Annotated in this window: 53 protein-coding genes and 2 pseudogenes (2 of these 55 only partly in view); 19 read left to right on the top strand and 36 right to left on the bottom strand. The window is 66.0% G+C overall.

Annotated features, from left to right (window positions below):
* Together NFH98_RS00525 and NFH98_RS00530 are read left to right on the top strand one after the other, a co-directional pair.
* A protein-coding gene (locus tag NFH98_RS00525) for a malate synthase G (protein ID WP_348827394.1) crosses the window boundary here: on the top strand, positions 1-1,682 show its 3' portion. The gene continues 505 nt to the left of window position 1, outside the view; the window shows 1,682 of its 2,187 coding nt (coding positions 506-2,187); its start codon lies beyond the left edge, outside the window; it ends in the stop codon at positions 1,680-1,682.
* A 200-nt stretch (positions 1,683-1,882) separates the two neighbouring features.
* Positions 1,883-2,296 (top strand): PaaI family thioesterase, encoded by a 414-nt coding sequence (locus NFH98_RS00530; protein WP_045993913.1) that lies wholly within the window; start codon positions 1,883-1,885, stop codon positions 2,294-2,296.
* 9 nt (positions 2,297-2,305) lie between these two features.
* On the opposite strand, the gene NFH98_RS00535 is transcribed toward NFH98_RS00530, so the two are convergent.
* Positions 2,306-2,698 carry a DUF423 domain-containing protein gene (locus NFH98_RS00535; protein ID WP_222568042.1) on the bottom strand — a complete coding sequence of 131 codons (393 nt, stop codon included), beginning with the start codon at positions 2,696-2,698 and terminating at the stop codon, positions 2,306-2,308.
* A gap of 106 nt (positions 2,699-2,804) precedes the next feature.
* Here NFH98_RS00535 and thiS point away from each other — a divergent pair, with 106 nt between their 5' ends.
* The 3 genes from thiS to trmB all read left to right on the top strand — a co-directional run bounded on the left by thiS (position 2,805) and on the right by trmB (position 4,718).
* A complete protein-coding gene (gene thiS / locus NFH98_RS00540; protein ID WP_181248714.1) occupies positions 2,805-3,005 on the top strand; it encodes a sulfur carrier protein ThiS in 201 nt (66 codons plus the stop codon).
* An 86-nt stretch (positions 3,006-3,091) separates the two neighbouring features.
* A complete protein-coding gene (locus tag NFH98_RS00545; RefSeq protein WP_045993915.1) occupies positions 3,092-3,886 on the top strand; it encodes a thiazole synthase in 795 nt (264 codons plus the stop codon).
* An 85-nt stretch (positions 3,887-3,971) separates the two neighbouring features.
* The gene (trmB, locus tag NFH98_RS00550) at positions 3,972-4,718 is read left to right on the top strand and encodes a tRNA (guanosine(46)-N7)-methyltransferase TrmB (RefSeq protein ID WP_045993958.1); all 747 of its coding nucleotides are present in this window, start codon (positions 3,972-3,974) and stop codon (positions 4,716-4,718) included.
* A 58-nt stretch (positions 4,719-4,776) separates the two neighbouring features.
* Here the strand turns inward: trmB and NFH98_RS00555 are convergent.
* A pseudogene (locus tag NFH98_RS00555) lies at positions 4,777-5,724 on the bottom strand (DMT family transporter); the annotation flags it as partial.
* Positions 5,725-5,892: 168 nt separating this feature from the next.
* On the opposite strand from NFH98_RS00555, the gene NFH98_RS00560 reads away from it, so the two are divergent.
* Positions 5,893-6,822 carry a LysR family transcriptional regulator gene (locus NFH98_RS00560; protein WP_045993916.1) on the top strand — a complete coding sequence of 310 codons (930 nt, stop codon included), beginning with the start codon at positions 5,893-5,895 and terminating at the stop codon, positions 6,820-6,822.
* Positions 6,823-7,464: 642 nt separating this feature from the next.
* Here NFH98_RS00560 and NFH98_RS00565 read toward each other — a convergent pair.
* Positions 7,465-8,376 carry an AEC family transporter gene (locus NFH98_RS00565; protein WP_108131876.1) on the bottom strand — a complete coding sequence of 304 codons (912 nt, stop codon included), beginning with the start codon at positions 8,374-8,376 and terminating at the stop codon, positions 7,465-7,467.
* 157 nt (positions 8,377-8,533) lie between these two features.
* Here NFH98_RS00565 and NFH98_RS00570 point away from each other — a divergent pair, with 157 nt between their 5' ends.
* Positions 8,534-9,055 carry a hypothetical protein gene (locus NFH98_RS00570; RefSeq protein ID WP_124805042.1) on the top strand — a complete coding sequence of 174 codons (522 nt, stop codon included), beginning with the start codon at positions 8,534-8,536 and terminating at the stop codon, positions 9,053-9,055.
* Positions 9,052-9,678 carry an SCO family protein gene (locus tag NFH98_RS00575; protein WP_260425393.1) on the top strand — a complete coding sequence of 209 codons (627 nt, stop codon included), beginning with the start codon at positions 9,052-9,054 and terminating at the stop codon, positions 9,676-9,678. Before NFH98_RS00570 ends, NFH98_RS00575 begins: the two co-directional genes overlap by 4 nt.
* A gap of 62 nt (positions 9,679-9,740) precedes the next feature.
* On the opposite strand, the gene NFH98_RS00580 is transcribed toward NFH98_RS00575, so the two are convergent.
* From NFH98_RS00580 to NFH98_RS00610, 7 genes are all read right to left on the bottom strand, one after another.
* Positions 9,741-10,787 carry a PHB depolymerase family esterase gene (locus tag NFH98_RS00580; RefSeq protein ID WP_348827395.1) on the bottom strand — a complete coding sequence of 349 codons (1,047 nt, stop codon included), beginning with the start codon at positions 10,785-10,787 and terminating at the stop codon, positions 9,741-9,743.
* A gap of 4 nt (positions 10,788-10,791) precedes the next feature.
* On the bottom strand, positions 10,792-11,508 hold the full coding sequence (bamJ, locus tag NFH98_RS00585; protein WP_045993921.1) for a BamJ family beta-barrel-assembly machinery protein: 717 nt from the start codon (positions 11,506-11,508) through the stop codon (positions 10,792-10,794).
* A gap of 169 nt (positions 11,509-11,677) precedes the next feature.
* Positions 11,678-12,121 carry a universal stress protein gene (locus NFH98_RS00590; RefSeq protein WP_045993922.1) on the bottom strand — a complete coding sequence of 148 codons (444 nt, stop codon included), beginning with the start codon at positions 12,119-12,121 and terminating at the stop codon, positions 11,678-11,680.
* A gap of 45 nt (positions 12,122-12,166) precedes the next feature.
* Positions 12,167-13,450, bottom strand: a complete 1,284-nt coding sequence (locus tag NFH98_RS00595; RefSeq protein WP_045993923.1) for a TRAP transporter large permease — start codon at positions 13,448-13,450, stop codon at positions 12,167-12,169.
* 34 nt (positions 13,451-13,484) lie between these two features.
* Complete coding sequence (locus tag NFH98_RS00600) at positions 13,485-14,063, bottom strand: TRAP transporter small permease (protein ID WP_348827396.1); 579 nt, start codon at positions 14,061-14,063, stop codon at positions 13,485-13,487.
* 217 nt (positions 14,064-14,280) lie between these two features.
* A complete protein-coding gene (locus tag NFH98_RS00605; RefSeq protein ID WP_108131873.1) occupies positions 14,281-15,303 on the bottom strand; it encodes a TRAP transporter substrate-binding protein in 1,023 nt (340 codons plus the stop codon).
* Positions 15,304-15,461: 158 nt separating this feature from the next.
* A complete protein-coding gene (locus tag NFH98_RS00610) occupies positions 15,462-15,989 on the bottom strand; it encodes a TIGR02444 family protein (protein ID WP_348827397.1) in 528 nt (175 codons plus the stop codon).
* Positions 15,990-16,060: 71 nt separating this feature from the next.
* On the opposite strand from NFH98_RS00610, the gene NFH98_RS00615 reads away from it, so the two are divergent.
* Positions 16,061-18,007, top strand: a complete 1,947-nt coding sequence (locus NFH98_RS00615) for an ATP-binding cassette domain-containing protein (RefSeq protein WP_108131872.1) — start codon at positions 16,061-16,063, stop codon at positions 18,005-18,007.
* Between the two features lie 73 nt (positions 18,008-18,080).
* Here NFH98_RS00615 and NFH98_RS00620 read toward each other — a convergent pair whose 3' ends face one another.
* The 5 genes from NFH98_RS00620 to thiD all read right to left on the bottom strand — a co-directional run bounded on the left by NFH98_RS00620 (position 18,081) and on the right by thiD (position 22,766).
* On the bottom strand, positions 18,081-19,493 hold the full coding sequence (locus tag NFH98_RS00620) for a uracil-xanthine permease family protein (RefSeq protein ID WP_349622098.1): 1,413 nt from the start codon (positions 19,491-19,493) through the stop codon (positions 18,081-18,083).
* 199 nt (positions 19,494-19,692) lie between these two features.
* A complete protein-coding gene (gene dtd, locus NFH98_RS00625; RefSeq protein WP_348827398.1) occupies positions 19,693-20,130 on the bottom strand; it encodes a D-aminoacyl-tRNA deacylase in 438 nt (145 codons plus the stop codon).
* Between the two features lie 80 nt (positions 20,131-20,210).
* Positions 20,211-20,822 (bottom strand): chalcone isomerase family protein, encoded by a 612-nt coding sequence (locus NFH98_RS00630; RefSeq protein WP_348827399.1) that lies wholly within the window; start codon positions 20,820-20,822, stop codon positions 20,211-20,213.
* Between the two features lie 86 nt (positions 20,823-20,908).
* Positions 20,909-21,754, bottom strand: coding sequence for a universal stress protein (locus tag NFH98_RS00635; protein WP_045993929.1), 846 nt, complete (start codon positions 21,752-21,754; stop codon positions 20,909-20,911).
* Between the two features lie 181 nt (positions 21,755-21,935).
* On the bottom strand, positions 21,936-22,766 hold the full coding sequence (thiD, locus tag NFH98_RS00640; protein WP_124805046.1) for a bifunctional hydroxymethylpyrimidine kinase/phosphomethylpyrimidine kinase: 831 nt from the start codon (positions 22,764-22,766) through the stop codon (positions 21,936-21,938).
* Positions 22,767-22,840: 74 nt separating this feature from the next.
* On the opposite strand from thiD, the gene NFH98_RS00645 reads away from it, so the two are divergent.
* Complete coding sequence (locus NFH98_RS00645) at positions 22,841-23,266, top strand: YqaA family protein (RefSeq protein ID WP_045993931.1); 426 nt, start codon at positions 22,841-22,843, stop codon at positions 23,264-23,266.
* 138 nt (positions 23,267-23,404) lie between these two features.
* Here NFH98_RS00645 and NFH98_RS00650 read toward each other — a convergent pair whose 3' ends face one another.
* The 6 genes from NFH98_RS00650 to NFH98_RS00675 form a co-directional block, all read right to left on the bottom strand.
* On the bottom strand, positions 23,405-24,508 hold the full coding sequence (locus NFH98_RS00650) for a TRAP transporter substrate-binding protein (RefSeq protein ID WP_045993932.1): 1,104 nt from the start codon (positions 24,506-24,508) through the stop codon (positions 23,405-23,407).
* 266 nt (positions 24,509-24,774) lie between these two features.
* Positions 24,775-26,178 carry a TRAP transporter large permease gene (locus NFH98_RS00655; RefSeq protein WP_108131869.1) on the bottom strand — a complete coding sequence of 468 codons (1,404 nt, stop codon included), beginning with the start codon at positions 26,176-26,178 and terminating at the stop codon, positions 24,775-24,777.
* The gene (locus tag NFH98_RS00660; RefSeq protein WP_108131868.1) at positions 26,179-26,739 is read right to left on the bottom strand and encodes a TRAP transporter small permease subunit; all 561 of its coding nucleotides are present in this window, start codon (positions 26,737-26,739) and stop codon (positions 26,179-26,181) included.
* A gap of 315 nt (positions 26,740-27,054) precedes the next feature.
* Complete coding sequence (locus NFH98_RS00665) at positions 27,055-27,879, bottom strand: endonuclease/exonuclease/phosphatase family protein (protein ID WP_108131867.1); 825 nt, start codon at positions 27,877-27,879, stop codon at positions 27,055-27,057.
* Positions 27,876-28,517, bottom strand: coding sequence for a thiol:disulfide interchange protein DsbA/DsbL (locus NFH98_RS00670; protein WP_045993936.1), 642 nt, complete (start codon positions 28,515-28,517; stop codon positions 27,876-27,878). Before NFH98_RS00670 ends, NFH98_RS00665 begins: the two co-directional genes overlap by 4 nt.
* A gap of 214 nt (positions 28,518-28,731) precedes the next feature.
* Positions 28,732-29,352, bottom strand: a complete 621-nt coding sequence (locus NFH98_RS00675) for a c-type cytochrome (protein WP_045993937.1) — start codon at positions 29,350-29,352, stop codon at positions 28,732-28,734.
* Between the two features lie 232 nt (positions 29,353-29,584).
* Between NFH98_RS00675 and yihA the strand changes: the two genes are divergently transcribed.
* Positions 29,585-30,193: a ribosome biogenesis GTP-binding protein YihA/YsxC gene (gene yihA / locus NFH98_RS00680; protein WP_108131866.1), complete on the top strand. Its 609-nt coding sequence runs from the start codon at positions 29,585-29,587 to the stop codon at positions 30,191-30,193.
* Between the two features lie 40 nt (positions 30,194-30,233).
* Here the strand turns inward: yihA and NFH98_RS00685 are convergent, their stop codons facing one another.
* From NFH98_RS00685 to argH, 8 genes and pseudogenes are all read right to left on the bottom strand, one after another.
* Positions 30,234-31,211 (bottom strand): fimbrial protein, encoded by a 978-nt coding sequence (locus tag NFH98_RS00685; protein ID WP_348827400.1) that lies wholly within the window; start codon positions 31,209-31,211, stop codon positions 30,234-30,236.
* 243 nt (positions 31,212-31,454) lie between these two features.
* Complete coding sequence (locus NFH98_RS00690; RefSeq protein ID WP_348827401.1) at positions 31,455-32,213, bottom strand: HAD family hydrolase; 759 nt, start codon at positions 32,211-32,213, stop codon at positions 31,455-31,457.
* A complete protein-coding gene (locus NFH98_RS00695; RefSeq protein WP_502878736.1) occupies positions 32,210-33,181 on the bottom strand; it encodes a tyrosine recombinase XerC in 972 nt (323 codons plus the stop codon). The genes NFH98_RS00690 and NFH98_RS00695 overlap by 4 nt, the downstream gene beginning before the upstream one ends.
* Positions 33,171-33,890 carry a DUF484 family protein gene (locus NFH98_RS00700; protein ID WP_045993941.1) on the bottom strand — a complete coding sequence of 240 codons (720 nt, stop codon included), beginning with the start codon at positions 33,888-33,890 and terminating at the stop codon, positions 33,171-33,173. The genes NFH98_RS00695 and NFH98_RS00700 overlap by 11 nt, the downstream gene beginning before the upstream one ends.
* Positions 33,891-34,005: 115 nt before the next feature.
* Positions 34,006-34,839 carry a diaminopimelate epimerase gene (gene dapF, locus NFH98_RS00705; protein ID WP_045993942.1) on the bottom strand — a complete coding sequence of 278 codons (834 nt, stop codon included), beginning with the start codon at positions 34,837-34,839 and terminating at the stop codon, positions 34,006-34,008.
* Positions 34,839-36,146 carry a diaminopimelate decarboxylase gene (gene lysA, locus NFH98_RS00710; RefSeq protein ID WP_045993943.1) on the bottom strand — a complete coding sequence of 436 codons (1,308 nt, stop codon included), beginning with the start codon at positions 36,144-36,146 and terminating at the stop codon, positions 34,839-34,841. The genes dapF and lysA overlap by 1 nt, the downstream gene beginning before the upstream one ends.
* Before the next feature lie 83 nt (positions 36,147-36,229).
* Positions 36,230-36,364 (bottom strand): annotated as a pseudogene (gene lptM, locus NFH98_RS20980) (LPS translocon maturation chaperone LptM); the annotation flags it as partial.
* Positions 36,361-37,776 carry an argininosuccinate lyase gene (gene argH / locus NFH98_RS00720; RefSeq protein ID WP_045993945.1) on the bottom strand — a complete coding sequence of 472 codons (1,416 nt, stop codon included), beginning with the start codon at positions 37,774-37,776 and terminating at the stop codon, positions 36,361-36,363. The gene argH and the pseudogene lptM, both read right to left, overlap by 4 nt.
* A gap of 330 nt (positions 37,777-38,106) precedes the next feature.
* Between argH and hemC the strand changes: the two genes are divergently transcribed.
* The 4 genes from hemC to NFH98_RS00740 are packed head-to-tail and all read left to right on the top strand — an operon-like array spanning position 38,107 to position 42,650.
* Complete coding sequence (hemC, locus tag NFH98_RS00725) at positions 38,107-39,039, top strand: hydroxymethylbilane synthase (RefSeq protein WP_045993946.1); 933 nt, start codon at positions 38,107-38,109, stop codon at positions 39,037-39,039.
* On the top strand, positions 39,039-39,803 hold the full coding sequence (locus NFH98_RS00730; RefSeq protein ID WP_348827404.1) for a uroporphyrinogen-III synthase: 765 nt from the start codon (positions 39,039-39,041) through the stop codon (positions 39,801-39,803). The genes hemC and NFH98_RS00730 overlap by 1 nt, the downstream gene beginning before the upstream one ends.
* 25 nt (positions 39,804-39,828) lie before the next feature.
* Positions 39,829-41,427: a uroporphyrinogen-III C-methyltransferase gene (locus NFH98_RS00735; protein ID WP_349622099.1), complete on the top strand. Its 1,599-nt coding sequence runs from the start codon at positions 39,829-39,831 to the stop codon at positions 41,425-41,427.
* Positions 41,424-42,650, top strand: a complete 1,227-nt coding sequence (locus NFH98_RS00740) for a heme biosynthesis HemY N-terminal domain-containing protein (protein WP_045993949.1) — start codon at positions 41,424-41,426, stop codon at positions 42,648-42,650. Before NFH98_RS00735 ends, NFH98_RS00740 begins: the two co-directional genes overlap by 4 nt.
* Before the next feature lie 303 nt (positions 42,651-42,953).
* Here the strand turns inward: NFH98_RS00740 and ybiO are convergent, their stop codons facing one another.
* Positions 42,954-45,329, bottom strand: a complete 2,376-nt coding sequence (ybiO, locus tag NFH98_RS00745) for a mechanosensitive channel protein (RefSeq protein WP_045993124.1) — start codon at positions 45,327-45,329, stop codon at positions 42,954-42,956.
* 422 nt (positions 45,330-45,751) lie between these two features.
* Between ybiO and NFH98_RS00750 the strand changes: the two genes are divergently transcribed.
* Both NFH98_RS00750 and NFH98_RS00755 read left to right on the top strand, forming a co-directional pair.
* Entirely contained in the window at positions 45,752-46,120 is a 369-nt protein-coding gene (locus tag NFH98_RS00750) for a fluoride efflux transporter FluC (protein ID WP_124805054.1), read from the top strand.
* Positions 46,121-46,142: 22 nt separating this feature from the next.
* Complete coding sequence (locus tag NFH98_RS00755) at positions 46,143-46,562, top strand: fluoride efflux transporter FluC (RefSeq protein WP_108131859.1); 420 nt, start codon at positions 46,143-46,145, stop codon at positions 46,560-46,562.
* A 290-nt stretch (positions 46,563-46,852) separates the two neighbouring features.
* Here NFH98_RS00755 and pgi read toward each other — a convergent pair whose 3' ends face one another.
* Positions 46,853-48,523: a glucose-6-phosphate isomerase gene (gene pgi / locus NFH98_RS00760; RefSeq protein WP_045993127.1), complete on the bottom strand. Its 1,671-nt coding sequence runs from the start codon at positions 48,521-48,523 to the stop codon at positions 46,853-46,855.
* A gap of 20 nt (positions 48,524-48,543) precedes the next feature.
* Complete coding sequence (locus NFH98_RS00765; RefSeq protein WP_045993128.1) at positions 48,544-49,020, bottom strand: methylglyoxal synthase; 477 nt, start codon at positions 49,018-49,020, stop codon at positions 48,544-48,546.
* Positions 49,021-49,380: 360 nt separating this feature from the next.
* On the opposite strand from NFH98_RS00765, the gene gap reads away from it, so the two are divergent.
* Both gap and NFH98_RS00775 read left to right on the top strand, forming a co-directional pair.
* Positions 49,381-50,382: a type I glyceraldehyde-3-phosphate dehydrogenase gene (gene gap, locus NFH98_RS00770; protein WP_045993129.1), complete on the top strand. Its 1,002-nt coding sequence runs from the start codon at positions 49,381-49,383 to the stop codon at positions 50,380-50,382.
* A 134-nt stretch (positions 50,383-50,516) separates the two neighbouring features.
* On the top strand, positions 50,517-51,260 hold the full coding sequence (locus tag NFH98_RS00775; RefSeq protein ID WP_045993130.1) for a sulfite exporter TauE/SafE family protein: 744 nt from the start codon (positions 50,517-50,519) through the stop codon (positions 51,258-51,260).
* Positions 51,261-51,421: 161 nt separating this feature from the next.
* Here NFH98_RS00775 and NFH98_RS00780 read toward each other — a convergent pair whose 3' ends face one another.
* The 4 genes in view from NFH98_RS00780 to NFH98_RS00795 are tightly spaced (at most 41 nt apart) and all read right to left on the bottom strand, a layout consistent with a single transcriptional unit that may run on beyond the window.
* Positions 51,422-52,636 (bottom strand): ABC transporter substrate-binding protein, encoded by a 1,215-nt coding sequence (locus NFH98_RS00780; RefSeq protein WP_348827406.1) that lies wholly within the window; start codon positions 52,634-52,636, stop codon positions 51,422-51,424.
* A complete protein-coding gene (locus NFH98_RS00785; RefSeq protein WP_349622100.1) occupies positions 52,629-53,669 on the bottom strand; it encodes a CobW family GTP-binding protein in 1,041 nt (346 codons plus the stop codon). The genes NFH98_RS00780 and NFH98_RS00785 overlap by 8 nt, the downstream gene beginning before the upstream one ends.
* Before the next feature lie 29 nt (positions 53,670-53,698).
* Positions 53,699-54,001, bottom strand: coding sequence for a hypothetical protein (locus NFH98_RS00790; protein WP_348827407.1), 303 nt, complete (start codon positions 53,999-54,001; stop codon positions 53,699-53,701).
* Positions 54,002-54,042: 41 nt separating this feature from the next.
* Positions 54,043-54,905, bottom strand: partial view of an amidase family protein gene (locus tag NFH98_RS00795; protein WP_348827408.1) — the 3' portion only. Its footprint extends 523 nt past the window's final position; only the last 863 of its 1,386 coding nucleotides appear in the window; its start codon lies off the right edge, out of view; its stop codon occupies positions 54,043-54,045.

The following is a 54,905-nucleotide window of genomic DNA, read 5'->3' on the forward strand; positions in this document are numbered from 1 at the left end:
TGGCCTACGCCCGCAATGTGCTGGACCAGGCGGCACCGCTGGCGACCGGCTCCCACCGTGACGCGGTCAAGTACTTCCTGCGCGATGGCCACCTGGTGGTGTCTCTGGACGGCGGCCGCGAGACCGGCCTGAAGGATCCGGGCAAGCTGGTGGGCTACCAGGGCGACGCCTCCGCGCCGAGTGCCGTGCTGCTGTCCCACCATGGCCTGCATCTGGAAATCCAGGTCGATGACAGCCACCCCATCGGCAAGACCGACCCGGCCCACGTCAAGGACGTGGTGGTGGAAGCCGCGCTGACCTCCATCATGGACTGCGAAGACTCCGTGGCGGCGGTGGATGCCGAGGACAAGGTGGGCGTCTACGCCAGCTGGCTGGGCCTGATGAAGGGTGACCTCACCGCCGAGGTGGCCAAGGGCGGCAGTTCCTTCACCCGTCGCCTGAATCCGGATCGTGACTACGTCACGCCGGATGGTTCCGAGTTGACCCTGCCGGGACGCTCGTTGCTGTTCGTGCGCAACGTGGGTCACCTGATGACCAACCCGGCGGTGCTCGACGCCGACGGCAACGAAATGCCCGAGGGCATTCTCGACGCCATCATGACGTCGCTGATCGCCCTGCATGACCTCAACAAGGGTGACGATCAGCCGCGTAACTCTCGCACCGGCTCCGTCTATATCGTCAAGCCGAAGATGCACGGTCCCAAGGAAGTGGCCTTCGCCAACACCCTGTTCGGGCGTGTCGAAGACCTGCTGGGCATGGCCCGCAATACCCTCAAGATGGGCATCATGGACGAGGAGCGCCGCACCTCGGTCAACCTCAAGGCCTGCATCAACGAGGCCACCAGCCGGGTGGTGTTCATCAACACCGGCTTCCTCGATCGCACCGGTGACGAGATGCACACCGCCATGGAGGCGGGCCCCATGCTGCGCAAGGGCGACATGAAGGGTGCCGACTGGATTCAGGCCTACGAGCGCAGCAACGTGCTGGTCGGACTGGCCTGTGGCCTGCGCGGACGCGCCCAGATCGGCAAGGGCATGTGGGCCATGCCGGACCTGATGGCGGCGATGATCGAGCAGAAGATCGGCCACCCCAAGTCGGGCGCCAACACCGCCTGGGTGCCGTCTCCCACCGCTGCAGCGCTGCATGCCCTGCACTACCACCAGATCGACGTGGCCCAGGTCCAGCGCGAACTCGAGGAGCTGGACGAAAGCGAGCAGCGCGATGATCTGCTCAAGGCGCTGCTGACCGTGCCGGTGGTCGCCTCCGCCGACTGGAGCGACGACGAGATCCAGCAGGAGCTCGACAACAACTGTCAGGGCATCCTCGGCTACGTGGTGCGCTGGGTCGAGCAGGGCGTCGGCGCCTCCAAGGTGCCTGACATCCACGACGTGGGCCTGATGGAAGACCGCGCTACCCTGCGGATCTCCAGCCAGCACATTGCCAACTGGCTGTACCACGGCGTAGTCGACGCGGCGCGTGTGGAAGAGACGCTCAAGCGCATGGCCAAGGTGGTGGACGGTCAGAACGAAGGCGACCCGGCCTACACCCCGATGAGCCCTGACTTCGACAAGTCCACCGCCTTCCAGGCGGCCAGCGACCTGATCTTCAAGGGGCGTGAGCAGCCGGCCGGCTACACTGAGCCGCTGCTGCACCACTGGCGTCAGGTCCACAAGGCGAAGTAACACACTCGGGACGCCACCGAGTACGCCAAGCAAACGCCGCGATCCAGGCGGCGTTTCCCTGGACACACCCCCGGGACTCCCCGGGGGTGTGTCGTTGTGTCGAGGGGAAAGCCCACAGCAGCGAGGGCGTTGAGGCGTCGTATCCGGGCTTGAGTTATGGTGAAGCTATCACGAGCCGGATTGCCTTCAGGGAGAGAACCATGACCGTGATGACCGCCGCCGCCATCGAGGATTTTCTGGACGACGTCTTTCCCCAGCGCATGGGCACCATCGAAGCCGTCTCGGAGATGCGGGCCACCATGAGCCTGGCCATCGAGGATGAACACTTGCGGCCCGGCGCCAGCGTCTCCGGCCCGACCATGATGGGACTGGCGGACGTCTGCCTGTACGTGGCCATCCTGGCCCAGATCGGGCCGGAGCCCATGGCGGTCACCAGCAACCTCAACTGCCACTTTCTACGGCGCGCCCGGGGTGATCGCGATCTGATCGCCAACGCCCGCTTGATCAAGCTGGGACGCCGCCTGGCGGTGGGTGAGGTGGAGCTGTTCTCCGACGGAGACGAAGCGCCGGTGGCGCACGTGACGGCGACCTACGTACTGCCCGATAACGACTGAGAGGCTATCTCACACGCGGGCTCGCCATAGTCCCCAGGCTAGCGCCAGCCAGCCAAGCAGCAACAGCACGCCGCCGAGCGGTGTGATCAGCCCCAGTGGGCCGAGCCCGACGCCGTAGAGCCCGGCCAGGGCCATGGCGTACAGCGAACCCGAGAACAGCAGGATACCTGCCGACCACAGCCTCAGTGCCGTCAGCTGGGCGGCCAGCGGCTGCTGGGCCCGCCAGGCCAGCAGCGCCAGGCCTGCCAGGGTGTGCCAGGCCTGGTAGCGTACCCCGGTGGTAAAGGCGGCGGTCAGACGCTCAGGCAGGCGTCCGTCGAGGCCATGGGCGGCGAAGGCGCCGAGCGCCACCACCATGGCGCCGGACAGGGCGAGGGTGATCCACCAGTGACGATCCGGCATCGAGGCTCCTTGACGACGAGAGAGAGGAATCTGCCCTCAACCGTACCCCGCGGCGGCCCGAGCCGCTACAATGTTGCCCCCGCGACATCTTGATAATGAGGTGGCCATGCAGATTCAGCTAAATGGTGAGCCCCACGCCCTCGACCGTGAGCAGACCGTGGCGGAGTTGATCGACGCCCTGGGTCTGGGCGGGCGCCGCATCGCCGTCGAGCTCAACGAGGACATCCTGCCGCGCAGCCAGCACGGCGAGACCCGCCTGGCGGATGGCGATCGCATCGAGATCGTCCATGCCATCGGCGGCGGCTGAGGCGAACCACCCGCCAGTAGATACCGACGACTTTAGAGGTGCCGCTCGATGGCGGCCTGGTTCCGTTTCGTGAGAAGGACTTGAGCATGACCGACATCTTTCAGGACAGCCCGCTGCGGGTCGCCGACCACGCCTTTTCCTCGCGTCTCTTGGTGGGCACCGGCAAGTACAAGGACTTCGACGAGACCGGCGAGGCGATCGCCGCCAGTGGCGCCGATGTCGTGACCTTCGCGGTGCGTCGCACCAACCTGGGTCAGGAGGCCGGTGAGCCCAACCTGCTCGACGTGGTGCCGCCGGAGCGCTATACCCTGCTGCCCAATACCGCCGGTTGCTACAACGCCAAGGATGCCGTGCGCACCTGTCGGCTGGCGCGGGAACTGCTCGACGGCCACAAGCTGGTCAAGCTCGAGGTGCTGGGGGACGACAACACCCTCTATCCCAATGTGGTGGAGACCCTCAAGGCCGCCGAGACGCTGGTCGCCGATGGCTTCGACGTGATGGTCTACACCAGTGATGACCCCATCGTCGCCAGGGAACTCGAGGCCATCGGCTGCTGCGCGGTGATGCCGCTGGGCTCGCTGATCGGCTCCGGCCACGGCATCCAGAATCCGCACAATGTGCGCCTGATCATCGAGCAGGCCAAGGTCCCGGTGCTGATCGATGCCGGGATCGGCACCGCCTCCGAGGCAGCCCTGGCCATGGAGCTCGGTTGTGACGGCGTGCTGATGAACTCCGCCATCGCCCACGCGCGCCAGCCGGTGCTGATGGCCGAGGCCATGAAGCATGCCGTGCAGGCGGGACGCCAGGCGTTTCTCGCCGGTCGCATGCCGCGTCGCGGCGCCGAGGCGTCATCGCCGTTCGCCGGCCGCATCAACGCCTGAAGCCCGCAGGAGCGGCAAGGCCCAGCCTGCCGCTCCTGCTCAGCTTCCTCGCCCTGACACTTTCACCACGCCCCCAGACATCATCATGACCGACCAAGATCGCCCCGACGAGGGCAAGACCACCGGCCCGGAAGGACCGGACGCACCGCTGCATCGCCGTGGTATCAAGAGCTATGTGCTGCGGGCCGGGCGCATGACCCAGGCGCAGACCCGTGGGCTCGAGGAAGTCTGGCCGCGGCTGGGACTGACCCTCGCCCAGGGGCGCCAGGACCTCGATGCGCTGTTCGGCCGCCAGGCGCCCAGGGTGGTCGAGATCGGCTTCGGCATGGGAGCCTCGCTGATCGAGCAGGCCGAGACCCACCCGGACACCGACTTCATCGGGATCGAGGTACACGCCCCGGGCGTCGGCAAGTTGCTCGACGAAGCCGACAAGCGTGGGCTGACCAACCTGCGGGTCTACCGCGAGGATGCCCTGGCGGTGCTGGAGCAGTGCCTGCCCGAGGGCAGCCTGACCACCCTGCAGCTGTTCTTCCCCGACCCCTGGCCGAAGAAGAAGCATCACAAGCGGCGCATCGTCCAGCCGGCGTTCGTCGAGCTGGTGCGGACTCGCCTGGCCAGCGGTGGAACCCTGCACATGGCCACCGACTGGGAAGCCTACGCCGAATGGATGGCCGAGGTGATGGAGGCAGCCCCGGGCTACCTCAATACCGCGACCCCGGAGACGGCGCCCTATGTGCCGCGTCCCGACTTTCGTCCGCTGACCAAGTTCGAGGCGCGGGGCGAACGGCTCGGTCACGGTGTCTGGGACCTGATCTTCCGCCGCGTCGACTGACGCCGGCATCGGCGGCGCGGCCCTGGCCGCGTCGCCCGGCCGCCAGCGCCCACAGGGCGCCACCCAGCGACAGCACCAGTCCCGCCAGGCCCAGCCCATCCGGGCGCTCGCCGAACAGCGAAAGCGTCATCAACAGCGTCACCGCCGGGGTCAGCGCGATCAGCGCCGAGGTCGGGGTCACCCCGAAGCGCCCCAGACACGCCACGAAGAAGCCGTAGCCACCGAAGGTGGCCAGCACCACCAGCCAGCCAATGGTCAGCCAGGCGTCCAGCGTCGCCGGAGGTAGCGCCGGCAGGCCTGGTTCGAGCATCACCGCCGCCAGCATGAACACCAGCGTTGCCGCGCTCAGCTGCAGCGCCAGGCGGGTGATCAGTGACAGCGACACCACACCGCCATTCTCCTCGCCGGGCCTGGCGGTCGCCGGCGGCGTCAGGATGCTGCCGATCGATACCGCGGCGACCGCGACCAGCGGCAGCAGGTAGGCCCACCAGGGGGCGCCGCCGACGCTGCGCATGTCGCCAGCGATCATCGCCATGGCGCCGAGCGTCGCTACCCCCATGCCCCACCATTGTGCGCTGTCGCTGCGCTCCTTGAGCAGGTGCCGTGCCAGTAGCGCCGCCGCCAGCGGCTGCAGCGCGCCGATCAGCGCCGCCACCGAGGCGCTCACACCTTCGGCCACCGCCACCAGCATCGTCAGCAGGTAGACGCCCACGGTCAAACCACCGGTGAGCAACTCGTGGCCTGCCTGGCGCCAGCTCGGGCGATGCCCCGGATGGCCCAGACGACAGACCACCAGCATCCAGGCCAGCAGGGTTGCCAGGGCAAAGCGCCAGGCATAGAGCCCCATCACCGGCACGTCCAGGTCCACCGCCATGCGACTGCCGACGAAACCGCTGCTCCAGCAGACCACGAAGCCCGTGGCGACCATCAGGGCACCCGAGTGCTTGCCCAGCTGCCGGGGAAGCTGGTGGAGCAGGGGGATCAGGCGGGGTAGCAGCGTCTGCATGGGGCCTCCTTGAGCACGGGTGGATGACGGCAGCGCTGGATAGATGAAGCGCTGGATGAGCAGTCTGCCGTGGTGCTAGCCTTTCGAGTAGCGAAACGTTTTTCACGCTGACTTCAATAATGTTGAAGTCTTCGGGTAGGGTGGTCTGGCGCCATAGGGGGAGCAACGATGACCGAGAACACGGGAGCGGCGCTGGATCTGGAGGCGCTGCGCAGCTTTGTGACGGTGGCCCAGCAGGGCAGTCTGGCGGCGGCGGCGGAGTTGCGACACCGAACCGTCAGTGCCTTGAGCATGCAGATCAAGCGCCTCGAGCAGCGTCTCGATGCGCGCCTGCTGATCCGTGGGCCGCGCGGAGTGTCGCCGTCGCCGGCCGGCGAGGCCTTGCTGCAGGAGGCGCGTGAGCTGCTGCGCCAGCACGACGGCCTGGTGGCGCGACTGACCGGACAGGGACTCAGCGGGCGGGTGCGCTTCGGCATGCCGGAGGGCTACGCCCCGCATCTGGTCGAGCAGGTGCTGCCTGACTTTCTGGCCAGCCACCCCAATGTGCTGCTCGAGGCGGTCACGGCGCCCAGCGGAGAGCTGGCCCGGCGCCTGGAGCGCGGTGAGCTGTCGCTGGCGGTGGCGCTGGACCGTCCGCATCAGCTGACCAATGGCGAAACGCTGTGGCAGACCTCGCCGGTGTGGGCGGCGTCCCGTGAGTTTCGCGTCGCCGACGAGGCGCCGTTACCGCTGGCGCTCCATCCGCTGGACTGCCCATTCCGCTCTCTCGGGGTCGAGGCCCTGGAGAGTCAGGGGCGCGACTGGTACGCGGTCTTCACCAGTACCAGCATCCATGCGGTGGAAAAGGCCGTGGAAGTCGGCCTGGCCGTGAGCATCCTCGATCGACAACGGCTGACGCCGCGCATGCGCGTGCTGGATGAGGCCGAGGGCCTGCCCCACCTGGGTACCAGTGACGCCTGCCTGTACTTCAGCCGGCGCATCGCCGCCGCCTCATGGCCGGCGGTGGAAGCCCTGGCTGGGCTCTTGCGCCAGCGTCTGAGCGGTGCAGGCCCCTGGGCTGCGAATAGCCGCGAGGCCAGGCCGCTGGCACTGGGGTGAGATGAACGAGAGCGGTGAGACGCAGGGAGCGGTGCGACGAACAGGAGCCAACGCCTTGGGGCAAGGTTGACCAGAAGCCTCGATGGCCAGAAAAAAGAAAACCGCTCCCGGGGGAGCGGTGAAAGGACCGTGACTAGCAATGAGGAGGAGAAACCAGATAGCGACTGGCAATGTCTGGTATCTGGCGCCGGCGACTCATCAACGCCGACAACCTCAGCGTAAATCATTCTCATTTTCTTCGTCAAGCGTAACGAGAATATTTTTTATTAAGGCAGTGTGTCCGCTCACACTCGCTGGCTTTCTGCCAAGGGAGACGCATGCGAGGGGCGGCGCCAAGACAGCAGGCGAAACCGGGCAGAGGCTCGGGATGGCGGAATCAAGCGGTGGTAGGACGTCTTGAGCAACGAGGCGAAGGAGCGCTGGCCGCGGGACTGAACCAAGCGGCCATGAAAAAGCCGCTTCCAGAGGGAAGCGGCGCAAGGACCGTGACTAGCAATGAGGAGGAGAAACCAGATAGCGACTGGCAATGTCTGGTATCTGGCGCCGGCGACTCATCAACGCCGACAACCTCAGCGTAAATCATTCTCATTTGTTTCGTCAACACAAACGAGAATCTTTTTTAATAAAGCCTCGCCTGGCCCCTCAGGTCAGCTGCATCCACAGCGGCAGGCTGATCATCGCCGCCAGGGTCTGGGCGGTGATCAGTCCGGCCATCAGCTCAGCGTCACCGCCCAGCTGGCGTGCCAGAATATAGGCGGAGGTGGCGGTGGGCAGGGCGGCGTACAGCAGCGCCACATCCTGGCTGACAGGGTCGAGGCCCAGCAACCACGCCAGCACCAGCACCAGCGCCGGCATCAGCACCAGCTTGACCAGGCTCGAGACCCACAGGCCAAGATCGCGCCTCAGCAGGGCCTGGGGTCGCAGTGCCACCCCTACGGCCACCAGCCCCAGCGGCAGCGCCGCGCGTCCCAGCAGCTCCAGGGTTCCCGCCGACCAGCCCGGCAGGCCGATACCCGAGAGATTGAGCCCGATGCCGATCAGGCAGGCGAGGATCAGCGGGTTCTGGGCCAGGGCGAGCAGTGAGCGCCATAGACCCGAGCGACCTAGGGTGCCCGCGGCGATAAAGGTCAGCACGCACAGCACATTGACCGTGGGAATCATCAGCGCCAGGGCCACCGCTGCCACCGTGGCGCCCTGGGGACCGTGCAGCGCAGCGGCGCCGGCGACGCCGACATAGGTGTTGAAGCGCACCGCGCCCTGGAAGACAGAGGTAAAGGCGGCGGCGTCGAGATTCAGGCGGGGCTTGAGCCACCACAGCAGAGCGGAGAGCACCAGCATGGTGCCCAGCAGCACCAGGGCGAGCCTGGCCACCGGTACCTGGCTGATGTCCGCCCTGGCCAGGGTCGCCACCAGCATGGCGGGAAACAGCAGAAAGTAGATCAGGCGCTCCATGCGCGCCCAGAAGTCCCCGCCTGGGATGCGTCCGACACCCAGCACGGCGCCAAGCAGGATAAGCAGAAAAAGCGGGCCCAGGGCCGCAGTGATGGAGGCCATGTACGTTCCTTGTCCGGGCGAGGCCGGTGGCAGAATAGTGCGCCGTCGAGCGTGAGTAAGCGCGCGTTGACGGCTGCGACATTGTCGCGCAGGGGGCGTCGGAGTTTTGCTGATAAGCTTACCCTACGCCCATTCCCTTTGGAGGCAGCCCTCCGACATGCATTCGCGCCAGTCCCCAGCCTCGCGCGGCGCCCGTCGTCCTCGGCTTCGCCTGCTGATCACGGTGACCGTGGTCACCTTGCTGATCGCCCTATGGTACCTGCTGCGCTACGAGCTTGGCGATCACCAGGAGACGACCTGGTATCCGGCCGCGCCCGGCTGCGATCTGCACCAGGGGCCCTGCGGCGTCGGCCTCGAGGAGGATGAGCGGCTGACCCTGGCGATCCCGGTGGAGGGTGACATTCGCCCGCTGGAGTCGTTGCCCCTCGAAGTGCGCGTCGACGGCGTGGAAGCGCAGAACGTACGGGTGGTGTTCGAAGGGGTCGGCATGGACATGGGCGAGCATCGCTTCCACCTCGACGCCGTGCAAGGCGGCGAACCGGGCCGCTTTCAGGGGGTGGGACAGCTCGGCATCTGCACCCGTGAGCGCATGACCTGGCGTGCCCGGGTCAGCTTCGATGCGCCGCGTGGGCGTCTCGGAAGTACCTTCGATCTGGACGTGGAGCGAAGCCTGCCATGACTCGACGGCAACGACAGCAGCAACGACGACACGGCTTCGATCGACGGACCCTGGGGCTGGTCCTGGCGGCGGTGGTGATGCTGGCGGCGGCCCTGTTGTGGACCTTCAAGCCCTGGCAGCCCGCCGAGCAGGACGGGCTGGTCGCTGGTGAGATACGCCTGGCGTCGACCGTGGGCGACTTTGCGCTGAGTGATCTCGATGATGACCAGCTGGCGGTGATCTTCTTCGGCTACACCTGGTGTCCCGACGTCTGCCCCATGAGCCTGGCGGTGGTGCGCCAGGCGCGCCAGGCACTGCCCGAAGAGCAGCGTCGGCGGGTGGTGCCGTTGATGATTTCGGTGGACCCCGAGCGTGACACCCTGGAGCGGTTGTCGGAGTACCTTGAGGCCTTCGGCGACGACTTCATCGGCGCCACCGGTAGCCAGGCCGAGCTTGCCGATATCGGCGAGCGCTACGGCGTCGTCTGGCGCAAGGTCGAGACGCCGGAATCCGCCGTGGAGTATCTGGTGGATCACTCGGCCTCGCTCTATCTGGTGGACGCCAGCGGCGAAATCATCGAACGGGTATTGCACGCGCCGACCCCGGGGCCGCTTTCGGCGGCGCTGGATCGGGCGTTGAACTAACTTCCTGCAGTCTGTCGACCATTTGCCTCAGGGCGCTTCCTGCAGTCTGTCGACCATTTGCCTCAGGGCGCTTCCTGCAGTCTATCGACCATTTGCATCAGGGCGCTGACCTGACGGCCGTCCCGGCTGTCGTGCAAAGGGTCGCGCTGCCACGTGCTCTCGCTGAACCCCCACCAGTCCCAGCATCCCTTGGGATTGGCCAGGCTTGCCTCGGCCTGGGGGTAGAGCACCACCAGGTCGTTGCTCTTGGCGTAACGGTTCAGGCCGCTTGCCCGGGTGAATGGCGTCGCTGCGCCTTCATCGTCGTCCACGCCCATCTGGCAGCCATGCAGCGCCACCACCAGTGCGCAGTCGCCGCTTTCGCACTGCTTCGGCAGATAGACAAAGCCGGTGTCGGCGAGTCCCTTGGCGTCGAACTCGCTCTGGTCGAAGGCCAGCAGGCACTGGTCGTCGGCCTCGCCGGCAGGCGCCAGATCGTCCCACCACCAGCGCAGCGCCTCGCCGGCAAGGTCCAGGCCGCAGTCGAGCAGGAAAGGCGCACCGCCCTCTTCGCAGTCGGCCAGGCCCGCCTCGCCAGCGGCGTCCAGCGCCGGCCAGCCGTGCCCCGCGCCGTCCTGAAACACCGTCTTCAGTTGATCATCGTCGGCGAGCCAGTCACGCCATTGTCGAGCGGCGGCGTGTCCGACGTCGGGATCGATGGTGCCATCGTCCTCACCGTGCCAGAGATACACCTTGAGGTCGTCGAGCGATTCAGCGCTACCCGCGCGATCGAGCTCGCGGTAGTCCGCAAGGCGGCTGTCGATCGCCGCCAGGTCGGGGTCGCCAAGGCGAGTGAACATGCACTGACCCAGCGCCACTCCCAGCTCGCCCCGGGCACAGCCCCAGGGGCCGGCGGCGACCAGCCCGAGTGCATCGAAGCGCTCGGGCCAGGCCACCGCCAGCTGCGCGGCCATGTAGCCGCCGGACGAGACGCCGATGGTGGCCAGACGGTCCTTCGAGAGACCCAGCGCGGGCAGGGCGTCGGGGGAGTCGGCCGTGGCCTGAGGTGCCAGCACGAAAAACGCCAGCCCCGCGAGGAGGCTGGCGTTGGCACGACTAAGGTGAGTCATCGACTCAGCCTTCGTCGCTGGGGTTCACGTCAAGCAGCTCGACCTTGAAGATCAGGGTCTCGTTGGGGCCGATGGGGCCCTGGCCACGCGCGCCGTAGCCCAGCTCCGGCGGAATCACGACTTCCCAGGTGTCGCCCACGTTCATCATCTTCAGGGCTTCCTGCCAGCCCTCGATGACCTGGCCCACCTGGAAGGATACCGGCTCGCCGCGCTCGTAGGAGCTGTCGAACACGGTGCCGTCGATCAGCTTGCCTTCGTAGTTGACCTGCACGGTGTCGCCGGCCTCGGGGGAGGCGCCGTCACCTTCCTCGAGCTCCTTGTACTGCAGTCCGGAGTCGGTAGTGGTAACGCCGTCCTTGTCGGCGTTTTCGGCCATGTAGGCCTCGCCTTCCTGCTTGTTGGCGTCCGCCTGCTGGGCCATCTCTTCGGCACGTTGCTGCTGTTCTTCAGCGCGCTTGGCCATGGCCTCTTCCTGGAACTTGGTCAGGGCGGCGGCGATCTCCTCGTCGGTCATGTCGAGGCCGTCGTCGGCGAACACGTCCTTGATCGCCTCGCTGAAGGCATCCGTGTCGAGGTCTTCCACGTCTTGCTTGATGCTCTGGCCCAGGGTCACACCCAGGCTGTAGCTAAGCTTTTCCTGGTCGCTCTCGGGGGCGGAGAAGGCCATGGGAGCGGCGCCCAGCAGGGCGATCAGGGAGGCGGAAGTCAGCAGTGTCTTCATGGAAATCCTTGGCTGGCGCGTTGGCCGTAGTGTGAGTGTCGTTGTTGTGACTGTAACAGGGGCAAAAGGGTTCCGCACCCGCCGCGCGTTACCCCCTACGAGGCAGGCCCGGGCATGACCCGGGCCTGTGGTTGCGGCTGCGTCTGTGCTAGCCGTGATGAATGTGGCGCTAGACCACCAGGGTCGGACACTGCGCCGACCCCGACACCCGCTGGGCGACACTGCCCAGGATCAGGCTGGCGTCGCCGTTGGTGCCCTGGGCGCCGATCACGATCAGGTCGCACTCGCGCTTGCGGGCGAAGCGTACGATAGTGCGCGAGGGGCGGCCTCCCTTGACGAAGGCGCGCACCTTTTCCAGCGGTACCCCCAGTTCCACCGCGTGGTTCTTGGCATGCACGGCGATCTCCGAGGCGTACTCCTTGAGGGCATCGTCGGGCAGGTCCAGCTTGTCCGGGCGAACCATCGACAGGGAGGCCTCGAGCAGACTGTGGTGTTTGAACACGCACAGGATGTAGAGCTCGGCGCCGGTCAGGTACTGCAGCCCAACGGCCTTCTCCAGCGCCTTGAGGGCGCCCTTGGAGCCGTCCACCGCCACCAGGATTCGATTGAACATCGGTCTCTCCTCAAGCTTGGTCTCCGCGCATCCGATAGACGCCGCCTAGCGGAAGGCGACGTCGCGCAGGAACAACGCAATCTGCGGGAACATGATCAGCAGGGCCGCGGCCAGGATCAGCAGGAACACGAACGGAGGTGTGCCCTTGATCACGTCCAGATAGGGCCGCTTGAAGATCGCGATGGCGGTGAAGATGTCGCAGCCGAAGGGTGGCGTCGCCGAGCCGATGGCCACTTGCAGAGTGATCAGGATACCCACCAGCACCGGGTCGAGTCCGGTGGCCTCGATGGCCGGCGCGAAGATCGGCGTCAGCACCAGGATGACCACGATCGGGTCGACGAACATGCAGGCGACGAAGAAGGCGATGCAGATGGCGATCAGCACACCCGTGGGACCCGCTTCGTTGATCCCGGCCGCCTCGAGCATGGCCTGCGGAATCTGGGCGAAGGAGATGATCCACGAGAAGCCGTTGCCCACGGCGACCAGGATGAACACCACCGCGGTGATCAGGCCGGTGGACTTGGCGATGGCGTAGATGTCGTTCATCTTCAGCGATCGGAACACCACGAACTCCAGCAGCACCGCGTACAGCACGCAGGCCGCGGCGGCCTCGGTGGGGCTGAAGATGCCGCCGTAGATGCCGCCGACGATGATCACCGGGAAGCCCAGCGGCCACAGCGCCTGACGCACCGCGGAGAGACGCTCGCTCCAGGACGCCTTGGGCTCGGTGGGGACGTCGCGGATCACCGCGTAGAGCACGCAGTAGATGGAGAACATCAGCAGGATCAGCAGGCCTGGCCCGATGCCGGCGATGAACAGCTCGCCGATGGAGGTGCCCGAGATCACGCCATAGATGATCATGCCGATGCTGGGCGGGATCAGAAAGGCGATGTCACTCGAGTTGATGATCAACGCCAGGGTGAAGGAGTCGGAGTAGCCGGCCTTGAGCATGCGCGGGCGCAGCGGCGAGCCCACCGCTACCACGGTGGCCTGGGTCGAGCCGGACACGGCGCCGAACAGGGTGCAGGAGGCCGCGGTGGATACCGCCAGGCCGCCCTTCACGTGGCCGATGAAGGCCATGACCATGTTGATCAGGCGCTCTGCCGACTGGCCGCGGGTCATGATGTCGGCGGCGAGGATGAACATCGGCACGGCGATCAGCGAGGCCGGCCGGATGCCCGCCATCATCTGCTGGATCAGCGTGTCCATCTGGTCCAGGCCGTTGAACATCATGAAGAAACCGATGACCGCCGCGGTGATCAACGGGATCATCATGGGGAAGCCCAGCAACAGCAGGGCGATCATGGTGGTGACCATTATGGTTGTCATTGGGGCTGTCCTCCTGCTGCCGCCGTCGCGTCACTCATACTTCAGTCTCCGTATCCTTGTAGCCATCCAGCACGCCGGTCGACAGGTAGACGTCGCGGGAGGTCAGGTTCTTGATGGCGGTGAGCAGGTACTGGATACCGGTGATCAGAAAGCCCAGCGGTACCCACAGGTAGATCCAGAAGATCGGGATGCCAAGGGCGGGCAGAATGCGCCCCTTGTCATACAGGTCGACGATGTAGATCACCGAGTAGTACAGCAGGAAGAACATCACCAGAGAGGTAAACAGGGAAATGAAGATCATCAATGCCTTGCGGCCACCCACCGGCAGGGCATCGTAGATCGCCGACATGCGAATATGGCGCCCGTGGCGCGCCGCATAGCCGATACCGGCAAAGGTGATCATGATGATCAGAATGCGGTTGATCTCGCCGCTGAAGAAGATGCTCTCGCCGAGCACGAAGCGGCCAATGACGTTGGCGATGGTATTGGCCGCCATCAGCAGCACGCCCACGGCAAGAATGATGGCTTCCAGCTTGCTGATCCACGTATCGATGGTGCCCAGAAAACCAGGCAACCCCGAGTGGTAGTGCTGTTCGGATTCTTCTTCGGTCATGATGGGATCCTTGGTCGGGAATTCCGGGAGAAACGCACGTACCTGTATCGCAGCGTACGCCCTCTGGGTCGCGGTTCGCAGCCATCTGGTCAACGCTGGATGCACGCAGCGCGCCTGGCGTGGCGGCGACTGTCGGGTCGCTATTCAGGGCTCTGGAAACACAAAAGGGGCAGCCGGGTAGGGCTGCCCCTTTCGGGAGCGATGGCTCAGACGAGGATTACTCCTCGCCGGACTGAACCGCTTCCAGGTCAGCCTTGAACTGGTCGAGCAGTTCCTGACCGCCTTCACCGGTCATCTCGATGAACTTCTCCTCGACCTGCGGAGCGCGATCCTTGAAGGCCTGGATCTGTTCGTCGTCCAGGCGAGTCACGGTGACCTCGTCAGACGCTTCCTGGATCTTGCCGAGGGCTTCTTCGGCGAGGCCCTGGATGTGCTCGATGGTGGTGTCGTAGGCGGAGTCGGTGGCGTCCTGGACGAGTTGCTTGTCCTCGTCGGACAGGCCGTCATAGAAGTCCTGGTTGGCCATCATGGCGGTGGTGAACCAGCCGTGGCCGGTGAAGGTCAGGTTCGGGGAGACCTCGTACAGACCGCCGGACTCGATCCAGAAGATCGGGTTTTCCTGACCGTCGATGATGCCGGTCTGCAGACCGCCGTAGACCTCGCCCCAGGGCAGCGGCGTGGGGGTCGCGCCGAAGGCGTCGTAGGTCTCCGCCAGCAGCGGGTTGGTCATGGTGCGGATCTTCTTGTTGTCGAAGTCCTCCGGCGAGGTGATCGGCTCGTCGGCGGTGACCACCATTTCCCCTTCCGGGTACATCTGCATCAGCTTCAGCCCGTGCTCGGCGTAGAGCTCGGGGAACATCTCGTTGATCGCCTTGCTCTCGTCGAAGAACTTCAGCACGGTTTCTTCGTCGGTGGGCAGCAGGTAGGGAATGAAGAAGATCTGGGCTTCGGGAATCAGCGCGCCGGTGAAGCCGGGAGACTGGTTGACGAACTGCAGGATGCCGTTCTGGGTCTGCTCCATGATGTCGTCGGATTCGCCCAGTTCGCCGAAGCGGTAGACCTGGACGGAATGGTCGGAATTCTCCTCGACGTACTGCTTGAACGCCTGGGCAAAGACGTCCTGGACATCGCCCTCGTACTCTTCGTGGGCGTAGCGCCAGTTGTCGGCCATGGCGGTGGAGGAAAGACCCAGCATCAGGGCGCCGATGCTGGCGGTGGTCAGCAGCTGTGTTGCCTTCATTCTTGTGGTTCCTCTGCAGGTGTTGGAGCTATGGGCGGATCGCGCTCGCCTGTTGTATTGCTTCGTGTCTCGCTTCGGAATCTCGGACCTTGTGCTATTGGCGTGAACAAGATCGATCATGCAAAAAATGCAGGAATTCTCATGCAGTTAACGTCAGGCTAGCGCGCTGCCGGAAGAGGGTCAAGCTGGCTTTCCACGCTTCTTATGGCCATAAGTTGCGTTTTTTTCTGCCGTTGTTGGCTAGAAAGCAGCACATTTTCTAGACCTTGGAGTCTGGCGGGTATCGGCGAGAAAGCCAGTTCGTTCAGGCTAATTTTCATGAGCATCTGCAGGCATTGTTGCTCGGCTTCGAGCTCCGCCTGCTTGATCCGCGAGCGAACGCTCGCCACCTGCGAGTCGGCTTGCGCCTGGGGCTTCAGATCCCTGCGCAGTCGGCGCAGCGGTTGGGTGACCTCGCGCTGCCAGGCGGTGACCTGCGACGGCAGTGCACCAGCCTGGGCGCCCTGTTGATACAGCCAGCAACGCCACAGCAGTTCACACACGTCCCAGCCGTGCTCATCCTGCAGCGTCAGGCAGGCTTGCTCGACGCCTGGCCGGGCATAGATTGCCAGGGCGAAGTCCCATAGCGGTGACGCTGCCAGGCGAGGGCGCAGGCGGGCGGTGAATTCGGTAGAATCGGGGTCCAAGACGATATCCTTCTTTTATTAGAGAAGCTCGCGGGTGCCCGGCCCGGCGGGCTCATCCCGATGGAGCCGTGATGATTGCACTGCGCCAAGTAACCCTGCAACGCGGCGCCGAGCCGTTGTTCGAGGGTGCCGACCTGACCCTGCACGCCGGCCACAAGGCCGGTATCGTGGGCCCCAATGGCGCCGGCAAGTCCAGTCTGTTCGGCCTGATCCTCGGCGAGATCGGCGCCGACAAGGGCGCGGTCGAGATGAGTGGCGGCCAGCGCATTGCCCATATGGCGCAGGAAGTCGAGGCGCTGTCTCGCCCCATCATCGAGTACGTGCTCGACGGGGACGCGGAACTAAGGCGCACCGAGGCAGCCCTCGCCTCTGCCCAGGCCGACGGCGACCACCACCGCGAGGCCGAACTTCACGGCGCCATCGAGGCGCTGGACGGCTACAGCGCGCCAGCCCGCGCGGCCCAGTTGCTGGTCGGGCTGGGCTTCGCCCAGCACGATCTGGACAAGCCGCTGTCGGCGTTCTCCGGTGGTTGGCGCATGCGAGCCAACCTGGCGCGTACCCTGTTCATGCCCTCCGACGTGCTGCTGCTCGACGAGCCGACCAACCACCTGGATCTGGACGCGCTGCTGTGGCTAGAGCAGTGGCTGACGCGCTATCCCGGCACCCTGTTGCTGATCTCCCACGACCGCGACTTTCTCGATGCGGTGTGTGACCACATCGTGCACTTCGATCGTCGCAGCCTGGTGCTCTATCGGGGCAACTACACCACCTTCGAGCGGACCCGCGCCGAGAAGCTGGCGCTGCAGCAGGCCCAGGCCGAGAAGCAGCAGGCGCGTCGCGAGGAAATCGAGAAGTTTGTCGCCCGCTTTCGCTACAAGGCGACCAAGGCGCGCCAGGCCCAGAGCCGACTGAAGATGCTCGAGCGCATGGGCGACATCGCCCTGGCCCACGTCGATTCCCCCTTTCACTTTACCTTGCCGGCGGCGGACAAGACGTCTCATCCGCTGCTGGTGATCGATGATGCCAGCCTGGGCTATCGTCGTGAGGACGGCAGCGAGCGCACCCAGCTGTCCGACGTGAAGCTGACCCTGCTGCCGGGACAGCGCATCGGACTGCTCGGTCCCAATGGCGCGGGCAAGTCGACCCTGATCAAGTCGCTCACCGGCGATCTGCCGTTGCTCTCTGGCCGTCGGGTGCCCGGCGAGCACCTGGCGGTGGGCTACTTCGCCCAGCACCAGCTCGAAGGGCTCGATCTCAAGGCGACCCCCTTCACCCATGTTCAACGCCTGTCGCCCCAGGCCGCCGACAGCGATATCCGCAACTTCCTGGGTGGCTTCGGCTTTCCGGGAGACGACGTGTTTGCCCGGGTCGAGCTGTTCTCCGGCGGCGAGAAGGCACGCCTGGCGCTGGCCCTGATTGCCTGGCAGAAGCCCAACCTGCTGCTGCTCGACGAGCCGACCAACCACCTGGACCTGGAGATGCGCGAGGCGCTGACCGAGGCGTTGGCGTCGTTCGAAGGAACGGTGATCGTGGTATCCCACGACCGCCACCTGCTCAAGGCCACCGTGGACGAGTTCTGGAAGGTCGCCGACCATCGGGTCGAACCCTTCGATGGCGATCTGGAGGATTACCGGGCCTGGCTCAAGTCACGCCTGGAAAGCGACCGTCGCGCGGCCAGGGAAGACAAGGCCGACAGGGCCGAGGCTGGCCAGGCCGCCCCGCGGGAGGATCGCAAGGCCTCGCGCCGCGCCGCCGCCGAGCTGCGCGAGAAGCTCAGGCCCTTGAAGCGCGAGCGGGACAAGGCCGAAAAGGCCATGGAGAAGGTCCAGGCTGAACTCGGCGAGGTGGAAGCGCAGCTCGGCGACGCCGAGCTCTACACCGACGCGGCGCGCAAGCAGGAACTGACCGACTGTCTGGCGCGCCAGGGCGAGCTCAAGGCGCGCCTCGAGGAGCTGGAGGCCGACTGGCTCGCCGCCGAAGAGGCGCTCGAGGAAATGAACGAGGCGCTCTCGGGCTGAGCCACGCTCGGTTCGATAGCGCCTCGGGTCGCCGGGTCGCCCGATAGCCGGGGCGAGTGGGCGTGGCGAACGGCTATTGCGAGTCGCACCGGGATGAGGCGGGCACGCTTGCGGGAGCCGTGTCGCTGGCTTCCATGCGCGCGGCCAGCCGCTCGCGCTCGGCCTGCTCATCGGCCAGGCTCTTGTGAGGCAGCAGCAGATTGAGCAGCACGGCGGTGAGCGCCGCCACCACCACGGGTGATCCACCGATCGCTATCTCGATCGTGTCCGGCAGCGCGGCGATGGCCTGCGGCGCCGCGGCGAGCCCGAGGCCCAGCGCCAGCGCCAGGCTGGCGATGGTCATGTTGCGCCCGGACAGCTCGTCGCGGGTCAGCAGCTGGATACCGGTCATGGTGATCATGCCGAACACCGTGATGGTGGCGCCACCGAGCACCGGATAGGGAATGGTGGTCATCAGCGCGCCGAACTTCGGCATCAGTCCCGCCGCCAGCAGAAACAGCGCCGCCAGTGCCAGCACCGAACGACTGATGACCTTGGTCATGGCGACGATACCGACGTTCTGGCTGAACGACGCCGTCGGCAGTGCCGCGAACAGGGCACCGACCAGAGTGCACAGGCCGTTGCCCAGCAAGCCCCCGGACAGCTCCCGATGGCCCAGCTCGCGATTCATGCCACCGATGGTGGTAGCGGATAGATCACCGATGGTCTGCACCGAATTGACCACGCAGATGATCACCATGGACAGGATCGCCACCGGCGCGAATTCGAGCGTCACGGGGAGCGGGCGCGGCGCACTGAACCAGGCAGCCTGATGCACCGCAGTGAAGTCCACCATGCCCAGCGCGAGTGCCAGCGCGTAGCCCACCACGATGCCGCAGATGATCGCGGCGAGCTTGATGAAGCCCCGCCCGAACTGGGAAATCGCCAGCACCACGGCCAGAGTGACCAGCGCCACCAGCCACTGCCTGCCGCCACCGTAGTCGGCGCTCCCCTTGCCCCCGGCCATGTAGTGGATGGCGATGTCGTAGAGCGACAGGCCGATCACCAACACTACCACCCCCGCCACCACCGGCGGAAACAGATGACGCAGCGGGCGGATGCCGAACCCGACCAGCAGCATCGCCATGCCGCCGATCAACTGGGCGCCGAGGATGCCGCCGAGGCCATACTGGGCGCCCACGGCGGTCAGGGTGGGCACGTAGGCAAAGCCGACACCGAAGATGGTCGGCAGGCGGGCACCGAAGCGCCAGACACCGAACAGCTGGATCAGCGTCGACAGCGCCGAGGCCACCAGCGAAATCTGGATCAGCAGCAGGGTTTCGGCGGTGGAGGCGCCGATGGCACCGGAGACGATGATCGGCACCGTGATGGTACCCATGATCATGGCGAGGATGTGTTGCAGCGACAGTGGCAGGGCACGGCTCAGTGGTGGCCGGCCGTGGAAGTCGAAGACCGAGACGCTGACGGGGTAGCGGGCGTTGCTCATGGATACGATCACCGGTTGTTTTTGTATACAGGTGATTGTGGTAAATGTTTCCATAAACATCAAGGCGAGACGGGATGAGACGAGACAGCCTGGTTTACCGCCCCGCCGACATCGCGTTGCGATCGGGCTTTTGAAGATCACAAAGGTGGCACGACGCCGCGTTCGCTGCCTATTGGCGCTCGGCGCCAGGAGGGGGCTCTCAGCTCTCCAGGAGAAAGGTCACCGGCCCGTCGTTGATCAATGCCACCTGCATATTGGCGCCGAACTCGCCGCTGGCCAACGGCGCATGGCGCTGGCGGGCCTGGTCGAGCAGGTAGTGAAACAGACGATCGCCTTCGGCCGGTGGCGCCGCGCTGGAGAAGCTGGGACGCAGCCCCTTGCGGGTATCCGCGGCCAGGGTGAACTGGGACACCAGCAAGAGGCCACCGCCGGCCTGCTGCACATTGAGATTCATCTTGTCCTGGTCGTCGGCGAACACGCGATAGTGCAGCAGCTTGTGCAGCAGGCGGTCGGCCGAGGCCTCGTCATCGCCTTTTTCCACCCCGACCAGGGCCAGCAGGCCGTGGTCGATGGCGCCGACGGTGCGATCTTCGACCTCGACACTGGCACGGCGGACACGTTGGATCAGGGCTTTCATGCAGGGCTTCCTCTGGCAACAGGTGGGGGATTGCACACAGCAGGGCCCGCTAGCCTAGCACGGGCCTGCCTGGCCAGGCGTCAGCGCCCCAGCAGAGCGTCGCGGAAGTCGCGGTCCAGGGGATCTTCACCGAGCCAGATGGCGAACATGGCGTTGGCAAGCGCCTTGTCGTTGGAGCGGTACAGCGGGGCACCATTGAGCGCCAGGATCAGGCTCTCGCCATCCCAGGTCAGCGAATAGCGGTCGCCCGGCGCGACCGAGCGATAGCTGTCGACCAGCGCGGTCAGCGGGCGGCGAATCGACGGAAAGTCCACGGCACCGACCTGCTCGCGCACGGCCTCGAGGGTGGTGCTGGCGAAGTCGTCGGCCTCGATGGCATGGAAGTAGTGCAGCACCAGCCGGCGCGGGACGTCGGACTCGGGAGCGGGGCGCGGGTACCCCGCGGCCTGGTAGTAGGCGCCGGCGTAGGCGTCCCACACCAGATAGGTGAAGAGCCCGTGGCCGATCATCTCGTAGCGCCGGCCATCGTCGATCTGGGTGGCAAAGCTAGCGCTCTTGACGCTGACCTGCTGCGTCGACGTCTGGGCGTTGGCCTCGGGGGGCGCGGCCATGGTCAGGGTCAGACAGGTGATCAGGCTGACCGCGGCAAGCAGCCGAACCAGCGGGTGCTGTCGGGGTTGTCGCGAAGGCATGATGAAACTCCCGTGACATGATGTTGTACACATCATGGCGCGAGATATGACTTATGTACAGTTTTTGTAGAGCGTTCTTCCCGTGACTACCAGGCGCGGCACAGCATGATGTCGCAACGGGGCTCCGCCAGAAGACGCTTGGTAATCTGACTGCGTCGGCCCGCCTGACTGCGGTTGCCCAGTGCCAGCAGATCGGGAGGCTGACGGCGCAGATGGGCGATCAACACGTCCAGGGGGTCGCCCTGTTCCAGCACCAGTTCCAGCTCCGGCACCCGATCGAATTCCGCCATCAGGTGGTCGATCTCCTGTTCGAGCTGCTGTCTAAGTCGGATGACCTCACGATCGCGCCACTGCGCGAAGTCAGTATCGGAGCCGAGTTCGCGCTCGCCCGGCACGTCCCAGGCGTGGAGCAACTCGAGGCGGGATTCCGGAAAGTGTCGCAGGGTCTCGCGCAGGGTGCGACGGCAGGTCAGGGAGAAATCCACCGGGACCAGGATGTCGTTCCACGGCTCTGCGGGGGGCTGGCTGACGGTCAGCACCGGACAGGGGGCGCTCAACAGCACCCGGGCCAGGGTGGTACCGCCGATCAGGTCAGGGTGTCCGCGCTTGCGATGGGTGCCGAGGATGATCATCTCGGCGTTGCGATCGTGGGCCTCACGGATGATCTCGGCGTAGGGGGCGCCGGTCACCGTCTGCACCAGCAGCGGCGGTTCGGCCAGTGCGTAGTCCTCGCGCAGGTCGGTGGCGATGGCGTGGATGTCATCTACTACCGCACCTTCCAGGTCGCGCAGCACCCGGTGGGGCAGATAGGGATCCAGCACGTGCAGTACGTCGAGACGGGCGCCCATCTCGTTGGCCAGGCGGATGGCGCGGCCGAAGGCGGAACGGTTTTCTGCCGACAGGTCACAGGCAAACAGCAGGGTGCGAGTCATGGCTCTGCCCTCACGACGCCAGTGGGTGAACCTTCAGCATGGGCGGACGTGCCGATTCGCGCAAGCGACGGTGTCGTCACTCCCTGTCAGTGCACGATAGCGCTGTCCTGCGCTCGGATCAGATCAGACTGGGCGTGGCGTGGCTTTCACGGCCAGCCATCGCCCGCCACTGCTCCTGCCGCTACCACCAGGCGTGGAAGTGATGCACCGGGCCGCGCCCCTGGCCCACCGACAGCCGCCGGCTGGCGTCGAGCGCCTGGTGCAGCCAGCGCTTGGCGTCGCCGATGGCGTCGATGACCTGCGCCTCGTCGGCGTCCTGTGGCAGATGGGCCAGCTTGGCGGCGATCGCCGAGGACAGGGCACAACCGGTACCATGCAGGTTCTGGGTATCGATGCGCGGCGCCGGCAGCCAGCGATCGCCACCGGGCGAGGCCAGCAGGTCGGGACAGCTGTCACCATCGAGATGGCCACCCTTGAGTAGCACATAGGGGGCGGACAGTTGCTTGAGCGCGGGCAGCATCGCCTCCATGGCATCGGCGCTGGTGGGCGGCTCGACCCCCAGCAGTACCGCCGCCTCGGGCAGGTTGGGGGTGATCACGTCGGCCAGCGGCACCAGCACATCGCGTACCGCACTGATCCCGGCCTCATCCACCAGGATGTCGCCGCTCTTGGCTACCATCACCGGATCGAGCACGATCCAGCGGGGACGCCTGGCCTCGAGCGCTTCTCGCAGGGTCTCGGCGACCTCGCGGCTGGCGACCATGCCGATCTTCACCGCGTCGATGCGCACGTCGTCGAGCAGGTGATCGAGCTGCACCCGGATGCTCTCTGCAGCCACCGGGTGCACCTCGCGTACCCCACAGGTATTCTGCGCGATCACCGCGGTGATGACGTTGGTGGCGTAGGTGCCCAGGGCCGACAGCGTCTTGAGGTCGCCCTGGAGGCCGGCGCCGCCAGAAGGGTCGGAGCCGGCGATGGTCAGCGTGTGAGGGATGGATACGGCGTGGGACATGAAAGACACCCGAAAGTCAGCAGAAGACACAGAATACAAGAGGCGGCGCTGAGAGAGCCAATGTCGAGCGCATCATGCTGAGTCTGTTTGTCATGGCGTTCGCCAGCGCCACCCTGCTGCCCGGAGGGTCCGAGCTATGGCTGGCCGGGCTGTGGTGCCGGGGCGAAGCGCCGCTGGCGCTGTGGCTGGTGGCCACCCTGGGCAATACCCTGGGCAGTCTGGTCAATGTCGCCCTGGGCCGCTACGCCACCCAGTATGTCGATCGTCGCTGGTTTCCCGCCTCCCGGGCGGGACTGGCACGAGCCCAGCGCTGGTATCGCAAGGGCGGAGAAGCGAGTCTGCTGCTGGCCTGGCTGCCGGTGGTGGGGGATCCGCTGACGGTGCTCGCGGGAATCGCCCGGCTGCCGTGGTGGCGTGCCACGCTGTGGATCGTCGTCAGCAAGGGCGGGCGCTACGCGGTGCTGCTGTGGTTTGCCGAACGCTATTTCAGCTGCGGCTGATCACTGCTCGAGAGCGAGCGCTTTGAGCAAGGCTCGAGAGTCGACACGATGTCCGCCCGTGCCCCGAAAACGGACAGGGGCCGCGCGAGGCGGCCCCTGGGTGCTTGTGTCGGCAATGCTCGACACCTTCTGGATGGGTTACTCCTGGCCGAAGTCGGTGCCGCCGTCCGGGTTGCGGGCGTTGTAGTAGGCCTGCTCGGAGATGGCGTGGTAGTTCACCACCTTGTCCTGGAAGTCGCGGTACGACTCGTAGATGCGACCGGCGATATCGCTGGAGTCAGCCAGTTCCTGCACCACCTCGGCGGAGATCTCCTGAGCCTGGGCGAGCACGTCGTCGGGCAGCTTGCGCAGCTGGACGTCGTGTTCGTTGATCAGGGTGGCCAGGGCATCGTTGTTGCGCGCGGTGTACTCGTCCAGCACGTCCTGGTTCACGTCGCGCACCGCGGTGCGCAGGATCGCCTGAAGGTCGGCGGGCAGCTCGGCCAGGGCCTCATCGTTGACGATGGCCTCGAACATCACCGTCGGCTCATGCCAGCCCGGGTAGTAGTAGTACTCGGCGGCCTGATGCAGGCCGAAGGCCAGGTCGTTGTACGGGCCGATCCACTCGGTGGCATCGATGGCGCCGGACTGCAGCGAGGTGAAGATCTCGCCGCCGGGCATGTTGACGATGGCCACGCCCATGCGATTCATGACCTCACCACCGAGGCCCGGCATGCGCATCTTGAGGCCGTCCAGGTCGTCGACCGAATTGATTTCCTGGTTGTACCAGCCGCCCATCTGTACGCCGGAGGCGCCGGCGGTCATGACCTCGACGCCGAAGTCATCGTAGAGCTCGTTCCACAGCTCCAGGCCGCCACCATAGTGCAGCCAGGCGTTCATTTCCTGGGCGTTCATGCCGAAGGGCACGGCGGCGAAGAACTGGGCGGCGGGCGCCTTGCCCTTCCAGTAGTAGGAGGCAGAGTGGCCCATCTGGGCGGTGCCTTCGGCGACGGCGTCGAAGACCTCGAAGCCCGGTACCAGCTGGCCGGCACCGAACACCTCGATCGTCAGGCGGCCGTCGGACATTTCCTCGACCAGCTTGGCCAGACGCTCGGGACCCTGGCCGACACCGGGGAAGTTCTTCGGCCAGGAGGTGACCAGCTTCCACTCGAAGGTGTCCTGGGCCTGGGCCTGGGCTCCGACCAGCAGTAGACCGGAGGCACCGGCGAGGGTAATGGCCTTGGCGATTGAGCTGCGTTGCATGTAAGTCCCCTTTGTATGGTATTGGCGTTGTCGGGACCTGCCGGCCAGGGTAGGGCCGGCGGGTAGTTGGCGTCTCGCGGGATGGCCCGAGACGCCGTGAAGCGGGCGATGGCTCGTCGGGCAACTATAGACGCCGGGGCCCCCCCCCGGCGTGGGCTGCCGTCCACGCATCGCCAACGCGCCGGATCAGAACGGCTCCGGCAGCCAGGTGGCGAGCTGCGGGCCAGCATCGAGAGTGAAAGGGCCCGGCGCTGAGGTTTTCGGCATCAGAACTGCTCCGGCAGCCAGGTGGCCAGTTCCGGGAAGAACGAAAGGGCCAGCAGCATGCCGAGCTGCAGCACGATGAATGGAATGACGCCTCGGTAGATCGCGGACGTCGGTACCGACTCCGGGGCCACCCCGCGCAGGTAGAACAGGGCGAAGCCGAAGGGAGGTGTCAGGAAGGACGTCTGCAGGTTGATCGCGATCATGATGCCCAGCCAGATTGGATCCAGGCCCATGGCCAGCAGGATCGGACCGACGATCGGCACCACCACGAAGGTGATCTCGATGAAGTCGAGGATAAAGCCGAGCAGGAAGATCACCAGCATCACGATGATGGTGGCGCCGACTACCCCGCCAGGCATGTTCTCGAACAGATGGGTGACCAGCTCTTCACCGCCGTAGGCGCGGAATACCAGTGAAAACAGTGCCGCGCCGATCAGGATCAGGAACACCATGGTGGTGACGTGGGTGGTGGAGCGCAGCACGTCCTTGAGCGTGGCCAGATCGAGGCGACGATAGGCCAGGGCCAGCACCAGGGCGCCGAAGGCACCCACCGCGGAAGCCTCGGTGGGGGTGGCCAGTCCGGCCAGGATCGAGCCGAGCACCGCGACGATCAGCACGATGGGCGGCACCAGGCCCTTTAGCAGCAACAGGCCGATGCCCGAGGTGTGGCCCAGCTCGGCCATCAGTTCCTGGCGATCGGCGGCAGGGGCGGCGCTGGGCTTGAACAGCGCCACCAGGCTGACGTAGACGATATACACCAGCACCAGGATCAGGCCCGGGACCAGCGCCCCCATGAACAGATCGCCCACCGACACCGTCTTGGGACTGAAGATGCCCATGGACAGCTGGGCCTGCTGGTAGGCGCTGGACAGCACGTCACCAAGCAGCACCAGCGCGATGGACGGCGGAATGATCTGACCCAGGGTGCCGGTGGCGCAGATGGTGCCGGTGGCCAGCGACTGGCTGTAGCCGCGCTTGAGCATGGTCGGCAGCGACATCAGGCCCATGGTGACCACGGTGGCGCCGACGATGCCGGTGGAAGCGGCCAGCATCATGCCGACCAGGGTCACCGAGATGCCGAGTCCGCCGCGCAGCGAGCCGAACAGCAGGGCCATGGCGTCGAGCAGGGTTTCGGCGACCTTGGACTTCTCGAGCAGCACCCCCATCAACACGAACAAGGGTACCGCCAGCAGGGTGGTGTTGGTCATGATGCCGTAGAGGCGATTGGGGAAGGCGTTGAGGTAGCTGCCGTCGAAGTTGGCATCGATGCCGAGGGACTCCAGGCCGTAGCCGAGCCCGGCAAAGGCCAGGGCGGTACCGGCCAGCGACAGCGCGACCGGAAAACCGAACATCAAGACCGTACAGATGACACCGAACAGCACCAGGGGCATGAACTCCAGCATTTACAGGTGCTCCTCGTCGGCGTCATGGGGAAGGGCGTTGGGGTCGAGACGTCCCTTTAAAATCAGGATGTTGCGATAGATCTCGACGATGCCCTGGACAATCATCAGCACGGCGAAGGCCGGTATCAGCGTCTTCAGCAGGAACACCCCGGGGATGCCGCCGGCGTCGGGCGAGCCCTCGAAGATGGCCCAGGACTTGCCGACGTAGCCGAGGCTGGTGGCGATCACGAAGCCCATCACCGGCAGCAGCAGCAGCAGGGTACCGAGCAGGTCGACCAGCGCCTTGCGCCTGGGCGACATCGCCCGATAGAAGATGTCGACGCGCACGTGTCCGCCGTGCTTCAGGGTGTAGGCCGCCGCCAGCATGAACACGGCGGCGTGCATGTACATCACCGATTCCTGCATGGGGATGCTGTTGACGCTGAAGGCATAGCGCAGCACCACGATCAGGAACTGGATGATCATCATCGCCAGGATCAGCCAGGAAAGGCCCCTGCCAAGGCGTTCGGAGAAGGCGTCCAGGGCCGCCAGTGGCCCCGGCAAGCCGGAAGATGTAGACATTAGGAACTCGCTGGTGGTGTCAGGGCGATCATTGTCCAGGCTGGCGCCCGGGCACGCCGTCGCCAGGGCAGGACGTCGGCTTGCCGGGGGGACCTGGCGTCATGGATAGTGTGGCACGCGGAGACATTAGCGAATCTCGGTGCACGTCAACGCTGACTATACGGCAGTCGAGGTAGCACTGTCATGACACCAAAAGTCGAGGTCCGCTGGCGTGTCGTCCGCCGCCGACAGGATGGCTCTGGCGGGTGGGTCGGGCGTGCGGCTCAGACGGGTAGCTCAGGTGGGAAGCTCAGGTGGGAAATTCAGGCGAGCGGTTCAGGCAGGTTGCTCGGGCTGATCGGCCTGGATAGCGGCGAGGCAGGGCTGGGGCAGGCGAATATCGACGGCCACCGGCAGGTGGTCCGAAAACAGTCGGTCGAGGACTTCGGCCTCATCGGCCTCCAGCGACGACGACAGCAGGATATGGTCCAGCGCTCGGCTGGGGCGCCAGGAAGGGTAGCTCAGTGCCGGTCGCACCGGATGCAGCGGCAACGAGGCGCAGAAGCGGTCGTGGGCGTGCAGGCGATCCGGGGTGCAGTTCAGGTCTCCCATCACCACCACGTGCTTGAGTGGCTGGATCAGCTCGCTGAGGTAGTCGAGCTGCAGGTTCTGGGTGCGCTGGCCCAGGGCCAGGTGGGCGACGAACAGGTGCAGGGCCTCGGGGCCCTGGCCGAAGCGTGCATGGATGGCGCCCCGGCCGGGCAGGGTCCCCGGCAGGCGGTGCTCCTCGATGCGGCTGGGTGCCAGCCGGGAGAGCAGGCCATTGCTGTGCTGGGCAAGTCGACCGAGGTTGCGGTTGAGCTGCTGATAGTGGTGGGGGAAGCCGCCTTGCCCCGCCAGGTACTCGAGCTGATTGACCTGGTTCGAGCGAAAGCTGCCGCCGTCCACCTCCTGTAGCCCCACCATGTCGAAGTGCGACAGCACCTCGGCGATCATGTCCAGACGTCGTTGCCGACGCGGGTGAGGCAACAGGTGCTGCCAGCTACGGGTGAGGTAGTGGTGGTAGGCCGAGGTCTGGATACCCACCTGCAGGTTGAAGGTCACCAGCCTCAGGTGACCTCTGTCCAGCGTGGGGTGGCGTTCCTCGGCCAGTGACGTCATTGGGCTCCAGACTCCTGTTCGCTGCGGATCTGCTCCACCAGCGCCTCGGCGATGCGCGGCATGTTGTCGAGGCTGCCGGCGGTGCTCGGCGAGACGATGTAGCGACCATCGACGATCAGCGCGGGGACGCCCATCAGTTCGAGGTTGCGCATGGTGGCGCTGGCGCGATTGATCTGGGACTTCACGCCGAAGCCGTCCAGCGCCTTGAGCGCCTGCTCTTCGCTGACACCGTAGTCGCTGAAGAAGGCGGCGATGTCTGCTGGCTCGGTAAGCTGCTCGCCTTCCTGGTGGATGGCGTCGAAGAAGTCCTCGTGCACCTCGTCGAGGATCTCGAGCTGCTGGGCGGCATAGAAGGCCTTGGCGTGCTTGACCCAGGTCTCGCCCAGGGTGGCCGGCATGCGTTCGAACTCGACGTCATCGGGCAGCTCGGCGACCCAGGCATTGAGCGGATCTTCCAGCGAGTAGCAGTGCGGGCAGCCATACCAGAACACTTCGGTCACGTTGATCTTGCCATCGTCGCTGCCCAGCTCGACCTGATTGGGGGCGACGGTGTAGTCCTCGCCCTCGGTGATCGAGGCGGCGACCGCCATGGTCGACAGGCTAAGGCCAGCGAGGCCCATCATCAGTGACTTCAGCATAGAATGTTTTCTCCTTGATTGAGGCGGGCATGCCATGGCGGCGCGAGGGCGCGACGAACCTGGAGCCGCAAAGCGAACGCTGTTTTGAGTCTACAACGTTCGAAGGGTTCCCGAATATCCCGATTGGGCAGGCGTCGCATGTCTATCTTTGCTGGTAAACGCAACGGGGCGGCCACAAGGGCCGCCCCGCGGGACGCATCGAAAGGTGAATCGATCAGTGCAGGCCCTGGACGTAGTTGGCCACGGCTTCCATGTCGGCATCGCTCATCTTGGCGGCGATGTCGGCCATCACGCCACCGGGGCTGTTGGCGCGGGCGCCGGAGGCGAATGCCTGGAGAGTGCTGACCACATAGCCGGCGTGCTGGCCGGAAAGCCCCGGATAGACCGCCGAGCCGATGCCGCTGCCGGTCGGGCCATGGCAGGCGCTGCAGGCCGGGATGCCCTTGGCCAGGTCGCCAGCGCGGTAGAGCGCCTCGCCGCGCTCGAGCAACGCCTCGTCATCCTTGGCCTGCCCCACCACCGGGTCCTGGCCGGCGAAGAAGGCGGCCACGTCCCAGGCGTCCTGGTCGCTGAAGTTGTCCACCTGCCCCGCCATCTGCGGCACCGGACGGGTGCCGTCACGGATGTCGATGATCTGCTTGGCCAGGTAGGAGGCCTGCTGGCCGGCCAGGTTGGGGAAGGTCGGCGCGATACTGGCGCCGGTCTGGCCGTGGCAGGCGGCGCAGGCGGTAGCCTTGTCGCGTCCTGCGGCGGCGTCTGCGTCACTCTGGAGGTCGGCATGGGCGGCGCCGACGACGCCGATGGAGATTGCCAGGCTTGCCAGTAACTGTCTCATCGCTAGTTCACTTATGCCGTTTTAATGTTTTCACGGTCCCGCGGAAGGCGTGGCCTTCACTGCAGGGGGAAGCGCCCGCGCTGAGGCCGGTCGCTGGCGACAGCGGCACAATGTTATGATGATTCCCCGGGTCGCAGCCGCCTCAAAGCTTACTATAACCAAACACCCCGGGGGCGGGAATGCCAGGGCCCTCGACCCTACCTTTGATCACCGTCAGGATTTCTTCCATCTCATGGCTTTCAACTACTCCTTGGCCCGATTCCTCACCAGTGCGCCGACGCTGGCCCGATGCCCCGAAGACAGTGGTGTCGAGGTCGCCTTTGCCGGACGTTCCAATGCCGGAAAGTCCAGCGCGATCAACACCATCACCCAACAGAAGGCGCTCGCGCGCACCTCCAAGACGCCGGGTCGCACCCAGCTCATCAACGTCTTTTCGCTGGGCGAGGACAGCGAGCGCCGGCTGGTGGACCTGCCCGGCTACGGCTACGCCAAGGTGCCCGAAAAGGTCAAATTGGAGTGGCAGCGCCACCTGGCCGAATACCTCCAGAAGCGAGCTTCGCTCAAGGGGCTGGTGCTGGTGATGGACGTGCGTCACCCATTGACCGAGTTCGACCTGGCGCTGCTGGATGTGGCCGATGAGCGCGACCTGCCGGTGCATATCCTGCTGACCAAGGCCGACAAGCTGAAGCAGGGCGCGGCCAAGAATGCCTTGCAGCAGGTGCGCTCGCGGCTGCGTGAGTGGGAGGACCTGGTCAGCGTGCAGCTTTTCTCGGCGCTCAAGCGCCAGGGCGTCGACGAGGCCCATCGGCGCCTGGACGGCTGGCTTGCGCACGAAGGCTAGCCAGCCTGACGAGCCCTAGCCAGCCTGACGAGCCCGCCGGCTACTTGTACGTGGCGGTGACCTCCAGCAGCCCCTTGACGCGCCCCCCGGATGCCTGTTCGGCATAGCGGTAGTAGCTGACGCGTAACGGAACCTTGGGCGCCTCCCCCATCAGGCCAATCGCTCGCGAGCCAGACAGGTCCACGGGATCGAAGTCGTGGGCTGAAAAAGCGTCGATTTCCAGCGCCAGCCCGATGCCCTTGGCGCCGCCGCCTGAGGTGTCGGCGTTGCCGAGGATGCCTTGGCGGGCGTTGATGACGCTGGCGCCGCCCGAGCGTATGGACAAATCCGCCATGTTGACCTCATCGCAGTTGTTGAAGCTCAGGTAGGCGGTGGTGGTGCCGCCCCGAGATCCTGCTCCCGGCAGCTCGCTGAGGTCGATATCGGGCAGGGTGATGTAGGGGGTCCACATCTTGCAGGTGCTCTCGATCACGGTGACGTAAGCGCCGCCAACTCCGACTACCGTGCCGGTATAGTTGTCGCTGGCGCCGGTGCTGGTCGCCACGTGGGTATGAGGCCAGTAGGTAAACTGGTTGTAGTTGCCCGGTTCGGTGTCGCCATGGCGTACGATCGGTATCTCGGTCACGACGCTTCCGGAGACACAGCCAGATGCGTGGTTGGCGGTGCGCAGGGAGGCGACCAGGGTCTGGTGGTGATGGCCGCCCATGCTGGTGTCGGCCTTGTCGAAGTAGAAGCCTTGCACTGAGCTTTCGGCGTCACCGGTGGCGCTGTCGTAGGAACCCTGGGTATCGAGCAGGATATAGACGCGGCCGTCGCTGCCGGTCTGGCAGGCGTAGGTGGTGTGGAAGGAGGCTATCCCCGCGGTGTTGCCTTCCGGCGTGGTGCCGGACAAGGTCGAGGGGTAGGACATGCCGGTGCTGTAGAGGCCGCAGGTACCGGGCGGACGCACGGTATCGCAGGTAGGGCGTGCCGCCAGGGCTGGCGCGATGCCCAGGGGCAGGGAGAGAGCGGGCCCCATTCCTGAAACACGCCCCGAAAGTAGTCCCGAAGACAGTCCCGAAGACAGCCCCGAAACAAGCCCCAGTCCCGAAACCAGGGCAAACGCCAGCCCGAGCTTGAGCACTCGTCGCAGGTGACGCCGGGTCGGCGGTGATGAAGCGAGGGGGCGATAGAGCGGGCGGGGCATGGCGGCAGGCACTCAGGGAACAGGTGCCTGCCGGTTTACCACGTGGCGCCGGCGGTCGCCGGGGTTTTTCTCGCTTTATTGATCCTGATGCTCACCGAGCAGGGCTGGCAGTTCGGTGACCCGAGACAGTCGGGTCACGCCGCGTGGCAAGGGAGCCGTCTCGGCCTCTGGCGGCGCGATCCAGATCGCCCGCAAGCCCAGGCGAATCGCCGGCAGCACGTCTTCCTCCCAGGAATCGCCCACGTGCAGGGTCTCGCAGGCCTTGACCTCAAGCCGTGCCAGCATCGCCAGAAAGGGCCGTGGATCGGGCTTGGGTGCGAACATCTCGCCGGCGGCGATACGCGCCTGGAAGTGTCGGGCCAGCGGCAGACGGTGGAAGGCCACGTTGCCGTTGGTGATGCTGCCGAGACGATAGCGGCCCTTCAGTCTTTCCAGCATGGCGTCGGTGTCGGGGAAGGGCGTGACCAGGATGCGCAGCGAGTGAAAACGTTGCATCGCCAGCGCCGCCCACCAGTGAGCCGCCGCCCGGTTGACGCCGCTTTCCTCCAGCAGTTGGATCAGGGTGCGCTCACGCAGCCAGCTGAAGTCGCCGCGCCGCGACCAGCTGCGCCTGGCCAGAGCCTGGCGTTCACGCAGGTAGTCCGAAAGCTCGATGGGGGGCGTCAACGGCTCCTCGCGGCCGCGCTGCCAGGCGCCGAGCTGTTCGGTCAGCCAGTCGACGTGGCCCTGCTCGGTGCGCTGCATGACGCCGCTGTTGTCCCACAGGGTGTCGTCCAGATCGAAGGTGATGGCCTTGAGTCGGCTGAAGTCGTCCGCTGCCGCGTGGTCGATCAAGGGGTGTCTCCGGGATGGCTGTCGTCGCTCCGGCTGCGCCGCGCGCGGGGGTGGGCCTTGTCGTAGCTCTCGGCCAGGTGCTGCCAGTCCAGCCGGGTATAGACCTGGGTGGTGGACAGGTTGGCGTGGCCCAGCAGCTCCTGGACGGCGCGCAGGTCCTGGCTCGATTCCAGCAGGTGGCTGGCGAAGGAGTGGCGCAGGCGGTGGGGATGCAGGTGCTCCGGCAGGCCGCGCCGGCGGGCCTGGGTGACCAGGCGTGCCTGGATGGCACGATGGCCGAGCCGGTGGCCCTGCTGGCCGACGAACAGCGCTGTTTCGCCGTCGGCGGCCAGCACCGAGCGCACGCCGAGCCACTGGTCGATGGCCTGGCGCGCACGCGAGCCCACCGGCACCTGGCGCGGCTTGTTGCCCTTGCCGAGGACCCGCACCCGGCCGCCGTGGAGGTCGGGGAGATCCAGCGCCGCCAGCTCCGCCAGCCGTAGCCCGCTGGAATAGAGCAGCTCCAGCATCGCCTGGTCGCGTACCGACAGCGGCGAGCCATCGTGGGGGGTGTCGAGAAAGCGCGCCAGCAGGTCCACGTCCACCGGCCGCGGTAGATCCTTCGGCGCCCGGGGGCCGCGGCTCAAGCCGACCGGGTTGTAGTCGAGTCGGCCAGCCGCCACCAAGTGTTCACACAGTCGCGACAGGGCGGCGCGGCGGCGCTTCAGGCTGCGCGGTGCCATGCCTCGGCTGCGTTCGGCGGCCAGAAAACGCCGGAGCGTGTGGGACGTCAGGGCCTGATCATCCGGCGGCCTGGCGTCGGTGTCATTGGCCTGGGCGTGCCACCAGTTCTCGAAGGTGGCCAGGTCACGCCGGTAGGCGTCGACGGTGGCAGCACTGGCGGTGCGACCCAGCTCATCGAGAAAGTCCGCTACCGCGCCGGCAAGCTGCCACTTGGCCGTCGTCTCAGCCGCCTTTTCAGCCATCATCACGCTCGCACAGCCGCACGCTCAGGCGCACCAGCACCTCGGCCAGGTACTCGGTAAACAGGGTGTCCATGCTGGCACGGAAGTGGTCGGGATCAGGACTTGCCAGCACCACAAAGCCCTGGGGCTCGCCCAGGGTCATGCGGGCGATGGCGCAGGAGCCCGACTTGGTCGGCGCCTTGGCGTGGGGCAGCAGGCGCTTCCAGTCGGTGGGAGTAAGACGGGTACAGCGGCTGGCGCGCCCATCGAGTAGCGCGGTCAGGCGCTGGCCGGTGTGGTCGTCGAGCACGTGACGCGGGGCCTGGGGCGGTCTGGGGTCGCGATCGGTCAGGCTGGCGGGGCACCACAGCGACACCGCTGGCGTCTGGAAGCGCTCGCTTAGCTGGGTGGCCAGGGCCTGGCCCAGGGCGTCGTTGTCCTGGGCTTCCAGCAGTGCCAGCACCAGCTCGCGGGTGCGCCGATACTGCGCCTCGTTGTGGCGGGCCGAGTCGAGCAGTTGCTCGAGCCGCAGTTCCGCGCCTTCGGCGCGCTTGCGCAGGTCATGGACCAGCCGTTCCAGCAGCGAGGTGGCGCCCTGGGTCTCCGGGTGGGGAATCGTGAGGCTCTGCAGCAGGCCTTCGCGACCGACGAAGAAGTCCGGGTGGCGTGCCAGCCATTCGGCGACGCGGTCCGGGTCGAGCGTCTTGCGGGGCTCTGGGGCGGCTTGAGGCATGCGCGTCTTCCTGTTGGAGTTCAATGTCTAGGCTGGATCGATTTTCCGGGAAAGCGAGGGACCGATACCTTGCTGGCAGCTTAGCCCAGTCCCGTCGAGTCCTGTGCGCCTGGGGTCAACGCAGCGGAATTCGTCCATCGAACACCCGCTCGGCGGGGCCGGTCATGATCAAGGGGCGCTCGCCACCTTCCCAGCGGATCGTCAGGCTGCCGCCGGGCAGGTGGACGGTCACCGGGCTTTCGAGCAGGCCCTGGCGAATGCCGCAGGCCACCGCAGCGCAGGCGCCGGTACCACAGGCCAGGGTCTCGCCGCTGCCGCGCTCGAACACCCGCAGGCGAATCTCGTGGCTGGAGACCACCTGCATGAAGCCCACGTTGACCCGCTTGGGAAAGCGCGGGTGGTGTTCGACCAGCGGTCCCAGGCGCTCCACCGGCGCCTGGTCGACGCTGTCCACCTTGATCACCGCGTGGGGGTTGCCCATGGAGGCGACGGCGATCTCGAGGGTCTCGCCGTCGACCTCGAGGGTGTGACGCAGGCGGTCCTCGTCGGCCTCGAAGGGCAGGCTCGGCGGGGCGAAGCGCGGGGCACCCATGTCGACGCTGACCTGCTCGTCGTCATGCACGTCCAGCACCAGCGGGCCGCCGGCGGTCTCGACCCGGATCTGGCGCTTGTGGGTCAGCCGCTTGTCGCGTACGAAGCGGGCAAAGCAGCGCGCACCATTGCCGCAATTCTCGACCTCGCTGCCGTCGGCGTTGTAGATCCGGTAGCGAAAGTCCATGTCCGGGTCCCGCGGCGGTTCCACCACCAGTAGCTGATCGAAACCGATGCCGAAGCGCCGGTCGGCCAGACGGCGGATTTCCTCGGCCTCGATGCGGGCCCGCTGGGTGACCAGATCGACCACCATGAAGTCGTTGCCCAGGCCATGCATCTTGGTGAAGTGCAGAAGCATCAGCGCGGTGCTCCTGACGTCGATCCCGATGCCGATCCCGGTTGCGATTCGCCGGGCAGCGACTCACCGGCCCAGAGGTCCTCGAGGGTCTCGCGTCGGCGAACCACCTGATAGCTGTCGCCGTCCACCAGTACCTCCGCCGGACGCGGGCGGCTGTTGTAGTTGGAGGCCATCACGAAGCCGTAGGCGCCGGCCGAGCGCACCGCCAGCAGGTCGCCCGGCGCCACCGCCAGTTGGCGCTCCTTGCCGAGGAAGTCGCCGGTCTCGCACACCGGGCCGACCACGTCATAGACGTCGCTTGCGCGGTCCAGGCGAGTGTCGACTTCGATGATCGCCTGCCAGGCCTGGTACAGCGAGGGCCGAATCAGGTCGTTCATGGCCGCGTCGACGATGGCGAAGTTCTTGGTTTCGCCGGGCTTCACGTAGGTCAGCCGGGTCAGCATGACGCCGGCGTTGGCGGCGATCGAGCGGCCCGGCTCGAACAGCAGCGTCAGGCGCTCTCCGCCGTCCCAGCGCGACAGGCGCTCGAGCAGCTTCGAGGCGTAGTCGAACGGGGCCGGCGGCGTCTCGTCCCTGTAGGGCACGCCGAGGCCGCCGCCCAGGTCGAGGTGCGAGACCTCGATGTTCTCCTCGCGCAGGCGGTCGAGCAGCACCAGCAGACGCTCCAGGGCGTCGAGGAAGGGAGCGATCTCGGTGAGCTGCGAGCCGATATGGCAGTCGAGTCCGGTGACCTTGAGGTGCGGCAGTTCGGCGGCCAGGCGGTAGACCTCCAGCGCCTCATCCACCGGGATACCGAACTTGTTGTCCTTGAGCCCGGTGGAGATATACGGATGGGTGCCCGCGTCGACGTCGGGATTGACCCGCAATGACACCGGCGCCACCTTGCCCAGGCGGCCTGCCACTTCATTGAGCACTTCAAGCTCTGGGCGCGACTCCACGTTGAAGCACTTGATGCCGACCTCGAGCGCGCGCGCCATCTCGTCGGGGCGCTTGGCGACGCCGGAGAACACCACCTTGGCCGGGTCACCACCGGCGGCCAGTACCCGCTCGAGCTCGCCCCGGGAAACGATGTCGAAACCGGCACCCTGGCGCGCCAGTACGTTGAGCACCGCCAGGTTGCTGTTGGCCTTGACCGCGTAGCAGATCAGATGCGGGTGGCTACCCAGCGCCTCGCGGTAGGCCTGGAAGTGACGCTCCAGGGTGGCACGTGAATAGACGTAGCAGGGGGTGCCCACCGCCTCGGCGATGCGGGCCAGAGGCACTTCTTCGGCGTACAGCTCGCCGTCTCGGTAGTTGAAGTGATCCATGCTCAGCTCTCGTCCTCGGTCGCGCTCTGGTCGCTTTCCTGGCTGTCCTCTTCGCCCTGTTCGTCCTCGACGGTTTCGCGGGGGCCGTAGCGCTCCGCCGCTTCTTCGTCACCGGGCAGGTACAGGGGGCCTTTCTGGCCGCAGCCCGCCAGGGCCATCAGGGCCAGCAGCAGGGCCGGCAACAGGGCGGGTCGCAGCACCTTGACGAGGCGGTTCATTGGGCGCCTCCCTGGCCGGTCGCAAGGGTCTTGAGGGCCTCACGGGCGCGCTGGGCAGCGGCGCGCACCTGGTCGGGGGCGGTGCCACCGATATGGTTGCGGGCGGCCACCGAGCCTTCCAGGGTCAGCACCTCGAACACGTCCTCGCCGATGACGTCGGAGAACTGGCGCAGTTCGTCGAGGCTCATGTCCGACAGATCCTTGCCGCTCTCGATGCCGTAGGCCACGGACTGACCGACGATTTCATGGGCGTCACGGAAGGCCACGCCCTTGCGTACCAGATAGTCGGCAAGGTCGGTGGCGGTGGAGAAGCCCTTGCGAGCGGCCTCGCGCATGGAATCGCCCTTGGAGACGATGGCCGGGACCATGTCGGCGAAGGCGCGCAGGCACCCCTTGACGGTATCCAGGGTGTCGAGCAGCGGTTCCTTGTCTTCCTGGTTGTCCTTGTTGTAGGCCAGCGGCTGCGACTTCATCAGCGTCAGCAGGCCCATCAGGTGACCGTAGACGCGGCCGGTCTTGCCGCGTACCAGCTCGGGCACGTCCGGGTTCTTCTTCTGCGGCATGATCGAGGAGCCGGTGCAGAAGCGGTCGGGCAGGTCGATGAAGTCGAACTGGGCGCTGGTCCACAGCACCAGCTCCTCGCTCATCCGCGACAGGTGCATAAGCAGCAGGCTCGCGAAGGCGGTGAACTCGATCGCGAAGTCCCGATCGCTGACCGCGTCGAGGCTGTTCTCGGCGGGGCGCTCGAAGCCGAGCAGCTCGGCGGTCAGGTGACGATCGATGGGGTAGGTGGTGCCGGCCAGGGCGGCGGCGCCCAGCGGCAGCACGTTGACCCGCTTGCGGCAGTCCAGCAGGCGTTCATGGTCGCGGGCCAGCATCTCCTGCCAGGCCAGCAGGTGGTGGCCGAAGGTCACCGGTTGAGCGGTCTGCAGGTGGGTGAAGCCCGGCATGATGGTGTCGGCCTCGCCCTCGGCCAGCTCGATCAGCCCGGCACGCAGCCGCGCCAGCTCGCTGGCGACCAGGTCGATCTCCTCGCGCAGGTAGAGGCGAATATCGGTGGCCACCTGGTCGTTGCGCGAGCGCCCGGTGTGCAGCTTCTTGCCGGTGATGCCGATCTTCTGGGTCAGCCGTGCCTCGATGTTCATGTGCACGTCTTCCAGCGCCACCGACCACTCGAAACGCCCTTCGGCGATCTCCGTCTCGATCTCCTTGAGCCCGGTCAGGATGGCGTCACGTTCCTCTTCGCTCAGCACGCCAACCTGGGCGAGCATGGTGGCATGCGCGATGGAGCCCTGGATGTCATGGCGGGCCAGGCGCTGGTCGAAATCGACCGAGGCGGTGAAACGAGCGACGAAGGCGTCGGTGGGTTCGCTGAAGCGGCCGCCCCAGGACTGGTTGGTGGTCTGGCTCATTGAATGGACTTCCTGAATGACGATGCGATGGCGACGTGATCGGTGGCCGGCGCCGAGGGCGCTGACGGAGCCGGCAGCCGTTGTCGTTGGTATGCCCAAAGTGTACCAGAGTCGGCCCTTGAGGCGAGGGTGCAGCGGGCCGGCAAGGACGGTGCGGCATCAGCCCCTGAAACGAGGGTGGCAGCAGGCGCTTCTGGCAGGCGCGGCAACGGGTCCCGTCGCCGTCGATTTTACTGACGGAGACCGTGCTTTATGATGACGTCATTCATTTAACATGGCGGACGCGGCGATTTGGTCGCAAGCCCGACCAGGGAGAGCAACGTGCAACAGATGTCCAGGCTGCGTATCGCGACGCGCAAGAGCCAGTTGGCCCTATGGCAGGCCGAACATGTTCGCGATCGCCTGATGGCGATTCACCCCGGGCTCGAGGTCGAGCTGGTACCGATGTCGACCCGCGGCGACAAGATTCTCGACACGCCCTTGGCCAAGGTTGGCGGCAAGGGGCTGTTCGTCAAGGAACTCGAGGAGGCGATGCTCGACGGCCGCGCCGATATCGCGGTGCACTCCATGAAGGATGTGCCGATGCAGTTTCCCGAGAGCCTGGGGCTTTCGGTGATCCTGGAAGGCGCCGAGCCCACCGATGCCTTCGTCTCCAATGACTATGCTCGCTTCGAGGACCTGCCCGAGGGCGCCCGTCTGGGCACCTCCAGCCTGCGCCGCGGATTGCAGATGCGCGAGGCCCGCCCTGACCTCGAGGTCATCAGCCTGCGTGGCAATGTCCAGACTCGCCTGGCCAAGCTCGACGCTGGCGAATTCGACGCCATCCTGCTGGCTACCTCCGGGCTCAAGCGGCTGGGGCTGGGTGAACGTATCGCCCAGGAGCTGCCGCCGGAGATCTGCCTGCCGGCCTGTGGTCAGGGCGCGCTTGGCATCGAATGCCGCATGCACGACACCGAGCTGGTGTCGCTGCTGGCACCGCTCGACGATATCGAGACGGCGACCAGAGTGCGTGCCGAACGGGCCATGAATACACGTCTGGAAGGCGGCTGCCAGGTGCCCATCGGTGGGCACGCCATCTATCAGGACGATGGCAGAACCCTGTGGTTGAGAGCCCTTGTCGGCACGCCCGACGGTTCCCGCGTGCTGCGTGCCGAGGGGCGTGGTTCGGTGGACGAACCCGAGGCGCTGGGGATCCGCGTCGCCGAGCAGCTGCTCGAGCAGGGCGCCGGGGATATCCTGGCCGAGGTCTACGGGCCGCGTTGATGGGCACTCCGGTACTGATCACCCGGCCCGGCGAACGCGCCCAGGCGCTGGCCGAGGCCATCGAAAGCAAGGGGCTCAGCACCGAGCGGCTCGAGGTGATGCGGCAGGAAACTGTGCCAGAGACGGCAGATGTGCGCTCGGCCTGGCTCGACATCGACCACTTTCATAAGGTGGTAGTCATCAGTCCCGCCGCCGCCGAGCGGTTGGTCGAGGCGCTGGATCGCTACTGGCCACAGCTGCCCCAGGGGCTTGAACTGTACGCCGTCGGGCAGGCCACGGCGATGGTCTTGCACCAGGCGCTGGGGCTAAAGGTGAGGGTGCCTGCCCCCGCCGCCGGAGAAGAGACCAGCGAGGCCTTGCTGGCGCTGGCCTCGCTGCAGCGCCTGGAGCACCAGCGAGTGCTGCTGGTGGCGGGCGAAGGTGGCCGCCCGCTGCTGGGCGACACCCTGGGGCAGAGGGGCGCGCGTGTCACGCGTCTCGAGGTGTATCGGCGCCGCCTGATCACTCCCGATGCCGGGGCCAGAACATGGCTCGAACAAGGGGGCTATCAGGCGTTGGTGGTCAGTAGCGGAGAAATCCTTGAACATCTGGCAAGATGGTGTTCAGAGGCCGCCTTTCAACAACCGCTTGTCGTATCCAGCCAGCGGTTGGCTACACTGGCGAAAACGCTGGGATTTCGCATCCCGGTCGTGGCGTCTGGCGCGTCTCCTGCGGCGCTGGCGGCCGCGGTGGCAAGGACCTGCGACCCAGAGGATGGCGAATGAAGATCTCTAAAAGGGCTAGCGACAGATGAGCAACCAACAGCACGATCAGGACGAGCAGCAGACCCCGTCCGCTTCCGGCCAGCAGGGCACAGGAAGCGCGACCTCAGGCACGGACGCCTCGAAGGGCGGCGCGGGCAAGGGGGGCTCCCAGCGGCGGTCGCGGCGTCGCGACAAGAGTGGCAGCAGCTCGACCGGATCCACCTCGTCCAGTGCCAGCGCGGCATCCTCCACACCCGCTGCGGCGACGGGCGGCTCATCGCCTGCCGGCGCCACGGCGTCGAGCGCAGGCACCGCCAAGGCCACGCCGAGTGACGCCGCTCCGGTTGCAGCGAAGGGCGCCGCCGGGGACAGTGCCAGCAAGCCAAGTGCCAGCAAGCCCAGCGACAGCAAGCCCAGCGCTAGCAAGCCCGACAACAGCGGCAAGGCCAGTGCCGGAAAACCCGGCGATGGCAAGTCCAGTGACACCAAGGCCAGTGGCGCCAAAGCTAGTGACAACAAGCCCAGCCCAGCGGCAGGCAAGGGTGGTAACGGTGGGGCTTCTGCCGGCGGTGCCGCGACTTCGTCTTCCGGTGGCTCTGGTAGCAGCTCTGGTGGCGGCAAGGCCGGCGTCGTGGCCCTGGTGCTGGTGCTGATCCTGATCGCCGGTGTGGCCTTTGTCGGCTGGAAGGGCTGGCAGCTGCAGCAGGCCATGTCCGCGCGCATCGACCAGCTCAAGCAGAACAGCCCCAGCGTGGCCGAGGTCCAGGAGCTGTCGTCCCAGCTGGAAAGCGGCCTTGCCGAGCGTCGCGAGACCATGGGCCAGGCGGTGGACGGCATCAAGAGCGACTTCGACGCCTACAAGTCCGACGTCAACCAGACCCTGGATCGGGTACTGGCCGAGCTGTCCAAGGAACAGAACGCCGACGAGCGTGACTGGCTGCACGCCGAGGCCGCCTACCTGCTGCGTCTGGCCAATCAGCGCCTGCAGCTCGAGCGTGATGTCGAAGGTGCTGCGGCGCTGCTGCGCACCGCCGACGCTCGCCTGGAAGAGGCCAACAATCCGGCACTGGTCCCGGTACGCCGCGCCATCGCCGAGGAGCTTGCCGCCCTGCAGACGGTGCCCAAGGTTGACCGGACTGGCCTCTACCTGGCCCTGAACGCCCAGCAGGAGCAGATCGCCGGCCTGCCGCTGGCCCAGGACATCGAGCAGTTCACCGCCGATACCACCATCGAGGAGGCTCCTTCCGGTGCCTGGCAGGAGCAGCTGGCACGGGTCGGTGAAGAGCTCAAGGAGCTGGTGACGGTACGCCACCACGACCAGGCGCTGGAAGCCCTGATCACCCCGGAGCAGGAGTCGTACCTGCGCCAGAGCCTGCGTCTGGTGCTGGAGCAGTCCCAGCTGGCCCTGCTCAAGGAAGAGACCGGCCTGTACGAGGCCAGCCTCGACAAGGCCATCACCCTGCTCGAAGGCTACTACGACGTCGACGACGAGTCGGTGCAGTCGGTGATCGCTCGTCTGGGCGAGCTCAAGGGCAAGTCCATCCGCCCGGAGCTTCCCGATATCAGCGCTTCCCAGCAGGCGCTGGCCCGGTTCATCGAGCAGCGCTTCGAAGCGGGCGCTTCCGGCCAGGGAGATAACGCATGAGAAAGCTGATCCTGCTCATTGTCGTTGGCCTCGCGCTCGGGGCGCTGTTCGGTCAGCTGATGATGTCGGTGCCCGGCTACTGGCTGGTGCGGGTGGGCGACACCTCCTTCCAGACTTCGTTCTGGTTTGGCCTGGTGATCCTGCTGGCCCTGTTCATGGTGCTGCACTTTGCCCTGCGCGTGCTGTTCCGCCTGAGCCGTCCGGTCAGCCGCTTCAAGGTGTGGAACTCGCGGGCACGCAATCGCACCGCGATGAAGCGCACCGTGCGCGGCCTGGTGGCATTGGCCGAAGGTCGCTGGAAGCGCGCCGAGAAGGCCCTGGTCAAGGCTGCCGATGACTCCAGCACCCCGCTGGTCAACTACCTGTCTGCCGCCCTGGCGGCCCACTACCAGGGCCGCTATGATCAGGCCGACACCCTGCTCAAGCGGGCCCACATCTCCACCGACGGCGCCGATCCCGCGGTAGGCATGATGCAGGCCCAGCTGATGCTGGACCGCCAGCAGTACGAGGAAGCGCTGGCGATCCTGACCCGCCTGGACCGTCATCTGCCTCGCCATCCCCAGGTGCTCAAGCAGCTCAAGGCCGCCTATATCAGCGTCAGCGACTGGGACGGCCTGCGTCGCCTGCTGCCGCGTCTGGCCGACCAGCAGCTGATCGCCCGGGAAGAGCGTGAACAGCTCGAGCTGCAAGCCTACCGCGAGCTGATCCTGCAGGAGACGCGCAATCCCGAGGATATCGAGCGGGTGCGCAACCTGTGGTCCGACATGCCCGAGTACCTGCGCACCAACATCGACCTGCTGGTGCTCTACGTCGAGACGCTGGTGCGCTGCGACGAACAGGTGATCGCCGAGAAACTGCTGCGCCACTCGCTCAAGACCAACTGGGACAGCCGTCTGGTGCTGCGCTATGGCCTGCTTGGGGTGGACGCTTCACGTCAGCTTGTGACCGCCGAGAAGTGGCTGCAGGAGCGGCCCAATGATCCCGACCTGCTGTTGACCCTGGGTCGCCTGGCGCTGCGCAACGCCTACTGGGGCAAGGCCCAGGAGTACTTCGAGGCGAGCCAGCGTCAACGTCCCAGCGGAGTGGTCTGTGCCGAGCTGGCGCGGCTCTACGCCAACCTGGGCGAGCACAACAAGAGCCAGCTCTACTATCGCCAGAGCGTCGAGCTGCTCGACAAGTCGCTGCCCTCGTTGCCGCAGCCGAGCGACGCTCAGCAGGCCTGAGCCAGGCGTTCGACCTACAAAGCAGTACCCACAAACGCCACGGGCGGGGCTTCGGCCCCGCCCGTGGCGTTTGTGGTCCTGGAGGATGGGTCTCGTGCGCCGCGCCAGCCAAGGGGGTGGCGGCGTGGCGTCACCATGCTGAAGGCGAGTACAGGCCCGGCTCGCGGCGTGCAGCTGCCGCCACGCCTGTGTCGTCAGAGCTGTGGCGCCAGAGCGTGGCGTCAGGGCTCGGCACCCTGGCGATTCGATCAATAAAAAGGGGCGGCCCGTAGGCCGCCCCAGAAGCGTTGCAGGTAAGGTCTGTCAGTTGCCGTCGGGGTCGTAGTCGCCCCTGAACTTGGCGTTGGTCTCGGCATCCTCGCGGGTCTCGTGCTCGCGGGGGGAGTCGATACTGCCATCCTCGCCGGGCAGCGGTGCGGTATCCCTGGCTTCGCCGGTCGCCACCACATCCTTCTCGACCAGGCGCAGGTTGGCGGCGGGCGCCTGGCCCTGCTTGTCTTCGCCAAAGAAGATCGTGGTGTGCGGGAAGGGGATCTCGATGCCCGCCTCGTCCAGATGCAGCTTGACCAGACGATTGTAGGCACGGCCCACCGCCCACTGGTTGCCGGGGGTGGTCTTGATGCGCACCCGGATGTTGACCGAGCTGTCGGCCAGGGCGATGACACCGGCCACCTCGAGGGGTTCGAGGATCTCGGACTTGAGGTCCTCGTCGGAGGACAGTTCGTCGAAGGCGTTGCGCAGGGCGACGATCGCCTCGTCCACGTTCTCGCGGTAGGCGACGCCGTATTCGCCCACATGGTAGCCGAAGCCACGCATGTAGTTGGAGACCACATCGACGCTGGAGAACGGCACCAGATGGTAGGTGCCGTGCAGGTCACGGATACCCACCGAGCGGATGCTGAGCTTCTCGGCGGTGCCGGTGATGCCGCCCAGGGTCACCACGTCGCCGGTATTCATGGCGTTTTCCACCTGGATGAAGATACCGGTGATGATGTCCTGCACCAGCTTCTGGGCGCCGAAACCGATGGCCAGACCGAGCACACCGGCACCGGCGATCAGCGGTCCGATGTTGATGCCGATTTCCGACAGCACGATCATCGCCGTCATGGTGACGATGGCGATGGCCAGCGCATTGCGGAACAGCGACAGCAGCGTCTGGGCCCGAGCCGAGGGCATGCCGCGGCCGGTGGTCGGATTCAGCTTGTGTTCGATCAGGCTGGCAAGGCCGATCCAGACCGCCGCGGCGACGATCAGGATGATGGCCACGTTGATCACCTGGCTGACCAGCACGCGACCCGCTTCGGAGGCGTACCAGGTGGCCATGTCGAACACGCCCCAGGCGTTGAGCAGGGCCATGGCGGCGACGATCAGGATCAGCACGTTGAAGGCGCGCAGCATCGTCGGGACATAGGAGTTGAGGCGTGCCTCGAGCAACGGCAGCTTCTTGCGCAGCTCACCGGACAGGGTGATGCGACGACCGATGGCCTGGGCCAGCAGGCGCGACACCAGCATGGCAGCCAGCACGATACCGAGGGTCTTGAGGGTCGCGATCAGCACGAACGGCAGGGCGTCCTCGGGGCGTGTCAGGGTCAGCACCAGCACCACGGTGAAGTAGGTGATCGCCAGCAGATGCCAGATGCGGCCGAGCAGGCGCAGCGCGACACGGGAGGCCGACAGGCTGGACCTGACAGCGGCATCGAACAGCCCATCGCGCAGGCGGCTGCGATTGATCAGCACCACGGTGATGGCGTACAGGTAGGCGCCGATCATGATCAGGGCGCCGATGCCCTCACCGACACGGTAAGACAGGTAGGTGTTGATCAACGGGACCACCACCATCAGGCCGTAGCCGGTAAGGCCAATCAGCCGGGCGATCCAACGGTTCCAGTAGGACGCGCTGGGCGCGGTGATGGGCAAGAGACGCAGGCCCTCGTAGCGTGAGGCGAACAGCATGCGCACCGCCGCCTTCAACAGCTCGATGACCAGGAAGGCATTGAGGAACAGCGACGCCCGGGTCGACAGGCTGCCCGTCTCACCGATGGCGAAGGTAGCGGCCAGGTTGCCGCCGACGTAGGCAAGTCCCACCACGGCGGCGTCCACGATCACCGCCAGCACCACGCACAGCACCAGGCGGATGGTGGGGTTGAGGTTCTGACCGTTCTGCGAATATTGGCTCAACCGCGTGAACAGTGGCCTGACCAGGCGCCTGATGATCACGAACAGCACAAAGGTCGCCAGAATCACCAGGCCGAGGTTGATCGCCGCCTGGGTGAACAGATCGAAGTTGAGTTCGCCTTCGGTCAGGGCGCCGTCGATCATGCCACCGAAGATGGCGGCGAGATTCTCGAACTGATTGCCGAACTCGCTGACCACTCGGCTGGTCATGTCCGCCAGTTGCTTGGGCAGGGTGGCCTCGGCGGCGCTGTCGACGGCCTGTTCACCGGCGGCCTGGGCCTGTTCGGGGGCGTTTTCCGCCATCTGTCGCAGTTGCTCGATCAGCTGGCTGCGGGCCTGTTCGTTTTCCAGCAGGTCGGCCAGGGTCGAGTAGGCCGGACCGTCACTGGAGGAACCGCCAGAGCCGCTGGCGTCACCGCCCTGCTGGGCGATGGCAGGTCCCGCGAGCAGCACGAGCGCGAGCATCAGCACGCTGAAGAGTCGAGAGCAGAGTCGTGATCGCATCACGCAAACCTTCTCCTTTGGTGGGTGGGCCCGTCGGGGCAGAGGGGCGTCCTTGGACGAATCTGTCGCAGGCTAACATGCCCGTTTGCCGCTTGTACGCAATCAAGGATGTACAAAAGTTGTACGGATTGCCAATTCTGTGCCATATTGATCGTGAACGCATCCCATGCGCTTCATCCCTGCTAGGCAAGCACAACTTCGCCGCCCCCTCGGGCGGCGTTTTTTTTAGATTTTCAGCACCTTCAGCGTCTTTGATTTCCCGCCTTCCGAGGCTCGGCATTGTCTGTGCCTTGTCGCTTTATGGGCCATCTGCGATCAGCCCGTTTCGCCACGCCGAGGGCGAGGTCCAGCGGTATTGCCACCGGTCACGACATCGCCCAGGTATTTGCATACCATGGCGGTTTTGGCCGAGGCGATTGGTGATGGAGTGGTGGACGCTGGCAGCGGTAGCGCTGGGGGGCGCCGCAGGAGGCATGGGGCGACTGTTCGTCAGTCGTCGGGCAGCGGCCGCCTGGGGAGTGCGCTTCCCCTGGGGGACCCTGATCGTCAATCTGCTGGGGGCCTTAGTGATCGGCCTGCTGGCCAGTCGCCTGGTGGCAGGTTCGACTGCAGCACTCATGCTGCTGAGCGGGGTGATGGGCGGCTTCACCACGGTGTCCTCCTTCAGTCTGCAGACTCTGGACCTGATGCGCGAAGGTCGTCATGCAGCGGCCGCGCTCAACGTCTCGTTGACCCTGCTGGCCGGCCTGGCCGCCGTGGTGGCGGGACTTGCCCTCGGGGGTGGCCTGTGAGGTGTCGGCAGAGGGGAGAAGCATGAGTCAGGCAACAAGCGTCTGGCGGCTCTATCTGGCGGTGGGCCTTGGCAGCGCCCTGGGATCGGTGTGTCGCCTCTTGACCGGCGTCGCGGTCTCGGGCCTGGTGGCGTCGTCCTTTCCCTGGGCGACCCTGCTGGTCAACGTGCTGGGATCCTGGTTGATTGCCCGCTTTGCTACCCATGCGGCCCTGAGCGATAGCCCTCGGCTGGCGAGCCTTCATCCGCTTGTCGTGGCGGGCTTCTGTGGAGGTTTCACCACCTTTTCGCTGTTCAGCCTCGAAGCGGCCCGCCTGGCCACCGGCGGCAGCCCCTGGCTGGCGCTGGCCTATGTGGTGCTGAGCGTGCCGCTATGGCTGGCGGCGGCCTGGGCCGGTGACGTCAGCGCACGGCGGGCCCTGGTCAGAGGCTCGTCCGAGTAGCCCAGACGCTCGTCAGAGTAGCCCCGGCGGTCGTTTAAGTAGCCCAGGCCTCGTCTCGGCAAGCCAGGCGCTCACACCAGGCGCAATCCCGCGATTCCGGCCCCCCGCGAGAGGGCCAGACCAGCGCGAGCCAAAACAGCGCGAGCCAGACCTAGGCGGGCCACCCTGGAGCGCAGACTCCGGGGTGGCCCGTTGGTCATTCTCGATCTTTTCTTGCCCGTCGCTGGGTGCCCGCCATGGCGGGCCCGTGCCGAGCACTCGATGCTCGGCACCTTCCGCCTCCGCCCTGCTTACTTGGCCTTGGCGTCCTTGCCGGCGGGCTTGGCGGTCTTCTTCGCTGCCTTTTCGGCGGCCTTTTCCACGCTCTTGCCGGGCGCCTGGAAGTGCTCCCGCACCAGGCCCAGCAGTCCCTGGGTCGAGGCGTCGAAGTCCTGGCTGCGCTCGTCGATCTTCTCGCTGATCTCGCCGGCGATGCGCTTGCCCAGCTGGACACCCCACTGATCGAAGGAGTTGATGTTCCAGATCACCCCCTGGACGAACACCTTGTGCTCGTAGAGCGCGATCAGCGCGCCCAGGTTGCGCGGTGTCAGTTCGTCGAGCAACAGCACGCTGGAGGGGCGGTTGCCGGGGCAGCTGTAGGGGTCGAGGTCACCGCCCTTGCTGCTGCCTTCCATAAAGGCGTTGGCCTGGGCCAGCATGTTGGTGAGCAGGGCGAAGTGGTGGTCCTCGACGCCGGGCTCGGGCTTCAGCGAGGCGATGAAGTCGATGGGCACGTAGCGGGTGCCCTGGTGCAACAGCTGGAAGAAGGCGTGCTGGCCGTTGGAGCCGGTCTGCCCCCACACGATGGGGCCGGTCTTGTAGTCTACCGGGCGACCGAAGATGTCGACCGACTTGCCATTGGACTCCATGTCGAGCTGCTGCAGGAAGGCCGGCAGCTGATGCAGGGCCTGGTCGTAGGGCACGATGGCCTGGGTCTCGGCACCGACGAAGTTGATGTACCAGATACCGATCAGCGCCATCAGCACCGGCATGTTCTCGCCGAGCGGGGCGTTCTGGAAGTGCTGGTCCATCTCGTAGGCGCCTTCGAGCATCTCGATGAAGCCTTCATAGCCGATCGCCAGGGCGATGGGCAGGCCGATCGAGGACCACATCGAATAGCGACCGCCGACCCAGGCCCAGAATTCGAACACGTTCTCCTCGCGGATGCCGAACTCCATGGCGGCCTTGCGGTTGGTCGAGGCGGCGATGAAGTGAGCGCCGATGTCGGCGTCATCGCCGGCGTTCTCGACGAACCAGCGCCGTGCGGTGCGGGCGTTGAGCAGCGTCTCCTGGGTGGAAAAGGTCTTGGTCGAGACGATGAACAGGGTGGTGGCCGGGTCGAGGCGGCTCAGCACCTTCTGGATATGCGCGCCGTCCACGTTGGAGACGAAGTGGAAGTTCAGGTCCGCCTGGCGGTACTTGAGCAGGGCGCGGCTGGCCATGTTGGGGCCGAGGTCGGAGCCACCGATGCCGATGTTGACCACGTCGCGAATACGCTCGCCGCTGTAGCCCTTCCAGTTGCCACTGCGGACCTCTTCGGAGAAGCGCTTGATCTGCTCGCGAGTGGCGTGGATCTCCGGCATCACGTCCTTGCCATCGGCGATGACCGGGCTGTCACCCAGGTTGCGCAGCGCCGTGTGCAGCACCGGCCGGTCCTCGGTGACGTTGATGATGTCGCCGGAGAACATCTGGGCGCGACGCTGGACCAGCGCCGAGTGTTCGGCCAGCTCGACCAGCTTCTCCAGCACCGCGTCGGAGATCTGGTGTTTGGAGTAGTCCAGAAAAAGCCCGCCCACGCGCAGGCTCATCTTGTCGAACCGCTTCGGATCCTTGGCAAAGTAGTCGCGAATCCGGTCGTCGGCGGTCTCGTCGCGAAGCTTCAACAGCGACTGCCAGGTCACGCTTCGGGTCAGCTGGAACACGGGAGAATCCTCGATATTGGTCAGTTGTTATCGCTGCGAGAGGAAATCCAGGCGTTGGCATCCGGGATCTGCATCTCGTAGTCCTGGCCGAGCCAGGGCGAGCTCATCATGAAGTCGGCGCTGGAGGGGTTGCAGGCCACCGGCACGTTCCACAGGGCGGCCAGGCGCAGCAGCGCCTTGACGTCCGGGTCGTGGGGCTGGGGGGCGAAGGGGTCCCAGAAGAAGATCAGCAGGTCGAGTCGTTGCTCGGTGATGCGAGCACCGATCTGCTGGTCGCCTCCCAGCGGACCGCTCATCAGGCCTTCCACCTCCAGCCCCAGGGTGCGGCTGAGCCGCGCGGCAGTGGTGCCGGTGCCGAGCAGCTGGTGAGCGATCAGGGTGTCCTTCCAGCGGGAGGCCCACTCCATCAGTTCCTGCTTCTTGCCGTCGTGGGCGACCAGGGCGATGCGCTTGCGAGCCGGCAGAATGCGGCTGACTTCCTTGACGGGTTGGGGCATGGGGCCTCCGGGATAAAGGCGTGGTGAATGGTGTCACCGGGATGAGGGATACCTTAGAGCGTTGAAGGTAATATTACTACGGCTTGGCGATGCGACTAAGGTCTAGCGCGGGCCTTCATAGAGAAGGCGCGGGCAGTAAGTTGTCGAAATTTCGTGCTTATTAGAGTGTCCTTCATCAATGTTTTTGGAGAAATGTTGTAAGTTTAACAAAATAGTGCTTGAGTCCCGGCGCTGTCTGTACCACATTGGTGCCCACTGACGACGTCCTTGCGGGGGATTTGCATCTTTAGTGAATCCGCCTACCGTCGACTCACCAGCTTTCACGCAAGAACGCTTTCGCCGCTCAGGGGGATATTCGCTATGACGCTCAAGGTTGCCATCAACGGTTTCGGACGTATCGGTCGCAACGTGCTGCGCGCACTGTACGAGAACGGCTACCGGGACCGGATTGAGGTCGTTGCCATCAACGATCTCGGTGATCCTTCGCTCAACGCCCACCTGCTGCGCCATGACACCGCTCACGGTCACTTTCCCTTCAAGGTAGAACATGACGAGGAGAGTCTGAGCGTCGATGGCGACCGTATCGCTATTCTGTCCGAGCGTGACCCGGCCAGCCTGCCCTGGGCGAAGCTCGGCGTAGACATCGTGATGGAGTGCACGGGCCTGTTCACCACGCGCGCCGACGCCGGCAAGCACGTCGAGGCCGGTGCCGCCAAGGTGCTGGTCTCCGCGCCTAGCCCTGACGGCGACGCCACCATCGTGTTCGGCGTCAACGACGGCGTGCTCAAGGCCAGCGATACCATCGTCTCCAACGGTTCCTGCACCACCAACTGCCTGGCGCCGGTGGCCAAGGCGCTCAACGATGCCGTCGGTATCGAGAATGGCCTGATGACCACGGTCCATGCCTACACCAACGACCAGAACCTGTCTGACGTGTACCACAAGGACCCGTACCGCGCGCGTAGCGCCACCCACTCCATGATCCCGACCAAGACCGGCGCTGCCGCTGCCGTGGGCAAGGTGCTGCCGGAGCTCAACGGCAAGCTGGATGGCCTGGCCGTGCGCGTGCCGGTGATCAACGTCTCGCTGGTGGATCTGGTGTTCAACGCCTCGCGCGACACCACCAAGGAAGAGATCAACGAGATCGTGGCCAAGGCGGCGGAGAATTCTCCGGTGCTCAACGTCAACGCCCAGCCGCTGGTGTCCATCGACTTCAACCACGATCCGGCCTCCTCGACCTTCGACGCCAACCACACCCGCGTCAACGGTCGCCTGGTCAAGGTCATGGCCTGGTACGACAACGAGTGGGGCTTCTCCAACCGTATGCTGGATACCGCCCTGGCCATGCAGGCCGCCAAGTAAGCCAATAGCCCCCGCCCGCTGCCATCGGCGGGCTAGGTGTGGCACTCTGATGGTCGGGGCGATTCGCCGCCCTCATCATTGGTACAGACGCCGAAGCAGTCACTGCTTCGGCGTCTTTGCGCGCAAGGAATGCCATGCTGCCCGAATACTCCTGGCTCGCCTGGGGCCTGATCATCCTCTCCACCTACCTGACCGGCATCTCCAAGGGCGGCTTCGCCGGGGGCTTCGGTACCCTGTCGGTGCCGCTGATGGCGCTTGCGATCGATCCCATCGCCGCCGCTGGCCTGTTATTGCCCTTGCTGCTGGTGATGGACGTTCTGGCGGTCAAGGCCTGGTGGGGGCATCAGGACATGGCCGAGGTGAAGCGATTGATCCCCGGTATGGCGATCGGCGTGGTGGTGGCTACCCTGGTGGCGGGCAGCCTCGACGAGGACCACGTCAGGCTGCTGCTGGGGGTGATCTCGCTGTTGTTTGTCGCCTACATGATCGTGAAGCCGGCGGCCTCCAGGCCGATCGCCTCTTTCTGGGCCTGGCCCGCGGGCATCGCCACCGGTATCACCAGCTTTATTGCCCACGCCGGCGCCCCGCCGATGAACCTATACCTGGTGCCCAGGCGCCTGCCCAAGACCACCTTCATCGCCACCACCACCCTGGTGTTCGCCGCGGTCAATACCATGAAGCTGCCGCCTTACCTGTGGCTTGGCGAGATCAACCTGACCAGTATCTGGGCGTCGCTGGCGCTGGTGCCGGTGGCCTGGTTCGGCATCAGGTCTGGCCTGTGGCTGCAGCACCGGGTCAACGAGCGGCTGTTCTACCGGCTGGTGATACTGGCCATGGCGGTGGTCGGGGTGCAGTTGATCATCAAGGCGCTCGCCTAGGGCTCGCCTGAAAAGTGCCTGCGCTCGGTAATACGGCGTTAAAAATCGGATCAAAATGCTCATTTACACCCTGTAAACTGCGCTTTCTCACCGATTTTTGCCTTGTCTAACCTTCGCTCGTCGACTTTTCGGACAGAGCCGAGCGACGGGCTGTAGCGGGCTCACGCCGACATGAAGTCGTTCCAGCGCCGCACCAGGTAGTTGTGCTCGTCCATCACCGTGTTCCACACCGCGATGCGGCTCATGCGCGTCATGTAGTCGCCGCCGTCGCGTACCTCACCCTTGTGGATCATGCCGCAGGGGCCTGACGGTCCGGCGAGTTCTTCCGCCGCGGGCTTGCCGGCGTACCAGTAGTCCCATTCCGCCGCAGACAGGTGAGGGCGGGTCAATTCCGGGGTCGAGATGTAGTAGCCCTGTCGTGCCATGACGGCGCCGGGCCAGCCCGAGATCCACCAGTTGAGATACTCGTAGGCGGCGTCCAGGCTGCGGCCTTCGATGCTGCGTGACAGCGACATGCCGCCATACCAGGCGCGATAGCCTTCCCTCGGTGCCGCCATGCGCACCTTGAGCTGGCGCTGCTTGAGGTCGGTCATCGCCGGTGACCACAGGCTCTCGATGCCGACGCGACCGCGCAGCATGTCCGAAGAGGCCTGGTCCTGGTTGCTCCAGAAGGTGCGGAAGTGCTGAGCCCGCTTGAGCTCGATCAGGCAATCGATCAGGCAGTCGATCTCGGCGACGCTCAGGTTGCCCAGGTCCTCGAACTGCACCAGGCCAGCGGCCTTGGCGGCCAGGGCCGCGTCGATGGCGCCGATGGCGCTGTCGTTCTGCAGGCTGACCATGCCGCGCCAGCGCGGGTCCAAAAGCCAGCCCCAGCTTTCCTGCTCGCTGTCGAGGCCGTGGGGCAGCATGTCCAGGCGGTATCCGAAGCTGTCCACGTTGTGGCTGACCGGCAGCATGGTGATGCGCTCGCTGGGACGGGCGCCACAGCTGCCGTCGGCCTGGATATAGAGCCGGTCGACCGGATTACCGCCGGCACCGAGCGGCGCGTGGGGCGTCAGTTGGCCGGTCTTCGGCAAGTCGTTGATCGCATCCCAATGGTGGATGCGTGAAAGCTCGATGGGCTGGATGGCCCCGGCCGGCCACACGAAATCGACGTTGTGAAACCACTGGTCGTAGATGTCGAAGCTGTCCGGTGCCAGCACTCCCGCACGCTGTGCCGCCACCCCGTCCATGACGGTGAATTCCAGGCGCAGGCCCAGGTCCTCGCGAGCGCGCTGGCGAATGCTCTCCAGCAGTGTCACCGAGGTGCCCAGTACCCGCAGGGTGACCGGACTGCGCTGGACAAAGGGGGCGCTGGGCTTGGCGGTGTCAGGCATGCAGGATCCTTGGGCTGGGATGGTCGCTGACCTTGTCCATGAAGGTCGCAAGCGATTGTGTCACGCGCTCGGCGTCGATGTCCCGAGTGATGAAGATCAGCTCCGAGCGGCGGCCGTCCGAAGGCCAGGCCTCCACGTGCTCCGGCGGGTGGATGGTGTGCTGGACACCGTGGAGTACCACCGGTCGATCGTCGCCCTGGACGTGGAGCACGCCCTTGACCCTGAGGATATCGCTGCCATGGCGGTTGAGCAGCATCGACAGCCAGATGCCGAGGCAGGTCCAGTCGACCTCGCCCTCGAGGCCGAGGCGGAAGGAGCGAATGTCGCCGAGATGGTCCGGATCATGCTGAGGCGGCTTGCGCCAGGGGCCGAGCCAGGACTTCACCTGGCCGGGGGTGAAACGCTGCAGGTGCGGTCCGCTGGCGAACAGCTCATCACTGGGCTGGCGTAGCGCCTCGGCGCCCAGCCGTTGGGCCGCCGGGTTGATCGTATCCAGCATGGCCTCGAGCCCTGCCAGGGTGTCTTCCTCGACCAGGTCGGCCTTGCTGATCACCAGCTTGTCGGCCACCGCCACCTGGGCCTCCCAGACGGGGTGCTGGGCGCGACTGTCGACGGCGTTGAGCGCGTCGACCAGGGTCAGGTTGGTGCCGGGGCGCAGGTGGTGGCGCAGTACCGGGTCGGCGGTGATGGTCGAGGCGATCGGGCCCGGATCGGCGAGTCCGGTGGTCTCCAGCACGATGCGCTTGAACGCCGGGATCTCGCCGTCCTGGCGTCGGGACAGCAGGCGTCTGAGCGCCTCTGACAGTTCGCCGCGGATGGTGCAGCAGACGCAGCCGCTGGACAGCAGCACGGCATCCTCGGCGATCTCGCCGAGCAGGCGGTCGTCGAGACCGACGTCGCCGAACTCATTGATCAGTACCGCACTGTCGCCGAAGGCTTCGCTGGCCAGCACCGACTTGAGCAGGGTGGTCTTGCCGGCGCCCAGAAAGCCCGAGATCACGTGCACCGGCACCAGCGGTGTCGTCTCGTTCATGGTGGTGTCCTCGTCGTGGTGGTCTGGGGTCATTGCAGCGAGGCCAGGAAGGCGGGATCGAGCGGGTCGAGTTCATGACCGCCCATGCGTTCTGCCTGCAGCCATACGCCGCCCAGATCCTGCACGATCTCGCGCTTGCCGGTGGCGGTGGCGAGCACGAAGCTCGCTGCCTGGAAGTCCTCGATGGTGATCCGGCGGGGGCTCAGCACGCGATTGATCAGGGTGACCCGGTAGGCGCGGGCGCGCCTGCGCGCGTAGTGGGCCTGCTCGGGGTCCTCGATGTTGGTGCTCCAGTGGCTTTCGCCGCCGAGTGCGCCGCACAGTCCGCACATGCCAACCTCCGATGGCGCCGTCGGCGCCGAATGAATGTGAGTTACGCCGTCAGCGCCGAGCTGGCGCCAAGGGCCACCCGCAGCAGCGCTTCGTCCTCGCCGCAGGGGCCGCTCAGCTGCAGGCTGGTGTGCTGGCGGTCGTCGTCGCGCCCGCTGGGCAGCGCCACCGCCGGCGAGTCGAGCAGGCTCGCCACCATGCTCAGGCGCAGCGTCGCCAGATTGACCTCGGCAAAGTGCTCGGGGTCGGCTTCCAGCGGCGCGAGCAAGGGCGCCACATGCGCCACCGTGGGCGTCAGCAGGGTCGCGCCAGCGAGCTCATCGCGCAGCCGCGTCTTGAGCGCCTGACGCAGGCGATACAGGCTGACCACGCTGTCCGGGGGCATCTGGCGGGCGGCCTCCAGGCGCTTGCGTACCCTGGGGTCCATGGCCTCGGCATCGGGGCCTTCCAGCAGAGCGCGGTACTCGGTGTAGGCCTCCGCCGCGCCCAGCCAGCCGTGGCGGGTGATGGCCTCCAGGGTGTCGGCGACGCTTGCCACACGGCGACGGACGATGTGGAAGCCGGCATCCTCGAGACGGCTGGCGCAGGCCTCCAGATTGTCGCCCACGGCACGGGATACCCTCGGGTCGTCGAGGCAGCCTGCATCGAGTACGATCACCGACTGTTCGGGCACGGCGGCGGCACGAACCAGCGGCGCGCTGCCGCGCATCGTGTCGTCGATGGCCAGGCAGTCCTCGAGGGTGCTGGCGATGACGCCGATGGTGTCCAGGCTGTCGGCCAGCGGTGTCACTCCCTGGCGCGAGTGGCGGGCCTGGGAGGGGCGATAGGACACCAGCCCATTGAAGGCCGCGGGGACGCGCAGCGAGCCGGCGGTGTCGGTGCCGATGGCGGCCGGCACGATGCCTT

The organism is Halomonas sp. H33-56 (genome assembly GCF_040147035.1).
Lineage (GTDB): Bacteria > Pseudomonadota > Gammaproteobacteria > Pseudomonadales > Halomonadaceae > Halomonas > Halomonas litopenaei.

What these genes read in the sequence shown, in the direction of transcription:
- NFH98_RS00530 (WP_045993913.1), top strand. Translation starts at nt 1,883, where the DNA reads ATGACCGTGATGACCGCCGCCGCCATCGAGGATTTTCTGGACGACGTC.
- NFH98_RS00535 (WP_222568042.1), bottom strand. Translation starts at nt 2,698, where the DNA reads ATGCCGGATCGTCACTGGTGGATCACCCTCGCCCTGTCCGGCGCCATG.
- thiS (WP_181248714.1), top strand. Translation starts at nt 2,805, where the DNA reads ATGCAGATTCAGCTAAATGGTGAGCCCCACGCCCTCGACCGTGAGCAG.
- NFH98_RS00545 (WP_045993915.1), top strand. Translation starts at nt 3,092, where the DNA reads ATGACCGACATCTTTCAGGACAGCCCGCTGCGGGTCGCCGACCACGCC.
- trmB (WP_045993958.1), top strand. Translation starts at nt 3,972, where the DNA reads ATGACCGACCAAGATCGCCCCGACGAGGGCAAGACCACCGGCCCGGAA.
- NFH98_RS00560 (WP_045993916.1), top strand. Translation starts at nt 5,893, where the DNA reads ATGACCGAGAACACGGGAGCGGCGCTGGATCTGGAGGCGCTGCGCAGC.
- NFH98_RS00565 (WP_108131876.1), bottom strand. Translation starts at nt 8,376, where the DNA reads ATGGCCTCCATCACTGCGGCCCTGGGCCCGCTTTTTCTGCTTATCCTG.
- NFH98_RS00570 (WP_124805042.1), top strand. Translation starts at nt 8,534, where the DNA reads ATGCATTCGCGCCAGTCCCCAGCCTCGCGCGGCGCCCGTCGTCCTCGG.
- NFH98_RS00575 (WP_260425393.1), top strand. Translation starts at nt 9,052, where the DNA reads ATGACTCGACGGCAACGACAGCAGCAACGACGACACGGCTTCGATCGA.
- NFH98_RS00580 (WP_348827395.1), bottom strand. Translation starts at nt 10,787, where the DNA reads ATGACTCACCTTAGTCGTGCCAACGCCAGCCTCCTCGCGGGGCTGGCG.
- bamJ (WP_045993921.1), bottom strand. Translation starts at nt 11,508, where the DNA reads ATGAAGACACTGCTGACTTCCGCCTCCCTGATCGCCCTGCTGGGCGCC.
- NFH98_RS00590 (WP_045993922.1), bottom strand. Translation starts at nt 12,121, where the DNA reads ATGTTCAATCGAATCCTGGTGGCGGTGGACGGCTCCAAGGGCGCCCTC.
- NFH98_RS00595 (WP_045993923.1), bottom strand. Translation starts at nt 13,450, where the DNA reads ATGACAACCATAATGGTCACCACCATGATCGCCCTGCTGTTGCTGGGC.
- NFH98_RS00600 (WP_348827396.1), bottom strand. Translation starts at nt 14,063, where the DNA reads ATGACCGAAGAAGAATCCGAACAGCACTACCACTCGGGGTTGCCTGGT.
- NFH98_RS00605 (WP_108131873.1), bottom strand. Translation starts at nt 15,303, where the DNA reads ATGAAGGCAACACAGCTGCTGACCACCGCCAGCATCGGCGCCCTGATG.
- NFH98_RS00615 (WP_108131872.1), top strand. Translation starts at nt 16,061, where the DNA reads ATGATTGCACTGCGCCAAGTAACCCTGCAACGCGGCGCCGAGCCGTTG.
- NFH98_RS00620 (WP_349622098.1), bottom strand. Translation starts at nt 19,493, where the DNA reads ATGAGCAACGCCCGCTACCCCGTCAGCGTCTCGGTCTTCGACTTCCAC.
- dtd (WP_348827398.1), bottom strand. Translation starts at nt 20,130, where the DNA reads ATGAAAGCCCTGATCCAACGTGTCCGCCGTGCCAGTGTCGAGGTCGAA.
- NFH98_RS00630 (WP_348827399.1), bottom strand. Translation starts at nt 20,822, where the DNA reads ATGCCTTCGCGACAACCCCGACAGCACCCGCTGGTTCGGCTGCTTGCC.
- NFH98_RS00635 (WP_045993929.1), bottom strand. Translation starts at nt 21,754, where the DNA reads ATGACTCGCACCCTGCTGTTTGCCTGTGACCTGTCGGCAGAAAACCGT.
- thiD (WP_124805046.1), bottom strand. Translation starts at nt 22,766, where the DNA reads ATGTCCCACGCCGTATCCATCCCTCACACGCTGACCATCGCCGGCTCC.
- NFH98_RS00645 (WP_045993931.1), top strand. Translation starts at nt 22,841, where the DNA reads ATGCTGAGTCTGTTTGTCATGGCGTTCGCCAGCGCCACCCTGCTGCCC.
- NFH98_RS00650 (WP_045993932.1), bottom strand. Translation starts at nt 24,508, where the DNA reads ATGCAACGCAGCTCAATCGCCAAGGCCATTACCCTCGCCGGTGCCTCC.
- NFH98_RS00655 (WP_108131869.1), bottom strand. Translation starts at nt 26,178, where the DNA reads ATGCTGGAGTTCATGCCCCTGGTGCTGTTCGGTGTCATCTGTACGGTC.
- NFH98_RS00660 (WP_108131868.1), bottom strand. Translation starts at nt 26,739, where the DNA reads ATGTCTACATCTTCCGGCTTGCCGGGGCCACTGGCGGCCCTGGACGCC.
- NFH98_RS00665 (WP_108131867.1), bottom strand. Translation starts at nt 27,879, where the DNA reads ATGACGTCACTGGCCGAGGAACGCCACCCCACGCTGGACAGAGGTCAC.
- NFH98_RS00670 (WP_045993936.1), bottom strand. Translation starts at nt 28,517, where the DNA reads ATGCTGAAGTCACTGATGATGGGCCTCGCTGGCCTTAGCCTGTCGACC.
- NFH98_RS00675 (WP_045993937.1), bottom strand. Translation starts at nt 29,352, where the DNA reads ATGAGACAGTTACTGGCAAGCCTGGCAATCTCCATCGGCGTCGTCGGC.
- yihA (WP_108131866.1), top strand. Translation starts at nt 29,585, where the DNA reads ATGGCTTTCAACTACTCCTTGGCCCGATTCCTCACCAGTGCGCCGACG.
- NFH98_RS00685 (WP_348827400.1), bottom strand. Translation starts at nt 31,211, where the DNA reads ATGGGGCCCGCTCTCTCCCTGCCCCTGGGCATCGCGCCAGCCCTGGCG.
- NFH98_RS00695 (WP_502878736.1), bottom strand. Translation starts at nt 33,181, where the DNA reads ATGATGGCTGAAAAGGCGGCTGAGACGACGGCCAAGTGGCAGCTTGCC.
- NFH98_RS00700 (WP_045993941.1), bottom strand. Translation starts at nt 33,890, where the DNA reads ATGCCTCAAGCCGCCCCAGAGCCCCGCAAGACGCTCGACCCGGACCGC.
- dapF (WP_045993942.1), bottom strand. Translation starts at nt 34,839, where the DNA reads ATGCTTCTGCACTTCACCAAGATGCATGGCCTGGGCAACGACTTCATG.
- lysA (WP_045993943.1), bottom strand. Translation starts at nt 36,146, where the DNA reads ATGGATCACTTCAACTACCGAGACGGCGAGCTGTACGCCGAAGAAGTG.
- argH (WP_045993945.1), bottom strand. Translation starts at nt 37,776, where the DNA reads ATGAGCCAGACCACCAACCAGTCCTGGGGCGGCCGCTTCAGCGAACCC.
- hemC (WP_045993946.1), top strand. Translation starts at nt 38,107, where the DNA reads ATGTCCAGGCTGCGTATCGCGACGCGCAAGAGCCAGTTGGCCCTATGG.
- NFH98_RS00730 (WP_348827404.1), top strand. Translation starts at nt 39,039, where the DNA reads ATGGGCACTCCGGTACTGATCACCCGGCCCGGCGAACGCGCCCAGGCG.
- NFH98_RS00735 (WP_349622099.1), top strand. Translation starts at nt 39,829, where the DNA reads ATGAGCAACCAACAGCACGATCAGGACGAGCAGCAGACCCCGTCCGCT.
- NFH98_RS00740 (WP_045993949.1), top strand. Translation starts at nt 41,424, where the DNA reads ATGAGAAAGCTGATCCTGCTCATTGTCGTTGGCCTCGCGCTCGGGGCG.
- ybiO (WP_045993124.1), bottom strand. Translation starts at nt 45,329, where the DNA reads ATGCGATCACGACTCTGCTCTCGACTCTTCAGCGTGCTGATGCTCGCG.
- NFH98_RS00750 (WP_124805054.1), top strand. Translation starts at nt 45,752, where the DNA reads ATGGAGTGGTGGACGCTGGCAGCGGTAGCGCTGGGGGGCGCCGCAGGA.
- NFH98_RS00755 (WP_108131859.1), top strand. Translation starts at nt 46,143, where the DNA reads ATGAGTCAGGCAACAAGCGTCTGGCGGCTCTATCTGGCGGTGGGCCTT.
- NFH98_RS00765 (WP_045993128.1), bottom strand. Translation starts at nt 49,020, where the DNA reads ATGCCCCAACCCGTCAAGGAAGTCAGCCGCATTCTGCCGGCTCGCAAG.
- gap (WP_045993129.1), top strand. Translation starts at nt 49,381, where the DNA reads ATGACGCTCAAGGTTGCCATCAACGGTTTCGGACGTATCGGTCGCAAC.
- NFH98_RS00775 (WP_045993130.1), top strand. Translation starts at nt 50,517, where the DNA reads ATGCTGCCCGAATACTCCTGGCTCGCCTGGGGCCTGATCATCCTCTCC.
- NFH98_RS00780 (WP_348827406.1), bottom strand. Translation starts at nt 52,636, where the DNA reads ATGCCTGACACCGCCAAGCCCAGCGCCCCCTTTGTCCAGCGCAGTCCG.
- NFH98_RS00785 (WP_349622100.1), bottom strand. Translation starts at nt 53,669, where the DNA reads ATGAACGAGACGACACCGCTGGTGCCGGTGCACGTGATCTCGGGCTTT.
- NFH98_RS00790 (WP_348827407.1), bottom strand. Translation starts at nt 54,001, where the DNA reads ATGTGCGGACTGTGCGGCGCACTCGGCGGCGAAAGCCACTGGAGCACC.